Here is a 57,671-nt window from a genome sequence, read left to right as displayed (position 1 = left end):
TCACAACCATAAACCATAGCTGCTTTTTTGATGTTTGCCTCATCATTCGGTGTCAAACTTTTTTTCTGCGTTAACCATGAAATACAAGTATGATAAATCCTGTTGTCACTCCCCAAAACGCTCCCCGGACAACTTTTTTTGCATCTTCCGCAGGAGATACAGTATCTTCTGAAGGACTTTGTCGCCTCAAACTTTGCCGTTGTAACAATCAAACCGAGAAAACCGTAACTTCCGTAGGTCTCATGAATGGCCATACCGTTATCTCCTTCAAGACAAAGTCCTGAATGAATTGCGAAAAAACGTTCACAGAGAGGTCCCGTATCACATTGACAGATGAATTCTTCGTTCGGATAATGCTTCCCCAATTCATCTTTTGCCCTTGAGAGAACGGTTTTTACTACATGGTGATAGTCTTTTGCCTGAGCGTGGATAGAAATGTTGTTTCCGTCAAAAATCAAATTGGAATCAAAGTAGGGTACAAAAAACACAATAAGAGCCTTCGCTCCCTCTAAAGAACATTCGGGATATACTCTTTTTGAGCAGTCCTCTTCTTCGATATCAAGTATAGCCCTGTCTCTTGTTCTTTTTTTGAGAAACTCAAAGTATTCTTCCATCTCATTTCGATACAGCGACAGATCCATCACTCTGTAGTCTACTCTATTACTACCCAAAACATTAGGGGCTAAAATATCTTTTAAAAAACACATTCGATCCCGTCTTTCCTTTTACAAACCGATCTGCTCAAAAACCCCTTCACAAGCTTCTTCAAAAGAAAGGGTATTCTCAACAGATCAGACCCCCTGCAACTTTCTGAAAATAAATCATTTCAACTGTTTTTATTTTATAACAAAATGCATCAAATGACAATAACCTTCTTCAAATTGTAATGCTCTGAACAAAAACACATCCACGCGTCAAACGCGTGGTTGTTATTTTGCGGGCATAGCCCTATGCTCCTCGCGTACACGTCAAACGTGTAAATACGACTGTCAGTCGCGTTACCTGTTTGTTACTTTTTCTTTGATTTAAAAGTTCCTACTTCACTCATTACTAACTGTTCTCCTAACTTATCCTCCTCTAACTGCTTTGCTATATACTCCGCAATTCGTACTTCATTTTTTCCTACTGTATCTACATAATATCCTTTACACCAAAACTCTCTGTTTCGATATTTATATTTCAGCTCTCCGAATTGCTCGTATAACATCGTACTGCTCTTTCCCTTTAAATACCCCATAAAATTTGATATCGAATATTTCGGTGGTATTTCACAACATGTGAATATGATCCGGACATGCTTCGACTTTTACTATTTTTACTCCTTTCCACTCGCATAATTGCCTTAAAATCCTCCCTACTTCTTTTCGTTTCTCTTCATAAAATACCTTTCTTCGATATTTAGGTCCAAACACTACATGATATTTGCAATTCCACTTCGTATGCGATAAACTATTTATGTCATTTATCCCCATAAATGACACCTCCTTGTGTTAAATTAAGTTGCTCTGACAGTCGCAACTTAATTTTAACACAAGTGTTTATGTCTTGTTCAAATGTGTAACATTTTCGGAACCACACGTCTAACGTGTGGTTTTCTATATACAAAAAAACAACCATTGGATCCAATGATTGTTTTTGCTCTTTACAAAATTCAACTGTATGCAAGCTCCCCGTGTCTTCTCTTCAAAAGAAGGCAAGCAGATCATTTCTTCAACGATCCGTCGAGCTTTCAACGGCAGTCCTTATTCTGCGACCTCTTCCTTTCCACAACACTTCTTATATTTCTTTCCGCTTCCACAAGGACACGGATCGTTGCGTCCGACCTTATCTTCCTTTACTATGGTTTTTGTCCTGTTATATTCCTTCTTAATTTCCTTGCGTTCGTCTTGTGTCAATATGGCATCCCATTCCGGAAGATTAAAAAGCCAGTCCGCTTTCGCACCAAGCATATTGAAATAAAGTTTCTTATGATCGATCTCCAGCGAAATCTGAGAATTCTCCTCCAAAGCTTCCATATCCACTTCTTTCACAAGGGAAGTATTGATCCCGTCAACGAACCCCACCATAGTAACGCTGTCGATGTTAAATTTTTGTGCCAATTCGGATATCGTTCCCGAAATCACTTCATTCTTATTTGCCAAAAGAAACTGATAGATGTCGGTTTCTTTTGGCAAATACTCGTTCCAGAATGTTTCATATTCCTGCTGCGTCTGAGGCTCGTAAGCCATCTTCTCCCAAGTTTTAAACAATCCCATTAAATTTCCTCCTTAAACATCTCTTGTATTTGCGGCTTTATACTAAAACCTAATCGAAGTGCGAGAATATCCACTCCACAAATACGAAAACTTGTTCCATCATTCATAGACTTGCAAGTCATCGCTACAAACAACTCAATATAGATTATAGTATTCTTTTTCTAAAAAGGGGAAAAACACCCCTTCCCCAATCAAGAATCCCTCTCTTTACAACAAATTATCATACATCAAAAGAGAAATTAAATCAAGAAAGAAGAACCTCGATTCAGAGAATTCTTCCTCTTCCTATCATTATTCGCGTTCATACTATTCTCCGTTTGAAATGTCGGGTATACAAAATATACAATTGTCGAAAAACAATTTGGAGGATCATAATGTTTCAAAGTATTCAACCTGTCAATTCTAATAGATAATAGTATCAAACATCTGTTAGCAATCCTCTCGCAGCGCGAGAACAATCCTTTCATAACAATATACTCCGGTTTGAAAAGAATCGATACCATCACAAGATCAAACCGGATATCTTCTACAGGTCGCTGATCATAGGGAATAGGATCTGCTCTTTCAATCCCTTTGCCGTTTCCTCATCTGTAAGCAGCTCAGCGAGTTTAAGTGCAAACAGAACCGCCGTTGCAGGACCTCGAGAGGTAACGATGTTCTTATCCACCGTTACAACGTCCTCGCTGTAATCAATCCCCTTCATCTGCCCTTCGACCCCCGGATAAGAGGTGATTTTTGCTTTGGCAGTCAGTCCTGCCCGATGCAGGACGATGGGAGCCGCACAGATTGCAGCGATATACTTGTTTGCTTCATCCATCTTCTGAATATAGTCGATGACTCTCTCGTCTTTTCTGAGGTTGGTCGAACCCGGAAGTCCTCCCGGCAAGACAACACAGTCATAGTCGATGCTTTCTGTGATCTCACCGAGAAGTTTGTCGGCTATCACCTCAACTCCCGAGGCTCCCTTGACGTTTTTTTCATCTCCGATAGATACCATATCCACATGAAGGGAAACCCTCCTCAAATAATCCACTACCGTAAGCGCTTCCACTTCTTCAAATCCGTTTGCAAACAAAACAGCTACCTTCTTCATCTCTTCCTCCTTGCTCCCACACATCTATGGAGATACCGCAGAGTTCAAAACAACAGCGAAAACATGTATTCACACCAACGATAAAGTTGCTGAAAACATTTCTGTTGCAATTGTTTTGTATTTTGAACAATCAAAAAATCAAGTCTTTGTCATCTCGCGGTATTTTCCTATACCTATTAATTTTTCGGATAAAAACACAGGATCTTTCCGACACAAGTTCTTACTCTTCTTACTTTATCTTTCTGCTTCCGGGCTTCACATAAGCTTCTCCCGCTTCACAAAGGGGACAGTTCTCCTGTTCAAAGGTCTCGATCTCCAACTTGATAGCACTGATGACATCGACATCAACATTTCCCGTGGTTCTGTCGATGATGGAAGCGATGGCGATCACCTTCCCCCCCATAGATTCCAGAAGTTCCTTGACTTCCATGGAAGATTTAGCCGTTGTTACAACATCTTCACAGATGGCGATCCTTGCACCCTCCTTAATTTCAAAGCCTCTTCGAAGCTCCATCTTCCCTTCAACTCTCTCGGTAAAAATCGACTCCAAACCGAGTTGACGACCGAGCTCATAAGCGACGATAATCCCTCCCATCGCAGGTCCTACCAGGAGGTCCAAGTTCAACTCCCTGAGTTTCTCCGCCACCGGTCGCAGCACTTGCTCCGCCTTATCCGGGTACCTTAATATCTTTGCGCACTGCACATACTGTTTGGAATGTTTGCCCGATGTCAACAAAAAATGTCCGTCCAACAAGGCTCCCGTTTGTTTCAAAATCTCTATCATAACATCCTCCCTCATCCGAAGTTCTACTGTTAACTCTTCCAACTGCCTCTGCGAGCTCTATGAGTACTCCAATCTCCTTCCGACTTTGCACCGTTTCCATTACCGTTCAATCGCATAATGATCTTAAATGATCCCTCTTATCTCATCCAAGCTTGAAATCCCCTGTTTCTTCATAAAACTCTCCAAGCCTTCGACGAGTTGCCTTCCCGCCATCGGATTCATAAAAGAGACGGTGCCGAACTGCACCAGATGAGCTCCCGCCATAATAAACTTGACGACATCTTCCCAGGTGTCGACTCCACCCATGCCGATTACGGGGATGCCGACCGCCTGACTGACCTCCCTTACCATCCGAAGTGCGATCGGACGGATACAAGGCCCGGATAAACCTGCCGTGATATTGTCAAACAGAGCCCTTCTCCCGTATATGTCGATTTCCAACGCATTGAAGGTGTTGACCAAACTCAGCCCATCCGCTCCCGCTTCTTCAACCGCCCTTGCGACTTCGACAAGGTTGTGGGCATTGGGCGAGAGTTTGACTACAAGAGGCTCCTTGACCACAGCTCTTGCTTCCTTTGTGATCAGAGCGGCATCTTCTGCACACATTCCAAAGGCCATACCTCCGGCCTTAACATTGGGACAGGAAATGTTGAGTTCAACAATGTCCATCACCCTTCTCTGCTTGTTAGCTTCTTCGAGTACCGATAAGGCTTCAAGGTAGGAGTCCAAGGTTGAACCTCCCACATTCGCCAATATTACCAAATCCTTTCGAGCCAAAAACCTGCTCTCGTGTTCCACATAAGCTCTCACCCCCGGATTTTGCAGTCCGATGGAATTCATAATGCCTGCCGGCGTTTCTATGATCCGAAGCCCCTTATTTCCTTCACGAGCTTCCAAGGTCATCCCCTTTGTGGAGATTCCCCCCAAAACGGAGATATCATAGAAACTGTCGTACTCTTCTCCGAAACCGAAGGTTCCCGAAGCTGCGATCAGGGGATTTTTAAACTTGCAACCCCAAAGCTGTTGTTCCATCATTCCCAATCGACCTCCTTCGCCGAAAATACGGGTCCGTCCTTACACACCTTCTTCATCCCCTCGCTTGTTTTACACGAACAGGAAAGACAGGCTCCCACCGCACAACCCATATGTTTTTCAAGAGATACATACACATTGGAATGTCTTTCCCCTATGATCTTCATCATCACGGAAGGTCCACAGGTAAACACAGTGTCGTACTTGTCAAAGCGAACATCGTCGATGACGGTGCCTCCAATTTTAATGTGGGTATCCACATTTCGAAAAAGGTTTTTGATGTTTTGAATCTCCTCGTCGCTATAGAGATCCTCCCTCAAACCGATATAGAGTTTAGCCTTAGGGTTATTCAAAGCACAGAGATACAGAGGTGCCATCCCGATCCCCCCGCCGATCAGACAGAGTTTGCCCTTCGCTTCGGGAAACCCGTTGCCGTATGGTCCGTGGATCGAGAGAACATCTCCCTTTCTAAGCTCTTTTAAGACCTGAGTTCCTCCTCCTTTTACAAGGTAGAGGAATCCCAGTTCCTTCTCATCACACTCAAAGACACTGATCGGGCGATACAAGGTCATGGAAGAATTTTCTTTCTTTATCATAAAGAACTGTCCCGGCTTAACCTTGAACTCTCCTCTTATCTTGAGCAGATAAATATCTTTGGTGATCTTCTTGTTTTTTGCTATCTTTACTTCTCGAAACACGTTCTAAGCTCCTTCGCAAACTGATCCGCCCTGCGATCCAATTCCGCCCTGAAATCCTTTTCTTCCGTAAGTTTTGCCGTCAAACCCCGAGAGACGTTTACAACTCCATTTTTTTTCTCACTTATCAAGGCTCTGATATCTTCCAGTTTGGCCCCCTGTGCCCCATAGCCGGGAACCAGCAGGAAGAGTTTGTCGGTATAGGGCTTCATCTCCAAGATGTCGTCGATGTTGTTGACCCCAACGACCGCTCCGAGGCTTCCAAAGACATCGTCCTTCCCACAGTTTTGTCCCCAAACCTCAATTCGTTCAAGCACTTCTTGGGAAAGCTTTCTGCCGCTGTCTTTCAACTTCAGATCCTGAAAATCCCTTGAGCCGAAGTTGGAAGTTTTGCCTAAGATAAAAGCTCCCTTTCCCCTCTTGAAATAGGGGAAGTACGGAGCGATCGCATCTTCTCCCATATAGGGGTTCAAGGTCAAAATATCGGCTTCCAGATCCCCTTCAAAATGACCCTGTGCGTACATCTCCGCCGTCGAACCTATGTCTCCCCGTTTGATGTCGGCAATGACAAGACCTCCCTTGCCGCGAATATAACTCAAAATCTCTTTGTAGGCAAGGAGTCCCTTCAAACCGTAGGCCTCGTAGCAGGCGATCTGAACTTTAAAGCAGGCGGCCTTCTCAATACTCGCATCAACCACTTCCTTCGCATAGTCTATGAACTTGGTCCCAAGGTCTGCACGGCTGTCACGAATTTCAAGAGGAAGATGGGACTCCCTAAGGTCAATCCCCACACAAAGAGGACTGTTCTCAATTGCTCTTCGTTGCAATTCTTTCATTATCATACACGATCTCTCCCTTCACAATCGTCATCTCAACAGCTCCCCTTACCTCTCTGCCTTCGTAGGGGGTATTCTTACTCCTCGTAACGAAACCCTGAGGATCTATAACGGACTCTTTGTCCGACAACAGGACAAGATCCGCGACATCTCCTTCATCCAAGCCTCTCTTCTTGTTTACGAGGGCCGCCGGACGAAATGCCATCAACTCGACCATTTCCTTCCAACTGACGTTGTTATCGTAGAAGATCTTCCTTACCATTGCATAGGCGTTCTCGATATTGATGATACCGGGAGCACCCTTCTTCTTATCCTCACAGGTATGAGGCGCATGATCGGTTCCGATATAGTCGATATATCCTCGTTTGATCGCCTCCACCAAAAACTCCATATCCTCGGCAGTTGCGATCGGCGGATTGACCCGATAGGACAAGCTGTGGCTGAAGATATGGTGCGGAGTTACTTCCAAGGTCGCATTGAGACCCTTCTCCTTCGCCTTCACAATTGCCTCCACCGATGCCTTGCGGCTCACATGGCAGAAGTGAAGGTTGCCTCCGACTTCCTCAAGGATTTTGAGATTGCGAATGACCATTTCCGTTTCAGGCTCGCTGTGATCCATAATCAAGAACCCCAATTCTTTCGACGCGATCAAAGCCTGTCTCATCACTTCTTCATCATCAATGTTTTTTCCGTCATCCGAGAAAATATTTGTGTATTTCATCAGTTCCTCAAAATCCACGAGTTCACGTCCTCCAAGTCCCTTGGTTACCGAGCCGACCTGATACACATCCAGCGGATAAGCGCTTGACTTTTCGGCGATCTCTTTCAATACCTCACAGCTGTCTACGACCGGCTTGGTATTTGCCATAGCGACTACATCCGTGTATCCTCCTTTCATGCAGGCCCTGCTTGCCTCCTCATAGGTCTGCTTATATTCAAAACCCGGATTACGAAGGTGAAAGTGGCTGTCTACAAAGGAAGGCAAAAGGTATAGCCCCTCTGCCTTGACAATTCGATACTCCGCCTTCTTCTCAAGAATGTAGGTCTGTATTTTCTCCCTGCCGACACACTTGATCTTGCCTTCTTCTACCAACAGATCCTCCACCTTGTTCAGATAGGGGATGTTTGCTTCTTGGATCCATATCATCGAATCTTCCTCCTCTTACTACTTATATCGTAATGACCTTATCACAATACTCACAGGAATATGCCAAATCTTCTGCCGTCTTCTCATGGAAGGCCACGCTTTCGACATATTCATGGTTGGACACACACTTCGGATTCGGACACTTGGTATAGATGGTCGAATATACCTCTTCGACAGGTCTTTGCGGATTTTTCTCCGCCTCTTCGACCAATTTCAGAATCAATGCCATGCGGATATACATTCCGTTCTTTGCCTGTGGAAAATACTTAGCTCTCGGATCGCGATCGACCTCTTCCGTGATCTCGTTGACCCTCGGCAGAGGATGAAGGATGATGGCATCCTCCTTTGCCAGTTCCATCTTCTCCTTATCCAAGATGTAGATCCCCTTGAGCCTCTCATAAGTCTCAAGATCATCGAACCTCTCTTTTTGGATCCTTGTCATATAGACGATGTCAACCTTGGGCAGAACTTCTTCCAAACTCGTACTCTCAAAGAAGCATCCCCCCTTCAAACTGTTTTTGATATATTCAGGCATCTCCAATTCTTTGGGCGATACGAAAAAGAAGGTGTTGTTGTCGTACTTGGACATCGCATCTACAAGAGAATGTACGGTCCGTCCGTACTTGAGATCTCCGACAAGGGCAATATTCAAGTTGTCCACCCTTCCCATTTCTTTGTAAATGGTCAAAAGGTCGGTCAAAGTCTGAGTGGGATGCTGATGACCTCCATCTCCCGCGTTGATCAGAGGTACATCGAGAACCTCCGTTGCAAGTTTGGCAGCTCCCTCCAAGGGATGTCTCATAACGATGAGATCGGAATAACATCCGACCGTTTCCACTGTATCTTTTAAAGATTCTCCCTTTGCAACCGATGAGTTCTTCACTTCGGAAAACCCGATCACTTGGCCTCCCAATCGAAGCATCGCCGCCTCAAAACTGAACTTGGTCCTTGTCGAAGGCTCAAAAAATAAGGTAGCCATGACCCTTCCCTTCATCCTGTCCATATACTTCTTGGGATGTTCGGAAATGTCCTGTCCTACCTTAATAAGTTCTGCAAGTTCGTCCATTGAAAAATCGTTGATTCCGATTAAATGTTTCATTCAAGTTCCTCCTTAATAGTCTCTCGTACTAAATTAAAAGAGTACAGATTTGTGATTGACGTAAATCCTATACAATTTTCATAAATTATGATACTGTATCCGTCAGTCTTTGTCAACAAATTCCTCTAAAAACGACCTTGATTTTCTATGTAAGTCAAAGCATAATTCGCTTCCCGTCTTCCGACGGGCAAAGCGAATTACACATCACGCATATCCAACAAACCGAAACTGATCCGCAATGCTTTATCGACCTTCGCCATGAAACGTGGACTGCATTTTCCTATCTTATCGCGAAGTCTTTGCTTGTCTATGGTTCTCACCTGTTCCAACAGAACGACGGAATCCTTGGAGAGCCCGAAGTCCTTTGCACCGATTTCGAGATGAGTAGGCAGCTTCGCCTTGTTGATCTGAGAAGTAATCGCCACAACGATGATCGTCGGGGAATACTTGTTACCGATATCGTTTTGAACGACCAAAACAGGACGTACTCCTCCTTGCTCAGAGCCTACAACAGGGCTCAAATCCGCATAAAATATATCTCCTCTTTTCACAATTGGGCTGCTCATAGTATCTTCCACTTTCTTCTTTCAAAAATCGCTTCTTTCTCTATGTTCTTATACAAACAGAAATTCAAACATGCGCTCCCTTCTCAAAAAGACGCTCTTACCTATTCATCTATTCCATATCTTTGTATGTAGCAGTTTTGTATCAAACCTGCTCCTTACATATCAACACGAAGGAGCAGGCTTCATAAAACTGTTTGCATTCTTCCATGCCAAACATATACCTGCTTACAACCTCAGGTAATCAATCACCTTAACGACCTTGTTCTCCCTCGTATAGATCCTCGGAACCCTCCTGCTCAACATACAGATTATCTCATAACTTACCGTACCCAGTCGCCTTGCCAGTCTGTCTGCACCGAAACCCGGCTTATCGGAATATATCGTAACCGTCTCTCCTATACGATAATCTCCATCCTTGTTAAGCTTGACCATACACTGATCCATGCAGATACTCCCTACGACCTCACAACATTCTCCACATATTTCAAAATCCGCCTTGTTGTTCAGCATCCTTGTAAATCCATCCGCATAACCTATCGGAACTGTCCCTATCAATTCATAATCGTCTGTCACCGTGTACTTATGTCCATAACCGATCCCCCTTGCTCTCTCAAGCTTTTTGATGTGGGATAGGCAGGAATACAGGGACATCGCGGGGTGGAGTTCAACCTTCTCTTTGTCAACATCGTCCGACGGATAGTAACCGTATAAAGAAATTCCCAATCTCACCATATCCAGGTGAAATTCGGGGTAATATACCGTACCTGCCGTATTACAACAATGTCTGATCTCAAAGTGAATATCCTCCGCTTCCAGTAAGGAAACCATGGACATAAAACGATCAAATTGCTGTAATGTGGTTTCTCTCTGCACTTCGTCCGCTCTTGCAAAATGGGTAAAAATTCCTTTGAAGTATAGATTGGGGAGTTCTCTTATCCTCTCTATATCCCGGATGCTCTCCTGCGTACACTGAAAACCGATCCGAGACATTCCGCTATCAATTTTTATATGTATGTCCGCACATTCCCCAATCGCACCTGCAACCTGACTGAGGCGCCTTGCAACTTCGTAAGAAAAAACCGGAATGTCGACCCTGGTTTTGATCAACTCCTCATAAGAGGATTCGGGAACGTATCCCAAACACACAATAGGGAGGTCGATTTTATTTTTTCTCAACTCCATAGCTTCCGACGCCGTGGCAACCGCAAAATAGTCCGCACCGAGTTTTTCATAAAGCTTCGCCAATTCCAAACTCCCGTGACCGTATCCGTTCGCCTTGATCACACAGCATATTTTTGTTTTTTGCTTCACAAAAGAAGTCAAACACCTGTAATTATGCTCCAAATGATCCAAATTGATCACCGCTCGGGTTCCTTGATAAGGTTTCAACAAAATCATCCTCCCTTCCTCCTCATCTTGTTTTCAACAGTATACCATCAATTTGTGGCATTAATTAGGGAAACAGTTCACAAAGATATACAATGCTTTTTTTTCATTTTTTAAAAAATAGCGAAAAGCCTATAAAACAAATGCTTTCCAGTTGATACGAAATAAGTTTTTGTCGTATTACATTTCGATTACACAGTAAGCCACAGCGTATTCCCTCTCATGAGAAAGGGAGAGATGGATCCTCTTGAGAGACAAATCCTCAAACAAGAGCTTCGCACCTCGATGTAATTCTATATAAGGGGCTCCCGACTCCCGATGAAGTACCTCGATATCTTTGAACGAAAATGTCGAAAACCCTGTTCCCATCGCCTTTGAAACCGCCTCTTTTGCAGCAAAGCAGGCTGCTATGGTCTCATAGGGAATCTGTATTTCCGCAAAGTATTTTGCTTCCTCACATGTAAAAAATCGAGTCAGAAACTTCGGGTGCTTCTCTGTAATATAGCGAACTCGAGCAACCGATACAATATCCGTACCTATACCGTATATCACACAACCCCTCCTTTTGCAGTTTCGTTTGCTTTATTTTTGTGAATACAGCGTACAAAAATGAAACTCTTCGTTTCCGTGATTTGATAGAACTCCCGAAACAATTTGAAATCAATGTTTCCGGCACATTATCCCTCCTGTGCTGGCTGTTTCATCCTATTTTTTAAATGAAGATCAGCCTCTTATTTGCACCTGAACTCTTTGTTCGGTTATCTGTATACATTAATTTCGAACCGCTTTTTCACATCGCAAAAACGGCTAATTCTACAATTCAATCCAATTATAGAAGAAGTTTTTACAAAACATTTGACAACAATGACAGATCCTCTCCAAAAAACCGTGGTCCGGGAACATTGCCATACTCAGAAGAAACCTATATAATGATACTATAAAAAATAAGAACGGTAAACTCTTATGTTTTGTTTATACTATTCTCCAATAGAAGTGTGGTTATATCTACTTTGTGACTACGAACATCCGTGGTATCTTTCTGTTGAGTACAGGTTTCTAATATCCATAGCTCAAATGAATCCTAGTATTACACCGTTGTCCGATCAAGCAGTGATGAATCATTCAAACCCTCCCGAAACATTTCAAGTCGGTACAATCTTTTAACTGCAAGGGGAAATCACGGTATTAGTACTATTCTCCGTTTGAGATGGCGGATATGGATATACAACATATCTTATTATCAAAAAGCAACTTGGATGGTCACAGCTCAAAACATCCACCCTGTCAACGTAAACAGAAAACAGTATAATACTATTTTTCAATGGAAGTATGGATGTATCTGTTTTTCAAAATCACGAAAAGTTGGTTTATCTTCTATGGGTCACAGAATGTTTATGTCCACAACTCAAAAGAATAATAGTATAAATCGCTATTTCATCAGTATAGAAAGGAAGATGATTACAATGAAAATCCATTTGCTGGAACCGTTAGGAGTGTCGGAAGAAAACATTCAACGCCTTGCTCAACCGTTGATCGATAAGGGACATTCCTTTACCTATTACGATACCAAAACGACGGACATTCAGGAGTTGATCGACCGAAGCTTGGATTGCGACATCGTTATGATCGCCAACACCCCTTACCCGAATGAGGTTCTCTCCAAGTTGGACAACCTCAAACTTATCAATGTCGCTTTTACCGGGTACGACCATGTAGGATCCCTCGCAAAAGAAAAAAACATCAAGGTATGCAATGCCTCAGGCTATTCCAATGAAACCGTCTCGGAACTTGTTCTCGGACTTACCCTCTCCCTGTATCGACACTTGATACAGGCCGATCATACAGTAAGAAACGAAGGAGGCTCCGACGGACTTATCGGAAGGGAGATCCACTCAAAGACTGTAGGCATCATCGGCACGGGAAAGATTGGCATCGCCACGGCAAAACTCTTCCAAGCCTTCGGAGCAAAGGTCATCGCATACAACCGAACTCCCAAAAAGGATGTAGAAGTGCTCGGTATCGACTATGTCCCGATAGAAACTCTGATGAAGGAGAGCGACATCGTCTCCCTGCATCTTGCTCTGAACGAAGATACTTACCACTTTATCGACAGGCAAAAACTCCTCCTTATGAAGAAGAGCTCCGTCCTGATCAACTGTGCGAGAGGCCCCGTTGTCGATAACTCCGCCCTTGCGGATATTCTGAACGAAGGAAGAATCGCCGGAGCGGGCATTGATGTCTTCGACCTCGAACCTCCGCTTGAGAAGAACACTGCTCTTCTCCATGCAAAAAACACCCTGCTTACCCCTCATATTGCTTATTATTCTGAAGAATCCATGCTTCGCCGTGCGGAGATTGCCTTCTCCAATACCCTTGCCTTTTTGGAAGGAAGAGCTCAAAACATTGTGATCGGATAGGTGTTTATCTGTAATACAAGAAGCACTGCGCTTGAAAGAGTGCAAATACGGTTCAAAAAAAGAGTAGATACCGAAACTTTTTATTCAGGAAAGGAGCAAATAATCATGTATCAATGGCTGATCTACCTGGGAATATCGTTGGGGCTTGCCTCCCTCATCCTTCCTCTTATTGCTGTGAGATTATGTTTACAAAACAAGCCCTTTCCGGCTCTCAGCCTAAGTCTCTGCAGCTGGATCCTTGCTCTCAACGCCCTCTTGATGTTGCTTACCTATTCAAACATCCTTATAGCAAAAGAAAACTGGAGCCTGCTCTCCTCCATACGAATCATGAGCCAAATCGTTACAATCGTCTTCGGATCCGTCACCGGCGTACTGAACTCCATTGTTTCAGTACTTGCTATGAAGCAACTCGCATAGATTCTACTAGGATCTATTCCGGTTAACTACTTGGATGTCTTGAAGTATATAGCATAGCCCCCAAAGTTGTTTTTCAGTAATGATATATGTTGTATACCGGGTATTTCAAACGGAGAATAGTATTAACACGTAGTTTACGTCTTATTCAAGCATATAATATTTTTGGAAGCTCATAGTCCAAGGTGTAGTGTTCTATGTACGAAAAAATCTCCGCAAAGAAACAGATTAACGGAGATTTTTTCTGTTTGACAAAACCTTTGTTTTCACTTATTTTGAACAACCTTCTTCCCGAACGAAATCAAAACATATGTCCCTACTGCTATGTAGCAGCTTGCTAAGCCCTCATTTCACTCAGAAGGTTCTCAAGTGCACATCCGCTGCTGCAGTGAGAGCGATAAATGGGGATCGACTTCTTCTTCGCGGTCTTACACGCCCTTTTTACCATATTATGTGAAACTGTTGAAGTAAAAATGATCATCGCATCCGCCGACCCGATCTGTTTCTCCATCGTATTATCTCCCTGAGTAAAAATCTTTACTCTATGCCCGCATTTATTGCATATGTCTGAATAGATACAGTGCATCCTGTCATGTCCGCCGATCAATACAATACTCATAACTCTCCTCCTTTTTTGCAATAAAAAAGCGCACCAATTGAGTTGGTCATCTTTTTCCCCCTCAGTTGATGCACTTATATTTTTACCTTTTCAGCTTTGTTTTGTATTCGAACCAAGTCGAATCGTTCTTCTTTGCTGTGCGATCCTCCTCATGGTCTTTCCTGTAGAGATCGCTTTGGCTTCATCGAATCGACGGAACAGCTCCCGAGCGGCAATCTCATCGTTATACACCTTCCAATATCCGACCAGCCTGCATTCCTTATTGGGGCAGGACATAAAATCAATGACATCGCAAAGGGTATAACCCAAAAACACGCCGATCTCATGAGGGCAACAGTCCGTAAATCGATTTTTTAAGTGAAGTAAAAACTCACTGCAATCCCATTCTTCTCCGTATCCGAATCTCTTTAGAAAATCAAGATGAAAGGAGTCTTTCAAATGATGTTCCAACGTTTCCCTACGAAACAACAAGACAACCTCGCTGTTTTCTTCCTTCTTTAAAGTGAAGGCATCGATCCGAAAGAAATCAAGAATCTCATCTTTTCTCTCTTGCCATGTATCAATCAAACATCGTTTTCCGGTATTTCTGATATTCAACAAGGACGAAACCTTAACCCCCTCAAGTGCAGGTCCGCAGTGATGGGATATTACGGATAACAGGTATTCGTAATCCTCCATCTCCTTCATCAGATAAGACAGATATACGCAACTTTTCTTCACCTTCATGCCGATGTGAACTTATGCAAGCGCCGCTGTACTTCCCAAGGACTTCAGATCGGAAATCGCACTGTCATCAGCCGGCTCTCCGTTTACAATGATGCTGTCCGCCATCAAAGTAGCCTTAGCAGCCTGTACTCTTTCTTCCCAATCTCTCATCCATTGTCCGTCTCCCCATCCGTAAGAGCCGAAGAGAGCAACTTTTTTGCCTGCCAATTTTCCTTCGATCTCACACATAAAGGGCTCCATGCTTTCCTCTTCCAACACTTCATCTCCCATGGAAGGACAACCCATCAAAATAACATCGCTTTGCAAAACAGTATCTGCATTCGCTTCCGAAACTTCAAAAACTGCAATGTCGGCACCGGCAGACTTTGCACCTTCTACAATATAATCCGCCATAGCCTTTGTGTTTCCTGTTCCGCTCCAATATACTAAACTTACTTTGCTCATGATTACACATCTCCTTTTATGGTATAGTTGTTAATATTAAGATAATCATTTTTGGTTATAAATGATAATCATTATCTTATTTTTGATTATATTATACGAAATACAAAAAGTAAAGTATGTTTTTCAGCAAAATTTTAAATTTTTTATTCGATAAATCATTTGAAAATACAAGGTGTTCCAACAACTTGTTTTCATTGATATTTTTTTATCAATTGAAGTCTGTGTCTTATAAATTTTTTTATATTTCTTGTTAATTTTTTCCAAATATAGGTGTATGCTCTTGCCCATCTCATACCATTCCGGTTTAACTCCGTCTTACTGTCGTTAACCGATTGCATTTGCGTCCATACATTTTCCTTCAATCGCAGACTTGATTTGCATAACTGTTTTTCCTCTATAAGACTTTTATTTTTTTGAGTTAAAGATATCGACGATTTGCATTTCATAAAATGTAAAAATGGATGTTCTCCATTGAAAATTAGAATTCTCGATATTTCTATTATACTATTTTTCAATAGAAGTATGGATATATTTATTTTTCGATGACGAAAAACTATGTTGTCTTCTATGGCTCACAGATTGTTTATATCCACTATTCAAAAGAATAGTAGTATTAGAGCGTAACAGAGAATATATCGGTATAAGTAGCCGTAGGATGCAGGACATCGATACCGTTCAAACAGATATGGGTATTCGTATAACTGTAGCATTGCTCTCAAAAAAAAGAGTCCTCTTTTTCCATCTTTTGAAAAAAGGACTCCTTTTTTGGCGTGTTTTGTCTCGCCTGCTCCTATAAGCGAACCTGTCATATAATTCTGTTTCCATTGACCGATTTTACAAGAGAAGTATTTCCTCAAACATACGTACTTCGGTTCTGATTCTATTTTAATAGAAGTACGGTTATATCTTCTTTGACTATAAAAATACATTTTTTGAATCTGGAGAAGTCAAATTTTTCGATATCCACGTTTCAAACGGATGGCAGTATGATATTGTTCTTCACATATCCGTTTTATCGGAGAGACGATAAACCAAAAAACTCCTTCAGAATTGACCTCAAAAATTTTTTTGATACAAACGCAATTGATCCAGCTCTTTTTTCAAACGGTTTTGCAGTGCTCCTGTATTTGGCAACCGACAAACCCTTTATACTACTATTCTTTTGAATAGTGGATATAAATAACCTGTGACCCATAGAAGACAACATATGTTTTTCGTCATCGAAAAATAAATATATCCATACTTCTATTGAAAAATAGTATTATACTATTCTGCGTTTAACATATCAGGTAAATAGAATATATATTTACCGGAAACGTTTTGAGTGATTGTAGAATTCAAGTTTGTCGTACGGACAATTTTAGTATTAGAATGATATATCGTTTATATGCTTGAGGTTTCGATTCGAGAGAAGAACATTCTCTTGCATCCTTCGAGCATTTACACTTTCATATGGTTCGGCATTTAAGCAGATACCTTCCACATGATCATCGCAAGAACACTTTCTTCGGTTATATGATACCCGTCACGCTCGGCATATTGTGAGAGCAGCCTGCTTGTATCCAAGCCTCTATCCTCCCGAATACTTTCCAGGACGAAGGCATACTGTACCTCAATGTCTTCCCTGCTCAGGATATACCTATCCTTACTCCTTAAATAGTGGAGTTCTACATCATAGCCCTTCAACCATAACAAATTGAATATCGACTGTACCGCTTCTCTGTCGTTATGAGGATTATACCCCTGAGGCAACTCGGCTTTTTCCCTCAAAAACCGTGACAGCGAATCCGTATTATGAATATATTGGTTGATGACACAATACCCCTTCGACGCATCAGCCATTTTGTACAAGCCTTCCGGAGTGCGAATCGCAGGGCACATCGATGCAAAGGTCACATCAAATTTTTTCTCCCATTTCAAGTCCGCCAGATTTGCTTTTTCCCACACCAATTTTTCAAATGATATGTTCTTGACTCCGTTTTGCTCGGCATGTTCTTTTGCCAGTGTCAGCATATTTGTGGAGATATCCGTAAGAGTGACATGTTTTGCTTCTTTTGAAAGTGGCAGTGCATATCTTCCGCTTCCACCGCCGATATCCAAGATTTCCGCCTTCTCCAACATCCCCCGCCTTTTCAACACATCTACAACTTCCCTTGTAAACGTCGATCTGTCATTTTTTTGAGCCTCATAAAAATGAGCCGCTCTTTGGTCCCACATTTTTTCCGATTCTTCACTCCCGCTGTTGTTTTTTTGGAGCAAGTTTTCATAATATAGCTGTTCCATGGCCTCTCCTTATCTATCCTAAACAATGCTTTGTACCGTGTTTCGATTCAAAAAACACTCCTTCTCCGTAGACACTCTCTTTATTAAAAGCAACAAAAGGATCTACAACGAAAAGGAGCTCAAACCGATATCTTTATTGTTACCCAAATAAGAACCCTCTTATCAATTTTGTTTTTTTATTGCTCAAACCGTTCAAATAGGAGATATTCTCTATTCTTATTCAGTCGAAACAGGACAACGGACCCGTCTCCTTGGAGCAGGTCACATATCAAAAAACTCTGCGAGAACGAAACACAAAATCCCTATTCTTTTAATGCTTCTCAATCTTTCTTTGTCGTATATACTGCTTCCCAAAATACATTACTGAAAGAGAGACAATTCCGAGGCCTAAAATCAAAAAATTTAAGATTCGATAGACATCGAAAACATAGGAGAAAAAAGCGGAACCGACCGGCATAAAGAGCAGAGATACTGTAAACATAATGCTGAATACCCTTCCCAGAAACTCGGATTCCACTGACAGTTGCACACTTGTCATTACGCTGATATTGAACATTGTAATGAACATTCCCAAGATAAAGAGGGGGACGAGATAGAAAAACTCCGTCTCAAAAAGATTTCTCGAGACGAAAAAGAAGATCATTGCTACCCCTGTCATTCCCAGGTTTAATGCCATTTTAAATCCCAACTTCATCTTCTTATAATCCGCCTTATTCATAAGAAAAGCTCCCAAAATCCCTCCTACCGCACCTGCAACAAGTGCATGACCGTAAAAACCCTTTATCCCCGTTATTTCACTTGTGTAGGGCATAAGCAGATTGTATCCGCTGAGAAAGAAGTTGGAACAAGATGCAAGAAGAACGATATCAAAAAGTTCTCTTCGTTTCCTCACATACGAAAATCCTTCTCGAATTCCTTGAAAAACCTCACAAAACCCTTCTTTTTTCAACGTTTCTTTTTTGGGAAACAGAACTGTGATTCCAAGTTCCAACATCGCAGACGACAAGAAGGTCGCCGCATTGATCCAATAAAGCTGTCGGATACTCAAATGCTCCATCAATACCAAGGCAAGTGCCGGTCCTATAATGCCCGCCAACTCCAAGAATGAACTCACAAGCGAGTTATACCTGCCGATGTGCTCATCGACCATAATCTCCCTTGCAAAAGCCCTGTATGCAGGTGAATTAAAAGAGTAAAAGAAGGCCAAAGCAATGTTTGTTCCCAAAACAAAGTACAGGGCAATAGGCGTAGGTAAAAAAAAGGAAGCCAGAAAACAGACCAAGGCACTGAAAAAATCCGTCAAAACAAGGAGTTTTTTCCGGTCGGAAAGGTCGGAGAAATACCCGCCGATCAGGTTGAACAACACTCCCATAACACTTTGGCTCGCTTGGTAGAAAGCCATGATCTTGGGACTGTTTGCACCGAGCCCCGCAATCCATACACTGTTTGTATAATCAAAAATAATGTCTCCCAGCTTTGATGTCAATGAGCCCGAAAACAAAAGACCCATGTTCTTTACACTCTTCTTTTGGACAAGCTTATTGTTTTTCATAGGATCCCTCACCACTTCAACATTCCAATTTCTCTAATCTCTCTTTCCTCTATGGCCGAAGCTACAAGAGTTTCGATGTCGAGGTTCTCCTCCGCGTTTCGGATTTTTTCCATCTTGGGTTTTGTGGCCGGTCTCTTAGGGAGAAAAACCGTACAGCAGTCTTCTTCCGGAATAATAGAGATATCAAAAGTATCTATTTTTTTCGCCTCGCGAATAATATCTTCTTTATCGAAGGAAATCAGCGGGCGAAAGACGGGAACTTCTTTTACAACGGAGTTGGTCGCCTGCAACCCTTCTACGGTTTGAGAAGCAACCTGACCGATACTCTCTCCCGTAGCAAGACAACTACAGACCGTCTCCAAGGCAAGCTTTTCCGCTATTCTCATCATAAACCGCCTCGAAAGAATGGTCATAAGTTCTTGAGGGCAACTTTCCGAAATTTCCGTCTGAATAGGAAGCAAATTGACCATATGGATACGGATTCCCTCGGTATAAAGAGAAAGCTGTTTGGCAAGACGCTCTATTTTTTCCTTTGCCTTCTCGCTGGTAAAAGGAAAGCTATGAAAATGCACGGCTTCGATCCAAAGACCTCTCTTTGCTATCATATAAGTTGCTACGGGAGAATCGATCCCTCCGGATAACAACATCATCGCCCGCCCGTTCACACCGACGGGAAGTCCTCCGACCCCCTGCTCTTTTTCGCTGTAAATGATGTTGTTCTTCTCTCTGACTTCAACGAAAAGATGGATATCCGGATTCTTAACATCGACTTTGAGAGGATTTTTGGAGTGGGAGAGGATATACGCACCGATGTCTCTCGACATCTCAGGCGAAGTCATCGGAAGGCTCTTATCTTCCCTCCGCGCCGTGACTTTAAAGGTCTTTGCTCCCGTCCTCTCAATCACTTCGTTATAGTGTGCCAAAGCAGTGTCTTTTGCAAGTTGATAACCGCTTTCGGTCTTGATTGAAGGGCTAAACGACATTACTCCGAATACGTTTTTGAGCCTACGCATGATCTCGTCCCCGACTTCTTCCTCGAAATCCACATAGATCCTTCCGTCTCCTTTGTAAACATTGTAACCCTCCAAACCGTGGAAGGCTCTTCTGATATTCTTTATCAGTCTTTTTTCAAAGACCGGACGATTGATCCCTTTGATCGAAACTTCTCCGTTCCTGATTACGATTGAATTATACATTTCTCCTCTTTCCCATCTTCATTATTCTTCTTATTGTAACTACATTTTTTTTCAGAGCTTCCACCACCTTGTCGATTTCTTCCTCGGTAGTTTCTTCACTTAGGGAAAACCTTATCGCACCTTCCTTGATCTCCCTGCCGAGCTCCAAAGCATTTAATACATGGGAGTAGGATTTTTTCGAGGAACAGGCGGAACCCGTCGATACGTAGATCCCTTCCTTCTCCAAGCTATGCAGAAGAATCTCACCCCGAAGTCCCACAAAGGAGAGATTGAGAATGTGGCAGATCCCGTCTTCGGGACTCAGTACCTTCACGAAGTCGATCTCCTCTAAGATTTTGTCCCTGAGTTGTTCTTTTCTCCTTCGGATCTTCTCCGTATGATTTTGAAGATCGGGGTAGAAGAGTTCGATCGCTTTTCCCATCCCATAGATCCCCGGAGTATTGAGGGTTCCCGAACGCTGCCCCCCCTCCTGTCCTCCTCCTACGATGAGAGGAAGAAGGAGAGCTTCTTCGTTGTGATATAAGACGCCGACTCCCTTGGGTCCATGGATCTTATGTGCCGATATGCTTAGAAAATCAATGACTTTGTCATAGAGCTTCAACGGCTGTTTCAAATAAGCTTGGACCGCATCGACATGAATGAGGACATCCTGCTTTTTCTTGACCTGCTTTGCAATCCCGATCACATCGGTCACGCTGCCAAGTTCGTTATTGACAGCCATCAAGCTGATCAGGCAGGTATCTTCTCTCAATGCATCCAAAACCTGCTCCGGTTTTATACTCCCATCCTTCGAGGGTTTGAGATAGGTTACCTCAAAGGATAATTTTTCCATCTTCTTCATCGCCTCCAAGGTTGCGGAATGTTCGGCCATTGAAGTTATGATATGCTTTTTGCGACTGTTTTTGAGTGAAAAGATCGCCGTGTTGATCGACTCGGTCCCTCCCGAAGTAAAAAGGAGTTCCTTAGGTTTGCATCCCAAGGTGTCTGCAATAAGGCTTCTGTATCCTTCGATTTTTCTGGAAATGTCAACGCCACCGTCATAAATGGAGGACGGATTATAGAAGTCCTCTGTCAATGCCGCCTTCATTTCTTCGACCACCTCTTGATAAGGTTTGGTCGTTGCACTGTTATCCAAGTATATCTTCATATCCTCATACCTCCGATCCGAAATAAGTCTCTCTGCAAGAGGAAATTCGCCACCAAACCGACAAAGGTTCCCGTTGCAACCGACACCGCCGCCATCGCCGGAAAATAAACGATGATGGACATATTGCGAATAATAAGCCCCGCCATAATCAATTGTCCGATGTTGAAGGCCAAGGCCCCCATAACGCTGACACCCAAGATGCTGATCTCATACTTTTCCAGATTTTGCATCAAGACCATAGTCATAAAACTGAAGACTCCTCCCGACAAGCTGTAAAGAAAGGAGGAGAAACTTCCCGCAAAAACCGAACCAAGCAAGATCCTCATTAACAAAACAGTAAACGCCTCCTTCCTGCTGACACTGTAGAGGAGAACGACGGTGATGATATTGGTCAGTCCGAGCTTGGCTCCGGGAGCGATGAAATGAAGCCCCGGCATTGTCGATTCCACCAAGTGGAGGATGAGGGAATAGGCTATCATCAGTCCCAAAAATATCAGTTTTTTTGTTTTTCTCAATCCTCTTCCTCCCCGGCTTTAATTTCATTCGATATCCGTCTCACACGAGAATCCGTCAAGACTGTTTGTATCAGCGAATCACACTCAACAGACTGCGATACTTCTCGCGTTCATCCCCTTATCTGTTAAGTTTGACAGGTTGAATTCTTTAAACCATCATCCTCCAAACCGTTTTTCGGTAATGATACCTTCCGCGTACTCGGCATTTTAAATGCAGAGCAGCATTGAATCCCTGCAAAGAAAACACTCTGTTCCGGCATTTTGATATCGCTTATACAAATGATATTTCCATCCCATCTCGGTATCGACTCTCAAAAATTGCCCCCACTCTCTTTGTTTCACATCCAAGGGTAAGGGCAATCTACTCTCCTATTCTTATTACAAAAACTCTTGTTTCCCAGAGCCTTTTCTTATACAAATCTGTAGCAGCGGCATCCTCCGACCTTGTGTCTCTATGAACGTTTATTTGACGATGGCATCCAAACCGCCCTCTTCTTTCTCGAATTTCACCGACTTTACCGTAATATACATCCGATGGGGCAGGGCAACGATCATCTGTCCGTCCTGATCTATAAAACCCATCTTCACACATATCTTTTGTGGAGTATTGGATTCTATGACCTCCACTCCTCCGTCATGAATCCAATAGACCTCATGTCCTCCCTCTCCGTCGAAGAAATCGTACCTTCCCTCAAAGGAGTCATCGATCCGATAAGAGGCCACCACTTCGTTGTTGTGAACCACCTCGATGATTTTTTCCGAACTCCTTCCCCCATAAACGGTAAGGTACATAGTGAATGCCGAAACCAAAAGGATGGCTACAATGATGACAATATCTCCCTTTTTAAACATGGTATCCCCGCTCGTTTAATACCCCGGCTTACCGAGCATCCTGAACATCGTCTTTTTGTACTCTTCGACCCCCGGTTGATCAAAGGGATTGACTGCCAAAAGATAACCGCTGATCGCACAGCTTCTCTCAAAGAAGTAGAGAAGGTAGCCAAGGTGATATTCGTCCCACTTGGGAACATCGATGATGATGTTGGGGACCCCTCCGGAAAGATGAGCTGTAGCGGTAGCCTCCAAAGCGATCCGGTTGACCTCGTCCACGGTTTTTCCCGCAATATAGTTCAAACCGTCCAAATCTTCCTCCACCTCAGGTAGTACAATGTCTGCAGAGGGTTCGTTTATCCTGAGCACGGTTTCAAACAAAACCCTCTTTCCGTCTTGAATATACTGACCCATGGAATGAAGATCCGTCGAGAAAACCGCGGAAGCCGGAAAAATGCCCTTTCCATCCTTTCCTTCGCTTTCTCCGAAGAGTTGTTTGTACCATTCGCTGAGATAAGCAAGACGCGGCTCGTAACTGACGAGGATCTCGATGTGCTTACCCTTGTTATAGAGAATGTTTCGAAGAGCGGCATAGAGCCTGCAAAGATTGTTCTTTCCTTGTTTTTCTCTCATATCCCTCATCGAAGAGCCTGCACCTTCCATGAGCTTGTCAATATCAAAACCCGCAACAGCAATCGGCAACAGGCCTACAGCTGTAAGGACCGAGTAGCGTCCTCCGATGTTGTCGGCAATAACGAAGGACTCATATCCTTCCTTGTCGCAAAGAGTCTTTAGAGCTCCTCTTCTCGCATCAGTGGTGACATAGATCCTCTCCCTTGCCTCTTCTTTTCCGTACTTGCTCTCCAACTCATTCTTCAAGATACGAAACGAAATCGCGGGCTCGGTGGTCGTTCCCGACTTCGAGATCACATTGATCGACCACTGCTTATCTTTAAGAAATTCAACAAGCTGCGCCAGATCTGTTCCGCTTATGGAATTGCCCGAAAACAGAACCTTCGTCTTTGGTTCTCCATACGGATTTTGAAGGGCCTCAATGACCGCCTTCGCTCCGAGGTAGGAGCCTCCTATTCCGATGGTAACAAGGTAGTCGGAATTGCTTTGGATCTTCTGTGCCGCCTTTTTTATCCTTTCAAACTCCTCCCTATCGTAGGAAGCAGGAAGATTCTTCCAACCCAAAAAATCGTTTCCGGCTCCGTCCCCCTCTTCCAGAATGGTTTCCGCCATCTCTGCATACACCATCATCTGCTCTATCTCTTCATCTCCTATAATCCCCTGTGTATATCGATAATCCAAAGAAATCTCTTTCATCTTCGTTGTTTCCTTCCTTTTATTTTACTGTGACAGGAGAGAAACCTCCGTTGAAACCGATCGAACATTCGAGCTTCCTTCCGGGATCGCATGTATCCAAAGCTCATATTGTTTCTATAATTGGTTTTTTTGATCGAAGCTAGATAAAGAGGCTCGATCTGCTCCTGTCTTTCTCAAAATTCTAAGCCTCGGACAACACGGAATCCGCGATATTGAGTGCATGATCCGAAACTCTTTCAAGGTTACTGAACAAGTCCAGGAACATAATTCCGGAACTCGGATTGCATACATTCTGATTCAAGCGGTTGATATGCCCTGTACGGCAGGCCTTTTCTATCATATCGACCTGGTTTTCCAGGCGCAAGGTCTCCTCCGCAAGTTCGGTCTTTCCCGTTTTCCTTGCTTCCAACGCAGTCTCCAGAGACTTGAGCACCTTTTGGTACATAATATCGATATCGATCAAAGCTTCCTCGGAAAACTGAAGATCTTCTTCTATAACATAGGCTGCCAATTCCGCTATATTCTCTGCGTGATCTCCGATGCGTTCAACATTGCTGACTACACTGAACAAGTTGTCTACGATGGTTCTGTCATCAGCCGACAAGGTCGTGTTCGAAAGTTTGACGAGGTAATCGACCAGATCGAGTTGCATCTGATTGATCTGTTTCTCCAGCTCCAAAACGCTCTTAACACTCTCTTCATCTTTATCGACAAAGCCCTTCATCGCACCGACAAGTGATTTCTTCGCAAGTTCTCCCATATTTAGGCACTCCATCAGGGTATTCTCTAAGGCGATGGTCGGCGTCTCCAGCATACGCTCGTCCAAACGGCTCGTATGAACGGCAGAGAGTTCCCCGGCTGTTATAGGCACCAATTTTTCGGCGATTTTGACAATCAGACCCGCAAAGGGGAATTGGATGACCACGTTGATGATGTTGAAAAGCGAGTGTGCATTTGCAATCTGTCTTGCCGTCGAATCAGGGTTGATAAAGATGACCAATTCCCTGATGGGATACATCAACACCATCGAAAACAAGATTGTTCCTATGATATTGAATACCAAGTGCATGATAGCGGCCCTCTGCGCATTCCTGCTGGCACCGATACTTGAGATCAAGGCTGTAGTACAGGTCCCGATATTATCTCCATATAAGATGGGCAGAGCTGATTCCAAAGGAAGCACCCCCTGAGAAGCCAAGGCTACGAGTATTCCTATGGAAGCCGAAGAACTCTGTAAGATCAAAGTCAGAAGAAAGCCCATCAGGATACCGAGGAAGGCATTGTGTCCGAAGTAGACCAAAAGATCGCGGAATCCTTGGTACTCCCTCAAAGGTGCCAAAGAGTCCTTCATAAAATTCATCCCTACAAAAAGAATCCCGAAACCCACAAGTATTTCGGCAAAGTTTTTGGCACGTTTTGTCTTTTTTAACATCATCAATAGCACACCGATTCCAATCGCAACCGGTGCGATCGATTCCAAATCAAAGGACACGAGCTGTGCCGTCACGGTGGTTCCTATGTTTGCACCCATGATGATCCCGATCGCCTGGTTCAACGACATCAAACTCGCATTTACAAATCCCACCACCATAACGGTCGTCGCGGATGAACTTTGGATGACTCCCGTCACAAAGATTCCCACCAGAACGGAGATAAATCTGTTCTTTGTAAGCAGTCCGATAATGTGCTTCATCTTATTCCCGGCAGCCTTCTCAAGCCCGCCCCCCATAAGATTCATTCCGTAGAGAAACATTCCTAATCCTGCAAAAAGTTGCGGAATTATGTGTAGTGCCATAGCATCCTCCCAAGACATTAAAGTAGTTTTTAAAAATTGTATGATATAACCGACTTTTTCGTTTGGTTTTCCACAGGGGTCTCCTTAAAACTGTCAGGGTTCAGGAGGTAATATCCCCTTTTCGCAGGAAAGACAGGGTATCGAGTCTCCCTTCTTGTATGTATGCCAAAAGATACTCCCCTGTTCTTGCCGAAAAAGTCGAATTATAGGTGTCTTAAAATATCTTTTTCTTGAAACTCGTATGCTTCAAAATCAATAATCTCACGTCTCAATATCTCTCTAATCAACGTGTAGCCCTTATCCGCAAGGTTCAATTCGTCCTGTGCCAATTCGACCTTGAGTACGGGTCTGATGTCCAGACTCGCATAGTCCGGATGAACTTCTTGAACCCAAACGACTAAAACACTCTTGGGCATATTCAAGTATATTTTATCATCATTTTCAAAAATATGGAATAAAAACGAGTGATTATATGGAGTGATCTCCGATAAAATCGTATAGCCCATCTTCTCGCACCTCCTAAGCCTCAAACGGCAATATCTCTTCTTGTCTATCGTTTTGCATCGTCTTTTGTGCTGATCTTTTTGCGATAAGGATCCGCTTCGATCAGGACGTTGTTGCTCTGTTTGAGTGATAGCTTGAATTGATAGACATCTTTCATAAACTTCATAATAACGCTCTTATCCTTGAGATAGAGATAGAGTTGCTTGGAATTTCCTATAACACGGATCTCATAAGTAGGAGCGATCTCGGTGTTGTTGATATCGAGGTTGTTGCCCGCAAGCGTGATGCCGCTTTGGTTTCCAACTCTCTGTCCGTTGAGCGAGATCACTTCTGCACCCTGCACCTTAAGCTCATTGAGCAACAGAATCAGAACTTTCTTACTCTCAATAACATGGGCGATATTCTCCCCCGTTCCCGAGTCGATGCGCAAAATGACACCTTCTCCCTGAACGTCATATTCTCCTGTCAAAAGTTTCATTCTGTCAAGTTGTTCTTTGAGTTTTTCGTACGAAGGATCATCGCCCAGATAAAACTGTTGAAGATCACGTTTATCCTTCTCCGCCTTCTTCCTTTCTTTTTTTAAGTAATTGATGGTCAGCTTCTCCCGATTGATCTGATTCGCTAAGACCCTGGTCGTATAGGAGATCTCCCGTTCCGTATTGATCGGACTGTTGATCTGAAAGCTCAAAAGCAGACCTACCAATACCGTAGCCATAAAAAAACCGGATTTGATCTTGATAAGATAGTTTTGTATCTTAAAATCTCTTATTTTCTCCATATCTTTCACAACCTCTTAATATACAGACTACTCTTCGTTTTCTTCCTCACTGTCAATAAGAACGCCATGCTCTTCGTAGATGGCTTTCATCTGCTCCCATACCGCTTCCTGTCCCGTTTTGTTCAGAGAAGAAAGAGGGTAGATCTTTTCTTCCGGCGCAAGTTTCAATCCCTTTCGGATGGCGGAGGTATGTTTCTGTAACTGACTGCGTTTGAGTTTGTCCGACTTAGTGGCGATCACGCTGACCGGAATATTCCAATACTTTGCAAATTCATACATTTGAATGTCGGTATCCTTTGGCTCGTGGCGGATATCGATGAGCAAAAAAAGGTGGATGAGGTTCTTCGATTTGATGAAGTAGTCCTGCATCATCTTTCCCCAATGCTCCTTCTCGGACTTTGACAGTTTGGCATAGCCGTAACCGGGAAGATCCACAAGGTAGAATTGCTCATTGACCATGTAGAAGTTGATCGTTCTGGTCTTTCCGGGGCTTGAACTGACCCTGGCTATACTTCGTCGATTCAGGAGGGTATTGATGGTCGAGGATTTGCCCACGTTGGAACGCCCGACAAAGGCGACCTGGAGCAAGTTGTCTTCAGGATAGTGACGGCTGTCCACCGCACTCAAATTCATTTGAACATCTTTGATTTTCATACTGTCCTCCCTTTAAAAATAGGGGCAGACAGCAAGTTTGTCTGCCCCCCACCTATTCTTTTCTTTAATAAAACAAATCCTTTTGGAGATAAACCCTTACACAGAAAGATCGGGTGATCTCTTCAATCCTTGAGTGAAAGCCGCACAAAACAACAGGATTCAGAAAATCCATTCCCACGAAGACCTTCTTCCTTTGTTTTATTTCCTACCTCTCTCTTTCTTTGATTATTTCAAAGTCCATATTCTCAGCAGAAGGTTCTAAACGGAAGGTCGCGAGCCTATTTCCCCTTGAAACGTCGCACCTCTGCCCTTTGTCTTCTTTGTTTTTTTCTTCGATTTTTCCAAAGAGATATCGAGAACTTCTTCCAAGTGTTCAACCAAATGGAAATGGATCTCATCTCTGACTTCCTTGGGAATGTCTTCGATATCCTTTTCGTTTTCTATCGGTAAGATGATCTCTCTGATATCCGAACGGTAGGCAGCGAGAACCTTCTCCTTGATCCCCCCTACAGGAAGCACCCTTCCTCTCAAGGTGATCTCTCCGGTCATGGCAACTCCGGAACGAATCGGTATCTGTCCCAACGCAGAGATCATCGCGGTAAACATCGATACTCCTGCCGAAGGTCCGTCCTTGGGGATCGCTCCTTCAGGAATGTGGATGTGGATGTCCTTTTCTTTATAGAAATCACCGGAGATCCCGTAGTTTTCGGCGACGTTTCGCAAGTATGAATGACCCGCCTTCGCCGACTCCTTCATCACTTCTCCAAGTTTTCCCGTAAGTTCAAGCTTTCCGCTTCCATTCAACACCATCGCCTCTATATTCAAAGTCTCTCCGCCGACCTGAGTCCAAGCCATTCCGTTGACCGCTCCGATCACAGCTGCCTTATCGGCCTTGGAGTATCGGAATTTCTGTTTGCCCAGATACTTTTGCAGATTTTGTGCATTGATCAAGACATACTTCTTTTTGGGATTCCTCACCTTATCGATGGCACATTTTCGGCAGATCTTCCCGATCTCCCTCTCAAGCCCCCTCACTCCCGATTCCTTCGTATAAGAACGGATGATCTCAAAGAGAACTTCATCGGACATTCTAAGGTACTTCTTACCTAAACCGTTCTCAGCACAGACCTTGGGTACAAGGAAGTCCGCTGCTATCCTGACTTTTTCCTGCTCGGTATAGCCGCTGAGCTCGATGACTTCCATCCTGTCATACAAGGGTCTGGGAATGGTGGACAAGGTGTTGGCAGTCGTGATAAACAGGACCTTCGACAAATCGAAGGGCAGTTCGAGGTAATGATCGACAAAATCCTTATTTTGTTCGGGATCGAGGACTTCAAGCATCGCCGATGCCGGATCTCCACGAAAATCGGAGGTCATCTTATCGATCTCATCGAAGAGAAAGACCGGATTGTTGACCTTAACATCCTTGATGGAAGAAATAATCCTTCCGGGGATCGCTCCCACATAGGTGCGACGATGTCCGCGGATTTCGGATTCGTCCCTGACTCCCCCCAGCGACATCCTGATAAACTCTCGATTGAGTGAACGAGCAACCGATTTGGCAATCGAGGTCTTTCCTACCCCGGGAGGCCCTACCAAACAAATGATCGGCGATTTCAGGTTCTTTGATATCTGCCTTACCGCAAGAAACTCCAAGATCCTTTCCTTTACCTTCTCCATGCCGTAATGGTCTTCATCCAGAACCTTCTGTGCATGGTCGATATCGTTATTGTCCTCGGTACTCTTGTTCCAAGGCAGTTCCAGCACCGTTTCAAGATAGGTCCGTATCACACTGCTCTCCGCTGAAGCCGTAGAAGTCTTGGCATAACGGTTGATCTCTTTTTCTATTTTTTCATGGATGTGATCCGCAAGCTCCAGCTTGTTAAGTTTCTCCCTGTAATCCTGCGCTTCATCGGAGGCACTTTCCTCACCGAGTTCTTTGTGGATGGCGCGGATCTGCTCCCTCAAATAATAATCTTTCTGAAATTGATTGACCTGTTGCTTGACCTGATTTTCTATCTTGTTTTCGATCTCAAGAATTTCGATCTCTTCTAAAAGAACTTCGTAGAGCCGTCTTAATCTCCGGCTTGGAACATACGTTTCCAAAAGTTCCTGCCTGGTCGACTGCTTCAACATAAGATGGGAGATAATGACATCGCAGAACTGACCGATGTCCTCGATTTCGTCAAGGCCGAGCAATACTTCGGGCGTCAACCGGTTGCCTACCATGACATACTGCTCGAAACTTCGCAGGGTCATCCTTCTAAGACCCTTGATATCGAGGGTCTCTTCCTCCTCTTCTTCGGGAAGTTCTATCGTTTCCACAAGGAAGAAGGGATCGTCGGACACAATGTCTTGGATCTGTGCCCTATAGATACCCTCCACCAAAACCCTGAGGGAATTGCCCGGCAGTTTCAGCATCTGTTTGACCTTACACACTGTTCCCGTAGTGTAGACATCTTCCCTCTTGGGTAAGTCCACCTCTGCATTGATCTGGGTGGACAAAAAAATCATCTGATTGCTCTCTACCGCCTCATCCAAGGCCAACATCGACTTTTCTCTACCGACATCGAAGTGGATCACCGTGTAGGGAAACACTGAAAATCCCCTCAACGGTATCATGGGCAGGACAGTCTTTTTTCTTCTCTTCTTTCTCATTCCTAATATTCAGCTCCTCTATATCTTAACTGTCTATCTTTATTCAAAACGGATCTCTTACGCACAGACCGCAGGGGTCCGGACACTTCCTTATGCGGAGATGTCATCCCCTTTCTCAACAAAAACTATCTATATCGAACTTTTTTCAATCTTCTGTCCGAATTTGCGGAAAATTTTTCCAAACACTTCTATTATAACATTTGTTGTCTATCTATTATACCCTTTTTCTCCTTGAAACGAACTATATTTTTTAGTAGCTCTTCTTGTTGTTTCGTCCATTTCTGCAAGGGGTTTGATCTTGCCGATCGGAGGCAAAGCCCTACAGGAAGATGAAAACCCTATTTTACAACAAGTGAAGTCTCTTTAAAACAGCTACGATTCTCTTGCCTTTTCCCATCGAATTCAGGTCTTCTTCGGTCACGACCTTGGCCTTAAAGAGCATAAGAACAAAGAAGACTCCTGCCACCGACATGGCGATCAAGGTGGAAAGTTTCGCTCCTGAAGAGATTCCGAGGTTGTCAACAAGAACAATTCTTCCCGCATACTGCACCGAAAAGGCAATCAGACCCATAGTTACGGAGATCACAAGGGGTCGAAGGATGATCTCGGAGAAATTGAACGAAATGCGAAGCAGCTTTTTTACCGCAATAAAGTCGAGAACGGCTGCCACGATATAGGCGACCAAGGTGCCGATTGCAGCACCCTTGACTCCAAGTTGAGGGTTGGATGTCAGCACGTAGGTCAGAGCGATCTTCAATACAACACCGATTCCAAGGTTGAAAACGGGAACATAAACCTTTCCGATCGCCTGAAGAATGGCTGTCAGCACCTGAATCAGACTCAAAAATACAACGCCGGCCGCAGCGATAAACAAGATCTGTCCCGGCGCGGCACTTGCCTCCTTGGGAAAGAGAAGCGACATGATGGGCTCGGAGAGCGACATCAGTCCGATTCCTGCCGGAAGACCGATCAGAATAGCAAATCTTATCGCAAGAACAGCATTTTTTCGTGCCTTTTCCATCCCACCCTGAAAATATTCGTAAGAGATCACGGGCACTACGCTCATGGCGATCGCAGAGATCACGATGGAAGGCAGGTTCACCATAGTAGTCGCCATTCCGCTGAGCTGCCCCAAGTTGGAGTTGGCCTGCGTTTCGGACATACCGTTCTTCATCAACAACTCGATCACCATATTGGCATCGATGAGGTCCATAATAGGTTTGACCAGAGCGCCTATGATGATGGGAATGGCTATGGAGAGGAGTTCTCTTATGACCTGCGAAGAACCTTCCCTCTCACCCGGGGCGGAGATCAGGTTCTCCTCCTTCATCCTCTGCCCTTCCCTGCGGTAGAGCAAGACGACGGTCAAAGTACCGAAGACGGCACCGACGGTCGCTCCCATCGAAGCTCCTGCAGCTCCGTACTCCAAGCCTCGTTTGACCATAAGAGCTGCAAGGGTGAGACCGATTGCCACCCTGCCTATCTGCTCCGCGATCTGCGATAAGGCGGAGGGGAGCATATTGTTCCTTCCTTGAAAAAATCCCCTGTAAGAAGACATGATAGGAACAAAGAACAGGGCAACCGACAGTGCCCTTAACGAATGTACCGCCTTGGGATTATGCAACATCTTCTCCGCCACAAACTCCGAGAAGAGGAAGAGGCCCAAAGAGGTCACAAGTCCCAATACCGCCATAAAAGGCAGGATGGTCCTGAAGATACGGTTTGCTCCTTTGACGTTTCCCTTCGCCCTTCTCTCAGCGACCATCTTGGAGATCGCTATCGGAAATCCCGAAGTCGCAACTGCCAAAAGCATAACGTAGATCGGATAGGCGGAGCTGTAATAACCCATTCCCGTAGAAGTAATGATCGATACAAGCGGGATCTTAAAGACCGCTCCCAAGACCTTGACAAGAATCCCTGCAAGCCCTAAGATTGCAGCTCCCTTTACAAATGTTTTCTGTTCTGATTGGCTCATAAATATTCTCCCAATTTATCTCTATAACCAAAAAGGCATTTAGTAATTGATACTAAATGTCCTTTGGTTTCTCATCAGTATATAAACAATGTGTTATTTCGTAGAATCCGTAGCTTCGGTGTTTTCTGTTCCCTCAGTATTCTCGGCATTTTGTTCGCCTTCCGCCGGAGCCGATGCTTCCTGATCCGCCTTCGCTTTTTGTTCTCTTTCTTTCGCAATCTCTTCCTCTACCTTCTTGAGGTTCTCTTCACTACGTTCGATCTTCGCCTTTCCTTTCAGCTCTTCAACCAAAGCATTGTATTTGTCATATTCAAGGTTGTCTTTGATGCCTTGTTTTACAGATTCAAAACTTTCCACTTCCGCTTCTTTTTTGTCGATCAACTTGATGATATGGTAGCCGTATTCAGTCTCAACGAGGTCCGAGATTTCTCCCACCTTAAGAGCAAAGGCAACCTCACTAAATTCGGGCACCATTCTTTTTTTGTCAAAGTAACCCAGATCTCCACCCAGTTTCGCCGAACCCGGATCTTGAGAATGTTGCTGTGCAAGCTCGGCAAAGTTTTTTCCACTCTTTGCCTGCTTTAAGATCGCTTCGGCTTCTTCTTTCTTTTTCGCCTTTTCTGCATCCGACAAAGGAGCTTGTGTCGCTTCATCCCTTGTAGATATCAAAATATGAGATGCCTTTACCTCGGACTTGGTGAAGTCTTCGATGTGCTCATCATAGTATTTCTTGGCTTCCTCGTCGCTGACCTTGCTCTCTTCCATCTTTTTGTCAAAGAACTTTTGGATCGTCTTATCCTTTTTGATCTGTCCCTTGAGGTACTCGTCATCGATCTTGTTTTCGTCCATCATCTTTTTGAAGGCTTCCTGCTGTTTCAAAGTGGCACTCAATTCTTCAAAATCTTTTTCAACCTCTTCATCAGTAACGGTGATACCTTCCTCCGTTGCTGCCTCCTCAAGCACCTTATCCGTGATCATCTTCTCATAGATCTCTTCCTGAAACTTCTGAGCAAAGGTCACACCCGGTTCGATCTCCATCTCCCATACCGTCGGACCGAACTGGAGCTCGTATGACGGGGAATAGAGGGAAAGTGTCCTCTTAAAATCATCCTTTGTAATTACCTGTCCGTTCACCTTGGCCAACTGGTCCGCACTTCCGCCGCCACAAGCGGAAAGCATGATGACGGAAGCAAGTGTTAATGCTGCGGTTTTCAAAAATCGTTTCACTCTGCTTCATCTCCTATATCTTATTTTTGTTCTTCTATTTCAATCTTAACTATTATATCACCTTTTGCAAGATTTAAGAATATTTTTTATCAAATCTTCCCAAATGTTACCATCTTGTAATCGTCTTTCCTATTTTTGTTCTGAAATGCGTTTTTTCAGAATAACTTGCTTACATAGCCGGAGCTTGTTGAAAGTGTTCCAGAAACGTTACTATATCTCCTATCAAAGCATCATCGGTTTTCCCTTGAAATGCTTTTTTTGCCATGATCTTGTTTTCCCTTCCCACAAAGTAGACCATTTTGTTTCTTTCGTAGATTTTTATGATATGGCACTTGGAGGCAATCGATCTCAGATAGGCGATGTTCATCAGGTTGATGACCGCCTGAGGCACATCGGCAAACCTGTCGATGAGCTCATCGAAAAGCTCATCATAGTCTTCACGAGATTCTATGGTCGCGATCTTCTTGTAGATATCAATCTTTTCCATTTCTTCTTCAATATAGTGGTTGGGGATGTACGCGTTCGTCTGAAAGTGAAGCTCGGTTTCGATTTTTTCTTCCACCTCTTCTCCCTTGTACTTTCGGATGGCCTCATCCAACATCCTGATATAGAGTTCATATCCGATGTTGGCAATATGACCCGACTGCTTTTCTCCGAGCAGACTGCCCGCTCCCCGTATCTCCAGATCCTTCATCGCCACCTTAAATCCCGCTCCGAATTGGGTAAACTCCTTGATGGTCTTGAGTCGTTTTTCCGCGATCTCGGTCAAGACCTTATCCTTCTCGTACATAAAGTAGGCATATCCCTGCCTGGAGGAACGTCCGACCCGCCCCCTCAGCTGATAAAGCTGAGAAAGACCCATCTTGTCGGCATCGTAGACAATCATCGTATTGGCATTGGAGATGTCCATCCCTGTTTCAACGATGGTCGTCGAAAGCAGGACGTCGTACTCCTTGTTCAGGAAATCTATCATAATATTCTCCAGCTTTGCCGGTGTCATCTGACCGTGAGCGACCGCGATAGACGCATCGGGAACGAGTTCGGAGAGCAGACGATGGATCTTTTCGATGGTTTCGACCCGATTGTAGACGAAGAAGACCTGACCTCCACGTGCCAACTCTCTCTCAATGGCATCGGCAATGATCCCGCTCTTGGCTTCGGTCACATAGGTTGCGATCGGACGACGCTCCTGAGGCGGCTCATTCAAAACACTCATCTCGCGGATTCCGGACAAGGACAGGTGCAAGGTCCGCGGAATGGGGGTCGCCGAAAGCGTGAGGCAGTCGATGTTTGTCCGAAGTTTTTTGATGGCTTCTTTTTGTTTTACTCCAAAGCGTTGTTCTTCATCGACGACGATAAGGCCCAAGTCCTTGTATTTGATTTTGTCCGAAAGGATCTTATGCGTGCCGACAACGACATCGATCAAGCCTTTTGCCAGACCCTTAAAGGTCTCTTCGACTTCCTTCTTGCTTCTAAAACGGCTGACGAGCCCGATCTTGATCGGGTAGTGCTCAAATCGGTTCTTGAGTGTGATGTAATGTTGCTGTGCCAAGATCGTCGTAGGAACCAAAAAGACCACCTGCTTGGACTCCATGCAGGCCTTGAAGATCGCCCTGATCGCAACCTCGGTCTTGCCATAGCCAACATCTCCGCAGACCAGTCTGTCCATGACCCTGTCTTTTTCCATATCCCTCTTGACCTCTTCAATGGCCTTGAGCTGATCTTCGGTTTCTTCATAGGGAAACTCGTTTTCGAACTCTCTCTGCCAAGGGGTGTCGGGGTCGAAGGCATGACCTTTCTCGTTTTCTCTGATTGCATAGAGTTTTACGAGATCTTCCGCGATCTCTTCCAACTCTCTCTTGGTCTTGGCCTTTGACTTCTTCCATTCGGAGGAGCCCAACTTACTCAACCGGTAAGCATCGCCCGCCCCCGATCCGACAAAACTCTGTACCTTGTCCATCTGCTCCAGAGGAACGTAGAGGCTGTCTCCCCCGTAGTAAGCGATCTTGATATAGTCCTTTCTTATCCCGTCAAACTCCTTTTGTTTGACTTCGATAAACTGTCCTACTCCATAGGCCTCGTGAACGACGTAGTCCCCCGGCTTCAATTCGATGAAGTTCTCAATCTTCGTGCCTTCATACTTCTTCTCGGTCTTCTTTCTTTTGCGTTTGATCACACGGAAGATGTCGTTGCCCGTATAGAAGGCGAGTTTGGAGTCGGTGAACAAAAATCCTTCTTCCAAAAAAACACGAGACATATAAACCTTCGGTTCATCAGGGCAATACTTACCGTGTTCACCCAGACTTTCAAGGGCGACCTCGCTATCCAAGAGTTTCCTGCGTATATTATCATAACTGTTTTCGTTATCGTCCAAGATCAGGACCGTATAACCTTCCTTCAGAAGGTATCGGACCTCATCGACAAAGTCGTTGATCCTCCCTTGAAAAGAGAGACTCTCCCTCGTCTCTGCCTGAATAAGAGCCTTGGATTTGAAATAGATCAACCTCTTGGCGAGGTAGGAATGTAGAAGAAGCCTCTTATCTTGCAGAAGTTGTTCGACAAAACTCTTGGAAAACAACATGGCTCCGAACTGCTTGAGAGCTTCATCGCGTTCCAACGCATCTTTAAAATCAGTGGCAAAGAGCTCCGCTTCATTTTCCAGGCGTTCCATGACACGGTTGGAGTCCGAGAGAATGATGAGGTCGTCCTCCCTAAAGTAGTCAAGAAGGCAGGATGCCTTCTTCGCATACAAAATATCCGCGTATTTATAAAGGCCTTCAAAATAACTCTCCACCTTGAGATGTTCGATCTCTTGAAGGAGCTCTTCGTTCTTGGTTTTGAAGACAGGCAGCTTCATATCCTGCGTATAGAGATGAAGAAGAGCGGGCACGATATCGACTTCTTCCCTATTTTGGATCGACTTTTGACTGATGGGATCAAATTCACGGATGGAGTCCACCTCATCATCAAAGAACTCGATCCTACAAGGATGTTCCATTGAGGGAGAGTAGATATCAAGGATACTTCCCCTCAGGGCAAACTGTCCTATACCCTCCACCCTGTACTCTCTCACATATCCGATGGAGATCAGGGCTTGAACCAGCTCATCCCTGTCATAGCTCCTCCCTCTTTGGAGAGAGAGCTTTCTGTTCAAAAAACTCTGTGGCTCCATATACTTTCGAAGCAACTCTTCGCAGGAGAAGACCGCTACATCATAATCTCCTTCCAAGACCTTGTTCAAGGAGGAAAGCGTGTTTGCCTGTTTTTGATTGTCTCGTGCATCGATGTGGTAGAACAAGATGGGCTCGGATTCGAAGTAAACGACTCTTAATCCCTGTTTCTCAAGTACACTGACCGCCTCCTGAGCCTCCTTCCCGGTTGCCATAATATAGATGAGGCCCTGCCTTCTTTTGCGATTGAGATAGGCGAGATGAAAGAGTTTTTGGTTAGGCAGAAACCCGTAGATGCTTATAGGAAAATTTGCCTTCCAAACCGCTTCATCAATCTGATGGAAGGAGAGAATATGCTGTGATATCGAATGAAGTTCTTCCATGGTTGCCTCCTATCCGTTAAACCGATTCATTGCCGCATCGATCTTCTCCCTGATCGCCGTCTCGATCGCATCCGCACATCGCTCGATCGATTCGGCAACAGCAGGGATCTCGTCTTTGGAGAAGTTGGAAGTAACATAATCCGCCAGATTCGCCCTGCGATGTTCTCCCGATATCCCTATTCGAAACCTCGGAAAGTCATCGTATCCGCAGAGGTAGATGATATTTCTCATTCCATTGTGAGTTCCGGAACTTCCCTGTTTGCGGATCCTGAGCTGCCCTACCTGCAAGTCGATGTCATCGTAGATAACAAACAACTTGTCATGAGAAACCTTGTAGAAGTCCATCACTTCTCTTACAGACTGACCGCTCAAATTCATATAGGTCTGAGGCTTGACAAGGATGATTTTTTCGCCTCCTATTCTTCCTTCTCCGATCGATGCCTTAAACTTCAATTTGTTTACCTTTATCTGATGTCTTCTCGAAAGTTCGTCCACTGTCAAAAAACCGATGTTATGTCTTGTTCCCTCATACTTTGAGCCGGGGTTTCCCAGCCCTACAATAATATACATTGTCATCCTCCCACGCCAAAAGGAGCCTAAATTCAGTGATAGGCCCCTTGACTTCTTACTCTTCTACTATTTGGATCGCATAACCGATCAATTCTTCCACACGCTCGTGCTGTCCGCTTAGATACAAATATCCGACGAGAGTCTCCAGACCGGTCGCATAGCGATAATCCGATATGCTCGCATTCTTGGGAGCCATCGAGTGTTGGTTCCTCCCTCTTCTGACCCAATCCCTCTCCTCCTGTGTCAGTATATTCCTATCCATAAGAGTTCGGATCACGTTTGCCTGGCTCTCCGCCTTGACAAAGGCCACCGCCTTCCGATGGATTTCGTGAATCTTCAAGGTCGGGAAAGTTCTTACAATATGCTCTCTCACATAGATCTCATAGACCCCGTCACCCATAAATGCGAGGTTGATAGGATTGACCTGATTCAAGGGAAAGTCGCGCACTGCTAGTCGATTTTCTTCCATGTAGTCCCCTGCCTTGTATCCAATAATTCCACACCCATCTCCTTAAGCTCATCTCTGATCCTGTCCGCTTCCTGATAGTTCTTCTCCTTCTTTGCGGAGTTACGCTGTTCAATAAGCTCCAGGATCTTTGCCTCATCAACATCGGCGGATCTCTCCTTTTGAACAATGTTCAAAACTCCAGTAAGCTCTTCAAACACATCTTTCATCAGGGCCAAAAACTCCTTGGAGCTGCCCTCGTTGGCATGGGTGTTGATATATTTGGCGAGTTCAAACACCGCCGTGATTCCGTCCGCTGTGTTCAAATCATCGTCCATCGCTTCAATAAACTGATGACGGAAAGCCTCGACCTCTTCTTTTTTGCCTCTTTCATCCTCCGTCATCGCTCCCTCCGCCTTCTCCACGAGGAAGGAAAGTTTGTTCTTCGCATTATATAGACGGTTCAACCCGTTTTTCGAAGCATCAAGCAGTTCCTGACTGAAGTTGACAGGGTTTCGATAGTGGGCACTCAAGAGGAAAAACCTTACGACCTCCGGATCGACCTTCTCAATGATCTCGCGGACCGTAAAGAAGTTGTTCAAAGACTTGCTCATCTTTTGATTGTCGATATTGATATATCCGTTGTGCAGCCAATAATTTGCGAAGACTTCGCCTGAGCGACCCTCACTTTGTGCAATCTCGTTCTCGTGGTGAGGAAAGGTCAGATCCTGTCCGCCCGAATGAATGTCTATCGTATCTCCCAGATACTTGCGACTCATGACCGAACACTCGATATGCCATCCCGGTCGACCCTCTCCCCAAGGAGAGTTCCAACCGATCTCACCTTCTTTTTTCTTCTTCCAAAGAGCGAAGTCCGTCGGATTGTTTTTCCTCTCATCCACACCGATCCTTGCACCGGCCTCCAGCTCCTCCATGTTCTGTTTGGAAAGTTTGCCGTATTCGTCAAAACTCTTGGTATCATAGTACACATCTCCGTCCACCTCATAGGCGTGACCCTTGTCGATCAGTTCCCGGATAAACTCTATAATATCCTCGATACATTCGGTCACCCTCGGATGAACGCTTGCCCTCTTGATACCCAGCTTGTCCGCATCCTTGAAGTATTCCTCAATATACTTGTTCGCAACCTCAAGAGGCGTGATTCCCTCTTCGTTTGCACGGTTGATGATTTTGTCATCCACGTCGGTAAAGTTCTGAACAAAGGTTACCTCATATCCTCTGTATTCCAGATAAGTTCTAAGCGTATCAAAGATGATAAACGGGCGGGCATTTCCGATATGAAAATAGTTGTATACCGTCGGACCGCAAGAATACATCTTGACCTTACCTTGCTCAAGAGGTACGAATTCTTCTTTTTTTCCTGCAAGAGTATTATAAAATCTCATTGTTTTCACCTCTACTGTGTTATTACATATCTATTTTATTATAAACTACATGGATTTTTTTTACAATGATAATTCAAAGCTTTTGTTTATTCCAGCGATCGTATAAGCCACAATCAAACATCGGCTTCTTATGCCCGTCGTTCTCATCCTTCAACCTTTATCCCATTGAGCTTTACGACTTTGGCGGGAATACCTACTGCTGTCGCATTCATAGGCAGAGACTCCAGTACGACGGCATTGGCTCCGACTTTGGTGTTATCTCCTATGGTGATCGGCCCGAGCACCTTGACCCCTGCAGAGAGAAAGACGTTGTTTCCTATGGTGGGATGACGTTTGCCTCTTCCCTTTCCCGTTCCTCCCAACGTAACCTCATGAAACAAAGTAACATCGTCTCCGATTTCCGCCGTCTCTCCGATTACAATACTCATCCCGTGATCGATGAAGAGTCTTTTTCCTATCTTTGCTCCGGGATGAATTTCGATACCTGTGAAAAACCTTGATACCTGAGACAAAAATCCCGAAATAAAATACAATCTTCTCCTATACAACAAGTGAGTCAACTTATGCATCAATACTGCATGAAGTCCGGGAGTATTGATCAGAATTCCCAAAGCACTTCTCGCAGCGGGATCTTTTTCCCTATAAGTCCTTATCGTATCGGATACCGAGCCGAAAAAGGATGTTCCTTCTTTCTTCCATTGTGCTTTCATAACTCCTCCTTGCCCTTTCATCTCCGGTCGTCTTCCTCCTTATATTGAAATCTCAAACTTTTGGTCCGTCAAACTCTTTGTTCATTATTTCTCGCTCAAATGTCGATACAAATCCGTGGACAGATAGCGTTCTCCGTTATCGGCAGCAAGAAACACGATTTTTTTGCCTCTGCCCAGTTTCTTTGCCGTCTCCAAGGCAGCAAAGAAGGCGGCTCCGCCCGAGATACCGAGCAAAATACCTTCTTCCACCGCGGCCCTTCGTGCATATTCAAGAGCCTCCTCGTTTTCCACCTGTGTAATCTCGTCCACGATCCCCATGTCCATAATGGAAGGGATGAAACCCGCTCCGATTCCCTGTATCTTATGAGGGCCGGCCTGTCCGCCCGACAAGACCGGAGAAGAGGAAGGTTCTACGGCAATCACCCGAATATCTTGCCTATGCTCTTTGAGTACCTGCGCCGTTCCGGTAAGCGTACCTCCCGTACCTACTCCTGCAACAAAGGCATCGATCTCGGGAAGGTCTTCCAAGATCTCCTTCGCCGTCGTCTTATGATGAGCCTTGAGGTTGTCGGGGTTGTCAAACTGTTTCATCATTACATAACCTTCTTCTTCAACAAGTCTTTGTGCTTCTTCGATCGCTCCCTTCATTCCCTTTGCCCCTTCGGTCAATACCAACTCCGCGCCGTAGGCTCTAAGCAACATCTTCCTCTCTTCACTCATGGTCGCCGGCATCACAAAGACTGCCCTGTATCCCTTGGCAGCGGCGATCATAGCAAGACCGATCCCCGTGTTTCCGCTGGTCGGTTCAATGATAGTATCTCCCTTTTTCAACTCTCCCCTTCGTTCCATCTCGGACAGTATATTGAGAGCTATTCGATCTTTTACCGAACCTCCGGGATTAAAAAACTCCAACTTCACATAGATCTCCGCCCTGCTGTGCGCATTAAACCCGTTTATTTTTACCAAAGGCGTATTTCCTATTGTGTCCATAATATTTTGATATAACATAATGGTCTCCTTTTCTTTTTTATATATCGTTCTTCCTTCGATGGCATTTCTATTCTATACTACACGTTTGAATTTGTACCGAGGACTTGTGCTCTGCGATCTCCAATATACTTTTGCAATCTGCAAGTTCCATATCTTCGCCCCCGTCGGAAAACCCAATCTTACACTACTACCCGTTTAAATTCCCTCAATTTTAACGGTTGATAAAAGTGAGTCCAATCTATAAATACCGAAGTGATAGTTCTTTGCAGAGAGGATATTCCCAAATTTCGATCGGGTTCTTGTATAATACTATTCTTCCTTTGAGTTGTGGATATAAACAATCTGTGACCATAGAAGTTAAAGAGATTTTTCGAAGGTTGAAAAAAACGGATATATCCATACTTCTATTGGAGAATAGTATAATACTTCAATCGAGAAAGGCACTTCCTTGAAATTTTGAGCATAGAAAAAGCCGAGCATAAAAGCTCGACTTTCAGAACAAATTCAAAGCAAGAAACACCTATCCCCGTAGAGATAAGAGTGCATTTTTTGCCCTATTCAATTGCAACCGAAAAGGTGTGCAGCCTAAAAAAAGTCATAGCCATGCCATCATTTTATCATTTCTTTATGAAATTATAAAAACAATGAGAGCTACAACACATAGCATGACCACCCTTTTCCTTTCAAAATTTTAGCAACGGATAAAATTCATACCCAGATACTATGAATTACATTGTATCTTTTATTTACCCGCATGTCAACAGATAAAACATTTTCTTTTCGAACATCAAACCTGTTCAAACCGCTTATCTGTAAAGACAGGGAAAGACCTCATGATTTGAAAAATCAACATAAAATCAACTCTATACAAATGGTGAAGTTCCTGAAAATTTTGATTTGACAGGCTTTAGTATCTTATAAACCGGAATTCAAACCAGAAATTTGCCTTTGTTCGGCGTTTCCATAATACCGGCATCTGCTAAAACTGACAGGTTGAACCCTTTGAACCATCCTCTTCCCGATGTTTTTCGGTATGATAAGTCTGTATACCCGGTATTTCAAACGGAAAATAGTGCAAACGGAGTTTGACCTGTAAAAAACAGTGTGGTATGGTATAATAAAAAATACAGCACAGTTTAAAACTCAGAGTAATACTATTATCTATTAAAATTGACGACTTGAACGCTTTGAATAATATGATCATCCAAATCATTTTTCGATAATGATTATCCTGTATACCCGACATCTCAAACGGAGAATAGTATGCAACAGAAAGATCCGAGTCCATCTTGTTCCTTAACAGAAAAATTAAAGGAGGTCTGTGCCCCAAATGGAGTATGATATAAAAAATTTAGAGATCCAACTAAATCGGAAGAACCGAAAAAACTTTATATTCGAACTCTATAACTGCAATACTTTCAATGAAGAGAAGTTTGATTCATTCATTGGAGGTATTGCCGAGTTTATCGACAACTATTCCGCTCTTCAGCATTTGTCGGAAGAACAGTATTTTTCTTATGTGAATGAGATCATAAAAAATTGTGAGGATATATTGTGGTCCTTCACCCGCCATTATATGAAAGAAGATGAATATGCGATCAAAAATTTCAATCAGATAGAAGATCGTCTTACACAGTATTATATGTATCTTCGAGAGTACTCCGAGAGATTGATTTTAAATATACAGGAATAAAACGCAAGGACTTTAGAAGGTACCGCACAATTCTAAAAAACGGAGAGAAACCAATTCAAATGCGTTCGACATTCGGACCGTACCGGCAAATAACGATATGAAGAGTAAATTTATAAAGCTAAGGAACGAAGGAGGTCAAAATGGCATATGTGATAGCGCTGATTTTGTTTTTATTTGGATTATCGCTTCCCCTTATATCACGAAGATCCGCAGATCTCGTTAAGGATATAAAAGCACTTTTAGCAGATGATACAAACCGTCAGGAGACAAAAGGAACCCTACAAGTAATCGAAATAAAAAGTAGCCGATATGATTTTGAGTGTTACGCAAAGGTTGTTTTTACAAACCACAACGGTAAAACCTTTCGATATAAAGAAACTTTTTCAAGCTCAAACAGCAAGGCTTCTTTTTTGTGGAAATGTAAAAATAAAGGGAAGGTTCCCATTAGCGTTATCTACGATAAACGTTCGCCGGCAAGGCATTTTATACGAGAACTGAAACCTCTCGAAGTAAACAAAAACAGCAAGGTCGCTTATACTCTTATAGGAATATTATTTATGCTTCTCGGTCTCTTTATTATAGGCGCTGAGCGTTCTCTTATGTGAAGATCCCTCTAATGTGATAGATAAGGTGTCAAATACAGGTTGTAAATACCATTATCTACTCGAATTTCCCGCTCATATGAAACTGCATTGTATAAATCATTTATGTATTTCAGCACTTATATCATTTTTGTGGATGGGAATATACAAGATCTCGGTGATAAGCACAAACATCGAATAAATGCCGGATTCCAACAGCTATTTGAGAAGGATTGCATCCAACGTTACTATGAGTAACAGGAATGTTCTTCTGAGGATATGGCTTGTTTTTTGTTTTGAAGTTAAAATGATTTCATACCCTAAATAAAGAAAGGATGGATACCATGACAATAGGTGAAAAAATTAAATCGTTGAGAAAAAACATAAGCTTATCTCAAGAGGATTTTGCTGAAAGACTACATGTTTCTCGTTCGGCAGTTGCAAAATGGGAGTCGAATAACGGTGTTCCGGATATCGGCAACTTAAAGATGAGCGACGATTACCTCCATGTACGAATCAAATCCTTTGATTCTTTAGAGGTTCAATTGGAACTTGGGGAAACAATTCCAATTTCTGATATCTGTAAAATAGAAGAATTATTCGATTAGTGCTATTCTTCTATCAAGGTGCGAAACCATCGTCTTCAAGTGGAGAATAATACAAACTCGTAACAACAGAGTAAAAGAGGTGGCAGATTTGGGCAGATTTTTGCATATCGGTATGATCACATTTTTAGGTATTTCGTTTGTTTTTTGTATCTTTTTTCTGTATAAGAGCTATAAAGATATCACGATCCACGGAAAAAGGGTGCTTGATGAACCCGTGAACAACAAATCAAAAACGGATAAAATGAAAATAGGGGAGATCTTCCTATATGTTTTGATGTTTATAGCAGCCCTTCTTTTTGCAATACAGCTTTTATATAAGGGCGCCAAACTTCCGTCAGCAACAGCTGTTCTAATACGAACGATAATTCTTGTACCGATCATGGCACTCTTTAATTCCAGAAAACGTACAGGAAAGGCCTTTGTTGCACTTTTTTCCTCTTTATTATTTTTGCTGTTTTGCACTATGACCTATATGATCATCGGCCTTCCTGTAAAAGCTCCGGTCCTTACTGTAAATAATACGGACATAAGACTGGGCCGAACTACGGTTCAAGAACTGATGAACGACGGGTTTGAGATCTACGCGGAAAAAGAATGTACCTCATCGTCGGATCGCGAGGAATTTTCTTCTTCAGAACAATTCGAGAAATACTCCGATACCATATCTGTCCCGAAGGGCTATCATTGGCAGACTGCGGATCGTGTTCCTTTCTCCAGGGGTATTTTGGCAAAAAACAATACCCTTGTTGCCGAGGTCATCTTTTATGGAAGTATGACGGAGGAAACACCTCTTAAAGATTGCAGTATCATTTATTTCACTATGGAGGACGAGTATATTGCCGAAGGAAAAAACAACGGACTGTCTGTAAAGCTAAATGGAGTGGATCTGTTTTCCAAGATCGATGCCGATAAGATGAAAAAAGTGTTCGGAAATAAAATATTCAGACCGGATCAAACAGAAGAGGATAGACACTATGTGATCTCCTGGGACAGCAACAGCCATCATCTGTTTTATAATTCCTATTCTGCAAGTATCGATACAGACGATAATTATTCGATGGATTTTCTTGAATTGGAATGCCAAATTGCAAGGGAGGCAGATCAATAAAAATCTCCTCGTATAATTTCATACTATTATCTATTAGAGTTGACAGGTTTAATACTTTGATAGCATTAGGGTCATCCAAGTTGCAAAACCGTTTTTTCTTTCATGATACATTCTCCAGAGTATTCATTTGACAAGCTCTGTATATTTAGAGAAGTGCCGCACAAAGGCAAACTTCTGATTTTACCATGCAGTTATAGAAATTTGAAGTTTGCCATATCAATATTTTCAAGAGTTTCATCCTTCGTATAACATCGGTTTTATGATGATTTTTAAAATTATGAGTTGTGTATTTGGCGAAACGACAGAACGATCATTCTCCATCTCTGAACAACGTTTTCTTTAAATCTTGGGTCAATTTCGATCCTTGCCTCTTCTACTTCGAATACCCTTCATTCTCATCCACATCATCTTTTCCGAACCACAGACAAGCATAAGAGTTTCCTATCCCTACTCCTACAACTTTGATATCCGACCATTTTCCTTGCGATTTCATTACAGCGTTGTGCCCACCGGAATTTTCCCATCCTTTGACTGCTCCATCCGGTGTAACATAAGATCCGTAGTAGGAATTTTCAAACCCATAGCCGGTATAGTTTGTAAGCTCTCCGGGCTTTGACCACATCATTTGCGCATTTTTGTGATCGGGCGTATAGACCCCGCCGGTCCAATAGTTGCTGTATGACCAGCTGTGCCCATTTCCTCCACTTTTTTTAAACTCGCTGTAAAGATCATTTTTTTCGGCATCGATCACATGTATCCTGGCAACCTTTGTAAGCTCCATAGAAAGCTTGAGCGGGCCTAGCCCTTCTCTCGCTCGGGCCTTATTTACATTATCAAACATCTCCTTCTCATAATCGTTCAGTCTGTCATTAAGGATATAATCCAATTCCTCTTGAGTAAAATTCATATTTTTGATTTTACGATCGGGCAAATAATTAATCGGAGCTTTTGCCCTTATTCTGTTCTCCTGTTCTTTTCTGTAAATATTCTCCGGTTTTATGGTCAAAGTGCTGTTGTTTTCAGTATCTCTCCTGTTATCTTCATCATAGTTGTCCGTTGCTTGAGTATAGTCTTCTTCATCAATTTCTTGACTCGTTTCAAGAACATATCGAGATCCTACTTCTATACTCTTGGATCGATCATTCCAATCTATAGGCACAGCCAACATATTCGCCAGATCTCTTATCGACAGATAGGTCCTTGCGTCTACTAACAATTCCAAGTTTGACGGATATTTTCGTTCTCCTTTTACATAGATGGGAAAATTCATCTCTTTCGCTTTTTTGTACCCTCCATAGGAAAAATAACTTATGTAATTCTCAAAATATTGGATCTCTTCACCGATATATATGATTTTCTCCCTTGCGTTCCATATTACCTCGACACTTAAGATCCTCGAAATATCTCTTAGAGATAAATAGGTCCTCCCCTGTACATTAAGAATGGGAAATTCGGTCCCTTGCAACTGTGAATTCCTATATATGGGATAGTCGACCACTTTTGCATTAAAATATCGCTCCCTTGCATTTGCAACAATACCGAACTGAATAATGAATACAAATACCAATATCATAGAAACTGTTTTTTTCATTTTACCCTCCTTTAACAAACATCGATTTGATACCATCACCTATTAATACTATGCTCCGATAGAAGTGTGGATATATATGTTTTTGGAACACGAAAATCCGTTTTATCTTCTATGAGTTACACATCGTTTATATCCATAATTTAAAGGAAGAATAGTATAAATTATTTTTTCACCTTGTCAATCGTTCTATATGATTTATAAGAGGCGAGCAGATTGATAGACCTTTCTTTGTTGATGCCGTCCTTCAATATAAAAAGCCGTGAAACAGTTTTCTTCCCATTTCACGGCCCTTATTTATGTTATGAATAAAGCAGTTTTCATCTAGTCGGCTACAAAGTTCCCTTCTTTGAGAAGCTCGATTGACTTGTCTACATTGGACTCTTTTACCATAACAATAGGACCCGTACATCCCATTCCGCTTTCCGCATAGATGCCGTGTTTCCATAGATGCTTTAACGCGTCGTCCAAGTCAAGCACATCCACTCCCGCAATTGCACCCGTTACTACTTCTTTTGGAGGTGCAGTCACTTCTTCGCCTTTATTTTCGGATTTCTTATCCGTTACTTGACGGATCAGATCCATCATGTTTGCCTTACCCGCCAAAGAATATTCTTCTTTTGCGTGTTTTTCCAAGTTTCCTTTCACGATGTCATACGCATACTTCAAAGCGTTCGCTACCACCGGAGCACCGGATGCTCTTGAGATGATGAAGACTTTTCTTCCATATCCCTCACCTACTCCGGGGCCATATCCGTATCCCATCGCTTCATAATCTCCGCCTGTCGTATAGGAGGAGAAGAGTTTCATCAATAGGTTTCCTGTCAGAGAGTCGGTCACCATGACATCACAGCTCGCCTGCAACAAGTCGTTTCCTCTCATTGCAACTCCACCGTCTGCACGCATGGACTCTGCAAAGGAAACGGGATATCCGTTATCTCTCATCTTCTTTAGGATTTGTTCTGTTTGTTTTGCTCCATCGATGTTTAAGATACCGACCTTCGGTTCTTTTATGTTCAAAGATTTTGCTACAGCAATACCTGCAACGGTATTTTTGACCATTGCTTCCACACGGTTAAGTGCGGATGTTCCTGTTGTTGTCGCAAGAATAAGTTCTCTTCCTCTCGCCGGAGTTACGACGCGACCTACAGTCGATACCCCGATTGGAAAATCGTAGTGCATGGTAACGCAGGCATCGAGTTCTCCGCTATCGAGAAGTTCTTCCATCTTCTTATGGCCTTCTTTATCATCCGCCACAACAATGGTCTCAAACTCGGATTCTCCCGGATCTCCTATAAGCACAATATCGAATAAATCCGATTTTGCAAGGTTTGCCGCTTGAATCATCATCTCCTGCCCATGCTCACTTCCAAACGTCGTAAGTCCGATTTTAGGTTTGCTAAGAAAGCTACCGGTTTCCAAAGCTTTTGCAGCTTCCAAGAATACATCCGCAATCAATTTCTTTGACATATTCTCACTCCTATTCTTCTTTTAGCATTTCCATAGCTATTTTATTCATATATTCCGCTAACATCTTACGAACTTCTTCTTTGTCTTGACTTGCAGAAGCTTCTTCCACAACTCCCGTGTTTCTTTCCGTGATGAAGGATAGTCCGTCAAAGAGGTTGGTCATACGTCCCAGGAACAAACTTCCCTTTCCTACAAACATCGCACGGTTCTTCTCTCCTGTGGTCAAATCATCAATCATAAATCCTACATAAGGCACTCCTGACGGAATATGTCCCTGTGTTGGCGCCCAACCCGGAATACCCCTGTCTTTGATAAAGTTTGCAAGCTCTTTCTTCTCCAATTCGCCGTTCTTGACCGCCAAAGCACCGATCATCTTGTAGTTTGCTTCCGGTACATTTCCTGCCTTCGCAGGTACGGTAATATCCGGATTTTGCATTTCTACGGAGTATACATCGACGTCGGTGATCTTGAGATTTCCTTTGTTCAAGCTCTCCAAAATCAGTGCATTCATTACTGCCTGAGGAGAAGCTCCCGTACCAACGGAGTGTTTTCCGATCATATCGGTACGAATCACAGGGTGTACTCCGTCATTTTCGGAAATAAGCACCGCAAAACCTCCGACCACATCTTCCAATACAGGAAGCTCATTGTTGATATGATCCTTGGCATTCATCCCAAGTTTTGCTGTCGCGCCGCCCGCTACTACCATTACGTTTTTGTGTACACCTGATTTTACAAGAGCGGCAGCGTTTGTCAAAGCGTGAGCCGGAGCCGCACAGAATCCTCTGGTGTCAGAACCTGTCGCATTGTTCAGCCCTACGATCTCCGCGATCGCCTTTGCAAAGTTCCCTCCACCTCTTTGGTTGATGTCTCCGCAAGCCTCTTCGGAGCACTCGATCACATAGTCGATATCCAAGGCATTCACTCCGGAAGAACGAAGCAGATGAAGAGCCGATACCACTCCGCTCGCCTTTACTACAAGGTTCTCAAAAATAACATGAGCATTCAGGTTTACGTCTACATCGTGAGCCGCTTTTACAAATCCTACCAATTGATTGTTAAAATAGAGTTCTTCTACGGAATGCTTATCCAGTTTGGACAGTTCTTCCTCGACGTTTGTTCCTTTCATTTTTGCCGACCAAGCTGTCAACTCAGGATAGTGTTCATCGATAAGAGGTTTTACTCTATTAACAAATTCTTCACTCAAGTACACAAGATCGAATACATCACAAAGTTGCATCAAACCTATAAATTCATCTTCGGGCATAATTTCTCCGAATTTACCTTCACGGGTTCCTTGATGTTCAATCTTAGTCCAAGGCAACGGATGATCTTTCAATGCTTCAGGTCTCACATTTCCGATATATACCTGGTTAGGAAGATAGTTTACAACCTCTTCATAGCTTCTGATGTACTTTTCCACATCTTTGAGAAACTGTGAGTCCGGGTTTGTCACTCTCTCTACTGAACAAGTTGAACCGTTTCTTACTATCATGTCCGGCGTATGCACCAAGACATATCCTGCTCCTTTAATTACTGGGAACAACATTCATCCCTCCATTTTGTTAGAGCGAGTTCCACGCCTTGACAAACGTAGAACTCGCTCTTCTTATTTTTTAGTTATCAAATACCGTTTGATCTTCCACTTCGGTTGTCAAAGCGTTCAACGCTTTTTCTACCAAACCTCTTCTCAGCTTCTTCTCTTCAGAAGCATCCAAACTCGGGTTTCCAAGCGGGTGAGGAATTGCTATCGCAGGAACAATTCTGTTTGCTCCAACAGTCAAGGAGATCGGAACTACCGTACAAATGTGTACTACCGGAATTCCGGCTCTCTCAACTTCTTTTACCATCGTTGCACCGCAACGTGTACAGGTACCTCACGTAGAAGTCAGTATGACTGCATCCACTCCGGCATCTACCAATTTCTTGCTGAACTCAGCTGCAAATGCCTTGGAGCTTGCAACCGCTGTTCCGTTACCTACCGTGGTATAGAAGAATTCGTGCAATTTGCCGATCTTTCCTTCTTTTTCCATATCTCTGAGTACATCGACAGGAAGTACACGGTTCGGGTTTTCGTTTGCATATACAGGGTCATATCCACCGTGAGCTGTCTCATGGCTTTCTTCCGTCAATACATCGAACTCTGCGATGGAGTACTCTCCATACTTGGACGCGGAAGAAGACTCGATATGATCCGGATTATGTTTAGGTACAATTCCTCCGGATGTAACCAAAGCAATTCTTGCCTTCGTCAAGTCTTTTACTGCCGGGTTCGGCGCTACACGATCAAAGTTAGGCATCGGATATTCGGTTTCAAATTCTTCACCTTTGATTTTTTTGATCAACATATCGACCGCACGCTTGGAGCCTCTCTCTTCAGAGAAGAAGTTTACACGTACTCCTCTTTCGATGTATCCGGAATCCGCAGGCGATCCTACCTCCTCTTTCAATGCAAGTTTGCGAGCAAGTTTTGCAAGTTTGGGAAGGTCTTTTCTCATACCTGCTGCAGAATCTGCAGTAGAAAGGATGTATAACTCTTTTTTGAACATATCCGCTCCGGGGTTCTCGATATACATACCTGTTACCGCAGGGATTCCAAGTTCATCTTTTACAATCTTTGTAATAGTTCCGGCAGCAACTCCGTAACGTCCCGCATTAAAGGCAGGTCCTGCAATAAACAACGCCGGTTCGTGTTTTGAAATCATTTCCAATACTTCTTTGGAAGCTGTTTCAAGGTTTTCATTAAAATAACTGTCTCCGCAAACAACGGTTGCAACTACCTCAAACTCTTCTCCGAGTTGACCGTCCAATTGTTTACTGATAGGCGGAAGTTCTTCTGCGATAAAGGGTTTTGTGTCCGCTTTTTCCTCTCCACCTATCCCTGCGAAGAATTGGTTAATATAATGAACTACTTTTAGCTTAGCCATAATATTACTCCTTTCCTCACTTATATTTTGTCTTTCGACGAGGATATTTTATAGATATTTACAATAGTCTGCACGAAGTCCCGACATCTCTTCTACGATCTCATCAACTTCAAGTACCATTTCCATCATGCCCATTTGATCTTCGTATACTTCAGGGTCATAAAGTTCTTTCATTTCAGGCTCGATCGCGTGGAATACAGTAATTCCCAACGCTACTCCTGCAAGCGGTCCCGCAAATGTGGGGTCTCCGTTTGTTACTGTCTCAGCTGCAAGTCCTGCAGCTTCGGCCTCTGCTGCACCCAGTAGAACCACAAGGTTTTCCGCACCGTGCTTGTCAGCAAGGTCTTTTACCCTCTTTTGGTTCTCCAAGTCCATAGCGCCCGCGCTTGTTCAGACAAAGCACTCTGTTGAAGAAAATACGACTTCCGTATTTGCAACCGTATTCACACACTGCTCGATAGCAGGTCCCGGAATACCGTCACGGTCGCCGATGATAATGATTTTTTTGTTATCTAAGATACTCATTTTCATCTTCCTTTCATTTTATTTCATTGCATTTCGTTCTGTTGCTTTTGTATCAAAGAGACTTACTTAAGCAAAAACTAGAATGTTTTTGCAGTTAAATATCCATATCCTGTTTCGTTGGTAGCTCCTGTGATCGCTTGGATCTCAACTTCGATGGAACCATCTTCACGTAGAGAACCGTCAAATCCTCCTGCGATCACATCGATGAAGTCAAGATGTCCGATCACTTTGTCAAGTTTGGGAAGTACAACAACTTGGTTTGCATTTCCGCCTGTTACAACTGCATTTGCTTTTTCATCCGCATCTGCCAAAGATTGAGAAGCACCGTCTCTACCTGCATACTCATCAGTTACGATTACGGTTTTAATCCCTTCGTTTTCGATCTTTTTGCAGTTCATGATGAGGTCGGTATCAGGATTACCGAAACCTTCCTGAGATACGATAACCGCATCTGCACCCAAGTAGGTACAAAGTTTCGCTGTCCAATTGGAAGATCTTTCCTTATCCATCAAATATACGTTTTCGTTTGTGATGACAACTCCCAAGAAGTTGATCTCTTTTCCGTGTTTTTCATACAGTTCTTCAACGATTCCGTTGTTCAAATGTACATAACTCGGGTTTTTATCACAAGCGGATACGCAGTTACCGCTTAGAATCGCTCCGTCCATGATCTCTGTCGGATAAAGGATGGTCGGTACGATTTGTTTCGCATCCACACCGTATACGTAGGTATCATGCAACAAACCTTGAGTTTGGAGCATATATACATACAGTACTTTCGGCAGGTCTGGATATTCTTGAACCTGTTGAAGCAACGGCTTTGTTTCATAAGTTTTTACTTCGTTAGGCTCTACGTTTCTTCCTGCTTCTCCCAAGTATCTTGCAGCTTTCAAACCGATCATTCTCACTGCTTTCTCGTGAGCATGTTGTTTGAGATCTTCCACAGGTTCAGCTGTAATAACAACGTTGATAAGTTTGGAGAACGGTGTATATTTTGCTCCTTCTCCGATCATGTCGATGATCCCTTCCTGGAATCCTACAATCTTACCGGTCGTTACAACTGCCATTCCACTAAGCGCGTGAGTTCTACCCTCTCCGACAGTTCCAACTTTGTTCAATAACCCCGGGAAAATTTGTCCTGAGCCTTCCACTTTTACTCTTGGCTCGATTACGTCTTTTACAGGTGTGATTCTTACACTCTCACCCGGCTTTGCAATATCAATATCAATCGAAGCGATGTGCTCATCTCCACCGATTTCTTCCAACATCTCAGCCTTGTTGATTGTAAGTACTCCACCTTCTACTTTTGTTTGGTCTCCAAACACGACATCGTGAATGAAGATCTTACCTAATTCAAGACGCATACTACACCTCCTTAAAGCAATAGTCAATTTATTACAGAAGGCACACAAACTGTGCCTTCTTGAATCAAAAACAGCTTGGCTGTTTCCAATACCGAATTAACAATATTTTTGAATCATTGCCTCGATGTTTGCAATCGTAGCATCATCTTTTCCTACTTCGTCGATCTTCTCTCCGTCTTTATACATCAAAAGTGCCGGCAAACCCAGTACTTTTTGGGAAATCGCAACCCTGCGTGCCTTTGTGATATCCATGGAGCAGAATTTTATCTTATCGCCATATTTTTCAGCCAATTCATGAACCTCAGGCATAAGCGCCTTACAAGGCTCACATCCCTGACTCCAAAAATCTACAAATACATACCCGGAAGCTTTCAGAACTTCCTCTTCAAAGTTATTCTTATCCAGTTCTAGCATATCGATCTTCCTTTCTTAAACTTATTCAGCAAAGTGGTTTTCTATATAGTGTTCTGCCGAAACCGCTGCAATTGCACCGTCTGCAGCAGCTGTAACCACTTGACGAAGCATCTTTTGACGACAATCTCCTGCAATGAACACTCCGGGAATATTGGACTTCATCTCGTCATCCGCCAAGAGATAACCTTGTTCATCCATATCGATCAGACCTTTAAAAAGTTCAGTTTGCGGAACCAATCCTACGAACACAAACATTCCCATTGTTCCGTCATCTTCATCTGCAAACAACTCGGTCAACTCTCCGGTTCTGGTATCTTTCAATACAACAGACTCCAAGATCCCGTCTCCCTTGATCTCCTCTACGACCTTGTGCAGCATCCAATCGATCTTCTCGTTTGCCTTCGCCTTATCCAAAGCTACTCTGTTCGCTCTGAATCCTTCTCTTCTGTGAACGATGTTTACCTTACGGGCAAACTTTGTCAGATAAAGAGCCTCTTCAATTGCGCTGTCTCCTCCGCCTACAACATATACTTCCAAGTCCGTGAAGAAGTCCGCGTCACAAGTTGCACAATAAGAAACTCCTTTTCCGGTCAACTCCTTCTCTCCCGGACAACCGATCTTCTTCGGATTTGCTCCGGTCGCAAGGATAACAGTCTTTCCTTGATAAGTTCCTTTTTCTCCTTTAACAGTCTTTACCTTACCTTCAAGCTCCAGTTCGGTAACGGTGTCTCTGAAAATCTCAACACCGAAACTCTTGCACTGGTTGACCATCCTCGCTGTCAATGAAGGTCCTGTCGCATCCTCTACAGAACCGGGATAGTTTTCTACGGCGTGAGTAATTACGATTTGTCCTCCATTTTTTTCCTTTTCCAAAATAAGAGTCTTAAGTTTGGAGCGACCCGCATAAAGTCCTGCAGAAAGACCTCCCGGACCCGCTCCTATGATTATCACATCATACAAATTCTCCATACATGCACCTCCTGCAAATTATTATTGTTGAGGTCGATAACACTTTTTAAAACAAGGCCAAACCCTCCTTAATCAAAGTGTTTCGCTCCTCACTGCTGACAACTGTATTTAGATAGCGGTTAAGTACGAAATCATCGGTTAAACGCTATATAAATCTTTGTAGTGTTTGCTCAATTAGATCCAAGTCAATGACCTGAAAATCTTCGATCACCGATTCGGGCCAATTCCGCATCCTCTTGTTGCGAATGAAGGTCTCTGTGACAACGATCGCATCCTCGATCAAGGAGAGCGACTCCAGGTCCAAGTCCTTCCCTTCCTCCAAAACGACAGTTCGGTACATCGTTTCGTAGGGTTTTACACTTCCGTACAGGGGGTGTGTCATCAGACGATGACCCGAATGGATCTTGTATCGAACTTTATTTAAAATATCGATGTAACTGCAATCCTCAAACTCGACGACATACTGCGTCAGTTTTTCTTTTACCAACGGATTGTTTGTGATAATGACCAAGCTTCCACCCCTTCAACTTTTTCACAAAATACATATAAAAAAACAACAAAAAAACAGCTACCTGATTCCCTGTTGTCTTACAACTTCAGAGTTTTGTCCGATATAAGTTCCCTTACCTGAGAATTTCACTGTTTTTCGGTCCAAAACAGTTTGTACCTTCGGTTTTTCACTTAAGAAAATTTCCCTATATCCTCATCCAAAACATATGAATTTTACATAATTATTATAAACGTTTTCACAAATTAAATCAAGGCTCTTTTTCAGTTTCAAGGTTTTCAAATTTCTCAGAAAATTTGAATTTTCAATTAAAGCAAGACGCCCTTCCGCTGCTTCTTCAAGAAAGACAACGGGAGGGCTCCTTGTTAAATTTCTGTTTTACTATCGCAATAATCGGGCTTTATCTTTTTTGAACGATCTACTCGGTTACGGGGAGCTTTCCGTCTTCGATCAAAACATTTGCGACCCACTCCGCAACCTGACCTGTAATATGAATACAGTGTGCCTTGCGACCTTCCGACATAAAGTTATCTCCTGCCCACTCCCTTGTGATTACGCGACAACAGGTGCTTCTATACTCCTTTTTGATAAAATCATGCAAGCCCTTCGCATGTTCGAACATCTTAGGGTTCATAGGCTCTCCCTTGACACGTCCGTACACGATGCCCAGTGCCATCTCTCCTCCGGAAACCGCACCGCACAGACACTGCGCCTTACCCATTCCGATAGGAAAACTTGATGCCATCTTTACGATGCTGTCGTCGTAGGGCTTTCCCAAAGCATCGTTAATCGTTTGGAGTACAGCCTCCGAACAGAAAAAGGTCCCGCTTCTAAAATACTCTTCAGCGGTTTCTCTGATATCCTTCAAACATTCTTCTCTTGTCATTTCAACATCCTCCTTAAAAATATATGGTATCGCTTACGCATTTTCCGACTTAAACAAAAATCTCATATAGTGAAAAAGAACAAATACAACGATACAAAAAGCAACTGCTTCCTGAACCTTTACAAGCATTGCCAGCACAGCGCCCGCCTTCATATATCCCGCAAACATCTTCCCTGCGATCGCACTGATGACCAGGGGAAAAGTAAAAGCCGAGAAAGAGGGAGAGAACTTGCTCATCATCAACTTGGACAGATAGTACAAGGCGATGAAGTAGAACAGGTAGGAAAGAGTTGCCAGAAGATAGACCATTGTCGCAGACTTCACTTCAAAGGCACTCAAATAACCTGCGAGCAGGAGAGAAGCCGGTGCGGAAAGCACGATCAGTGTCGGTTTCGCAGGCTCGGGGATCTCTCCCACCTTCCAGACTCGATAAAGTACAAAAGGCAAAATAGCGAAGTAAGATACAAAGGCAAGCCAAAATGCGATCTGTCCTACCTTCAACTGCTCGACAGCCGGAGAACTTACACTGCCTACCGCAATTCCCACATAGACGATGTACCAGGAAGGAAATACTTTTTTGGTCGAAAAATTCAACACATGATTCTTACTGAACCACAGATAAAGTACCACATGTCCGATCACTCCGATGTACCAAATAACCGGTGCCAAGGCGGGAGCGTAGGGTTTGATGTATGTAGGTACCAGCATGGTGGCCATCGTAAAAGTGGGGAATACGCTTGCGACCACCGGATGTTCAAGCGCCTCTGACAGCTTGGTGTTAAATACGATCAGTTTGATCAGATAGATCAGGTACAAGACCCCTCCGATCAGTCCCAAAACTGTCCTCAAACCTTCCCCGTAAGGTTTCAGCAGATTGCCGAGGGCGAGGATCGCCAAAATCAGGCCTGCGATGGGAAGGGGATATTTCTTCAAAAAATCCATACAACACTCTCCTCTTCTTTTTTCTTCTTGACTGTCATCCGATTGGAATACCACCGGTTCGAAATCTGTAAGATCGAAGGTCCGGCAACAATCTCGAAGCTCGGATCATACCCGGCATCGGAGCGAACAACAGTATAGAAACACCGAGATCAAATCCGTGAACTCTCCTCTCTAATGCGATCATCTATTAAAATTGACTCTCTGAATACTTTGAACTATCCTCCTCCAAATTGTTTTTCGGCAATGATCTATTCTGTATATATGTCGCTTTAAACAGATAATACTATAAACTCCTCCAAAGACATCGGAGCAGAAGAGGGAAACAAGAATGATTATAAGAATGATCCTCCCTCATCTCGGAAAGTCGAAAATACGATCTCTATGTTTTAGAGCGTGTCTACACAAATTAAACAAGGCATCTTAACCATAAAACGATCGATGCCAAATGAATTGCTCC

52 protein-coding genes, 1 pseudogene and 1 riboswitch (1 of these 54 running past the window's edge) are annotated in these 57,671 nt (G+C 43.5%); of the genes and pseudogenes, 6 read left to right on the top strand and 47 right to left on the bottom strand.

Annotated elements, in window-relative coordinates; genetic code table 11:
* The 13 genes and pseudogenes from ACFO4R_RS02970 to acpS all read right to left on the bottom strand — a co-directional run.
* Nucleotides 1-707 carry the 5' portion of an epoxyqueuosine reductase gene (locus tag ACFO4R_RS02970; RefSeq protein ID WP_379787520.1) on the bottom strand. Its footprint begins 211 nt before the window's first position, so only the first 707 of its 918 coding nucleotides appear in the window; its start codon is at nt 705-707; its stop codon lies off the left edge, out of view.
* A gap of 302 nt (nt 708-1,009) precedes the next feature.
* Nucleotides 1,010-1,472 (bottom strand): annotated as a pseudogene (gene tnpA / locus ACFO4R_RS02965) (IS200/IS605 family transposase).
* A 270-nt stretch (nt 1,473-1,742) separates the two neighbouring features.
* Nucleotides 1,743-2,255 carry an SEC-C metal-binding domain-containing protein gene (locus ACFO4R_RS02960; protein WP_379787519.1) on the bottom strand — a complete coding sequence of 171 codons (513 nt, stop codon included), beginning with the start codon at nt 2,253-2,255 and terminating at the stop codon, nt 1,743-1,745.
* Nucleotides 2,256-2,781: 526 nt separating this feature from the next.
* A complete protein-coding gene (locus tag ACFO4R_RS02955; protein ID WP_379787518.1) occupies nt 2,782-3,348 on the bottom strand; it encodes a DJ-1 family glyoxalase III in 567 nt (188 codons plus the stop codon).
* A 229-nt stretch (nt 3,349-3,577) separates the two neighbouring features.
* Complete coding sequence (gene pyrE, locus ACFO4R_RS02950; protein ID WP_379787517.1) at nt 3,578-4,132, bottom strand: orotate phosphoribosyltransferase; 555 nt, start codon at nt 4,130-4,132, stop codon at nt 3,578-3,580.
* Nucleotides 4,133-4,255: 123 nt separating this feature from the next.
* On the bottom strand, nt 4,256-5,173 hold the full coding sequence (locus tag ACFO4R_RS02945; protein ID WP_379787515.1) for a dihydroorotate dehydrogenase: 918 nt from the start codon (nt 5,171-5,173) through the stop codon (nt 4,256-4,258).
* Nucleotides 5,164-5,862 carry a dihydroorotate dehydrogenase electron transfer subunit gene (locus ACFO4R_RS02940; protein WP_379787513.1) on the bottom strand — a complete coding sequence of 233 codons (699 nt, stop codon included), beginning with the start codon at nt 5,860-5,862 and terminating at the stop codon, nt 5,164-5,166. The genes ACFO4R_RS02945 and ACFO4R_RS02940 overlap by 10 nt, the downstream gene beginning before the upstream one ends.
* On the bottom strand, nt 5,847-6,701 hold the full coding sequence (gene pyrF / locus ACFO4R_RS02935) for an orotidine-5'-phosphate decarboxylase (RefSeq protein ID WP_379787511.1): 855 nt from the start codon (nt 6,699-6,701) through the stop codon (nt 5,847-5,849). The genes ACFO4R_RS02940 and pyrF overlap by 16 nt, the downstream gene beginning before the upstream one ends.
* A complete protein-coding gene (locus tag ACFO4R_RS02930) occupies nt 6,667-7,842 on the bottom strand; it encodes a dihydroorotase (RefSeq protein WP_379787510.1) in 1,176 nt (391 codons plus the stop codon). The genes pyrF and ACFO4R_RS02930 overlap by 35 nt, the downstream gene beginning before the upstream one ends.
* Before the next feature lie 22 nt (nt 7,843-7,864).
* Nucleotides 7,865-8,941 (bottom strand): aspartate carbamoyltransferase, encoded by a 1,077-nt coding sequence (gene pyrB, locus ACFO4R_RS02925; RefSeq protein WP_379787509.1) that lies wholly within the window; start codon nt 8,939-8,941, stop codon nt 7,865-7,867.
* A gap of 197 nt (nt 8,942-9,138) precedes the next feature.
* On the bottom strand, nt 9,139-9,507 hold the full coding sequence (locus ACFO4R_RS02920) for a type II toxin-antitoxin system PemK/MazF family toxin (RefSeq protein WP_379787508.1): 369 nt from the start codon (nt 9,505-9,507) through the stop codon (nt 9,139-9,141).
* Between the two features lie 225 nt (nt 9,508-9,732).
* Entirely contained in the window at nt 9,733-10,905 is a 1,173-nt protein-coding gene (gene alr, locus ACFO4R_RS02915; protein ID WP_379787507.1) for an alanine racemase, read from the bottom strand.
* Between the two features lie 168 nt (nt 10,906-11,073).
* On the bottom strand, nt 11,074-11,445 hold the full coding sequence (acpS, locus tag ACFO4R_RS02910; protein WP_379787506.1) for a holo-ACP synthase: 372 nt from the start codon (nt 11,443-11,445) through the stop codon (nt 11,074-11,076).
* A 911-nt stretch (nt 11,446-12,356) separates the two neighbouring features.
* Here acpS and ACFO4R_RS02905 point away from each other — a divergent pair.
* Nucleotides 12,357-13,310: an NAD(P)-dependent oxidoreductase gene (locus ACFO4R_RS02905; protein WP_379787504.1), complete on the top strand. Its 954-nt coding sequence runs from the start codon at nt 12,357-12,359 to the stop codon at nt 13,308-13,310.
* Between the two features lie 105 nt (nt 13,311-13,415).
* Entirely contained in the window at nt 13,416-13,727 is a 312-nt protein-coding gene (locus ACFO4R_RS02900) for a hypothetical protein (RefSeq protein ID WP_379787503.1), read from the top strand.
* A gap of 334 nt (nt 13,728-14,061) precedes the next feature.
* On the opposite strand, the gene ACFO4R_RS02895 is transcribed toward ACFO4R_RS02900, so the two are convergent.
* The 23 genes from ACFO4R_RS02895 to cysK form a co-directional block, all read right to left on the bottom strand.
* The gene (locus ACFO4R_RS02895; RefSeq protein ID WP_379787502.1) at nt 14,062-14,343 is read right to left on the bottom strand and encodes a DUF2325 domain-containing protein; all 282 of its coding nucleotides are present in this window, start codon (nt 14,341-14,343) and stop codon (nt 14,062-14,064) included.
* Between the two features lie 90 nt (nt 14,344-14,433).
* A complete protein-coding gene (locus ACFO4R_RS02890; protein ID WP_379787500.1) occupies nt 14,434-15,063 on the bottom strand; it encodes a DUF3793 family protein in 630 nt (209 codons plus the stop codon).
* 18 nt (nt 15,064-15,081) lie between these two features.
* A complete protein-coding gene (locus ACFO4R_RS02885) occupies nt 15,082-15,513 on the bottom strand; it encodes a flavodoxin (protein ID WP_379787499.1) in 432 nt (143 codons plus the stop codon).
* A gap of 1,464 nt (nt 15,514-16,977) precedes the next feature.
* Entirely contained in the window at nt 16,978-17,796 is an 819-nt protein-coding gene (locus ACFO4R_RS02880; protein ID WP_379787498.1) for a class I SAM-dependent methyltransferase, read from the bottom strand.
* A gap of 310 nt (nt 17,797-18,106) precedes the next feature.
* On the bottom strand, nt 18,107-19,348 hold the full coding sequence (locus tag ACFO4R_RS02875) for an MFS transporter (RefSeq protein WP_379787497.1): 1,242 nt from the start codon (nt 19,346-19,348) through the stop codon (nt 18,107-18,109).
* Between the two features lie 8 nt (nt 19,349-19,356).
* Nucleotides 19,357-20,544 carry a tRNA uracil 4-sulfurtransferase ThiI gene (gene thiI / locus ACFO4R_RS02870; RefSeq protein ID WP_379787496.1) on the bottom strand — a complete coding sequence of 396 codons (1,188 nt, stop codon included), beginning with the start codon at nt 20,542-20,544 and terminating at the stop codon, nt 19,357-19,359.
* Nucleotides 20,537-21,691, bottom strand: a complete 1,155-nt coding sequence (locus ACFO4R_RS02865; RefSeq protein WP_379787495.1) for a cysteine desulfurase family protein — start codon at nt 21,689-21,691, stop codon at nt 20,537-20,539. Before ACFO4R_RS02865 ends, thiI begins: the two co-directional genes overlap by 8 nt.
* Entirely contained in the window at nt 21,688-22,206 is a 519-nt protein-coding gene (locus ACFO4R_RS02860; protein WP_379787494.1) for a Gx transporter family protein, read from the bottom strand. The genes ACFO4R_RS02865 and ACFO4R_RS02860 overlap by 4 nt, the downstream gene beginning before the upstream one ends.
* 462 nt (nt 22,207-22,668) lie before the next feature.
* A complete protein-coding gene (locus ACFO4R_RS02855) occupies nt 22,669-23,058 on the bottom strand; it encodes a NusG domain II-containing protein (protein WP_379787493.1) in 390 nt (129 codons plus the stop codon).
* Nucleotides 23,059-23,073: 15 nt separating this feature from the next.
* Nucleotides 23,074-24,366, bottom strand: coding sequence for a glucose-6-phosphate isomerase (locus tag ACFO4R_RS02850; RefSeq protein ID WP_379787492.1), 1,293 nt, complete (start codon nt 24,364-24,366; stop codon nt 23,074-23,076).
* 181 nt (nt 24,367-24,547) lie between these two features.
* Nucleotides 24,548-26,161 (bottom strand): Na/Pi cotransporter family protein, encoded by a 1,614-nt coding sequence (locus ACFO4R_RS02845; RefSeq protein WP_379787491.1) that lies wholly within the window; start codon nt 26,159-26,161, stop codon nt 24,548-24,550.
* A gap of 203 nt (nt 26,162-26,364) precedes the next feature.
* Nucleotides 26,365-26,667 (bottom strand): hypothetical protein, encoded by a 303-nt coding sequence (locus ACFO4R_RS02840; protein WP_379787490.1) that lies wholly within the window; start codon nt 26,665-26,667, stop codon nt 26,365-26,367.
* A gap of 44 nt (nt 26,668-26,711) precedes the next feature.
* Nucleotides 26,712-27,443, bottom strand: a complete 732-nt coding sequence (locus tag ACFO4R_RS02835; RefSeq protein WP_379787489.1) for a DUF881 domain-containing protein — start codon at nt 27,441-27,443, stop codon at nt 26,712-26,714.
* Nucleotides 27,444-27,470: 27 nt separating this feature from the next.
* A complete protein-coding gene (yihA, locus tag ACFO4R_RS02830; protein WP_379787488.1) occupies nt 27,471-28,097 on the bottom strand; it encodes a ribosome biogenesis GTP-binding protein YihA/YsxC in 627 nt (208 codons plus the stop codon).
* Nucleotides 28,098-28,355: 258 nt separating this feature from the next.
* On the bottom strand, nt 28,356-30,755 hold the full coding sequence (gene lon, locus ACFO4R_RS02825) for an endopeptidase La (protein WP_379787487.1): 2,400 nt from the start codon (nt 30,753-30,755) through the stop codon (nt 28,356-28,358).
* A 343-nt stretch (nt 30,756-31,098) separates the two neighbouring features.
* Nucleotides 31,099-32,730: a putative polysaccharide biosynthesis protein gene (locus ACFO4R_RS02820; protein WP_379787486.1), complete on the bottom strand. Its 1,632-nt coding sequence runs from the start codon at nt 32,728-32,730 to the stop codon at nt 31,099-31,101.
* A 93-nt stretch (nt 32,731-32,823) separates the two neighbouring features.
* A complete protein-coding gene (locus tag ACFO4R_RS02815; RefSeq protein WP_379787485.1) occupies nt 32,824-33,957 on the bottom strand; it encodes a peptidylprolyl isomerase in 1,134 nt (377 codons plus the stop codon).
* A 169-nt stretch (nt 33,958-34,126) separates the two neighbouring features.
* Complete coding sequence (mfd, locus tag ACFO4R_RS02810; protein WP_379787484.1) at nt 34,127-37,510, bottom strand: transcription-repair coupling factor; 3,384 nt, start codon at nt 37,508-37,510, stop codon at nt 34,127-34,129.
* A 9-nt stretch (nt 37,511-37,519) separates the two neighbouring features.
* Complete coding sequence (gene pth, locus ACFO4R_RS02805) at nt 37,520-38,080, bottom strand: aminoacyl-tRNA hydrolase (protein ID WP_379787483.1); 561 nt, start codon at nt 38,078-38,080, stop codon at nt 37,520-37,522.
* Between the two features lie 55 nt (nt 38,081-38,135).
* Entirely contained in the window at nt 38,136-38,549 is a 414-nt protein-coding gene (locus ACFO4R_RS02800; protein ID WP_379787482.1) for a Mini-ribonuclease 3, read from the bottom strand.
* Nucleotides 38,531-39,931 (bottom strand): cysteine--tRNA ligase, encoded by a 1,401-nt coding sequence (cysS, locus tag ACFO4R_RS02795; protein WP_379787481.1) that lies wholly within the window; start codon nt 39,929-39,931, stop codon nt 38,531-38,533. Before cysS ends, ACFO4R_RS02800 begins: the two co-directional genes overlap by 19 nt.
* 143 nt (nt 39,932-40,074) lie before the next feature.
* On the bottom strand, nt 40,075-40,641 hold the full coding sequence (gene epsC, locus ACFO4R_RS02790) for a serine O-acetyltransferase EpsC (protein WP_379787480.1): 567 nt from the start codon (nt 40,639-40,641) through the stop codon (nt 40,075-40,077).
* A gap of 84 nt (nt 40,642-40,725) precedes the next feature.
* A complete protein-coding gene (cysK, locus tag ACFO4R_RS02785) occupies nt 40,726-41,649 on the bottom strand; it encodes a cysteine synthase A (RefSeq protein ID WP_379787479.1) in 924 nt (307 codons plus the stop codon).
* Nucleotides 41,650-42,961: 1,312 nt separating this feature from the next.
* Between cysK and ACFO4R_RS02780 the strand changes: the two genes are divergently transcribed.
* The 4 genes from ACFO4R_RS02780 (at nt 42,962) to ACFO4R_RS02765 (ending at nt 45,621) form a co-directional block, all read left to right on the top strand.
* On the top strand, nt 42,962-43,324 hold the full coding sequence (locus tag ACFO4R_RS02780; RefSeq protein WP_379787478.1) for a hypothetical protein: 363 nt from the start codon (nt 42,962-42,964) through the stop codon (nt 43,322-43,324).
* A gap of 140 nt (nt 43,325-43,464) precedes the next feature.
* A complete protein-coding gene (locus tag ACFO4R_RS02775) occupies nt 43,465-43,929 on the top strand; it encodes a hypothetical protein (protein WP_379787476.1) in 465 nt (154 codons plus the stop codon).
* Nucleotides 43,930-44,249: 320 nt separating this feature from the next.
* Nucleotides 44,250-44,513, top strand: coding sequence for a helix-turn-helix domain-containing protein (locus tag ACFO4R_RS02770; RefSeq protein ID WP_379787475.1), 264 nt, complete (start codon nt 44,250-44,252; stop codon nt 44,511-44,513).
* 88 nt (nt 44,514-44,601) lie between these two features.
* Nucleotides 44,602-45,621, top strand: a complete 1,020-nt coding sequence (locus tag ACFO4R_RS02765) for a hypothetical protein (protein WP_379787474.1) — start codon at nt 44,602-44,604, stop codon at nt 45,619-45,621.
* Nucleotides 45,622-45,994: 373 nt separating this feature from the next.
* Here the strand turns inward: ACFO4R_RS02765 and ACFO4R_RS02760 are convergent, their stop codons facing one another.
* From ACFO4R_RS02760 to ACFO4R_RS02710, 11 genes are all read right to left on the bottom strand, one after another.
* Nucleotides 45,995-47,212 (bottom strand): CAP domain-containing protein, encoded by a 1,218-nt coding sequence (locus ACFO4R_RS02760; RefSeq protein WP_379787473.1) that lies wholly within the window; start codon nt 47,210-47,212, stop codon nt 45,995-45,997.
* A 321-nt stretch (nt 47,213-47,533) separates the two neighbouring features.
* Nucleotides 47,534-48,679, bottom strand: coding sequence for a glycine/sarcosine/betaine reductase complex component C subunit alpha (gene grdD, locus ACFO4R_RS02755; RefSeq protein WP_379787472.1), 1,146 nt, complete (start codon nt 48,677-48,679; stop codon nt 47,534-47,536).
* Between the two features lie 10 nt (nt 48,680-48,689).
* Nucleotides 48,690-50,228, bottom strand: a complete 1,539-nt coding sequence (gene grdC, locus ACFO4R_RS02750) for a glycine/sarcosine/betaine reductase complex component C subunit beta (protein ID WP_379787471.1) — start codon at nt 50,226-50,228, stop codon at nt 48,690-48,692.
* Nucleotides 50,229-50,295: 67 nt separating this feature from the next.
* On the bottom strand, nt 50,296-51,606 hold the full coding sequence (gene grdB / locus ACFO4R_RS02745; RefSeq protein WP_379787470.1) for a glycine reductase complex selenoprotein B: 1,311 nt from the start codon (nt 51,604-51,606) through the stop codon (nt 50,296-50,298).
* A 48-nt stretch (nt 51,607-51,654) separates the two neighbouring features.
* Nucleotides 51,655-52,131 (bottom strand): glycine/sarcosine/betaine reductase complex selenoprotein A, encoded by a 477-nt coding sequence (grdA, locus tag ACFO4R_RS02740; protein WP_379787469.1) that lies wholly within the window; start codon nt 52,129-52,131, stop codon nt 51,655-51,657.
* Nucleotides 52,132-52,208: 77 nt separating this feature from the next.
* Complete coding sequence (locus ACFO4R_RS02735) at nt 52,209-53,495, bottom strand: glycine/sarcosine/betaine reductase component B subunit (protein WP_379787468.1); 1,287 nt, start codon at nt 53,493-53,495, stop codon at nt 52,209-52,211.
* A gap of 96 nt (nt 53,496-53,591) precedes the next feature.
* Complete coding sequence (gene trxA / locus ACFO4R_RS02730; RefSeq protein ID WP_379787467.1) at nt 53,592-53,909, bottom strand: thioredoxin TrxA; 318 nt, start codon at nt 53,907-53,909, stop codon at nt 53,592-53,594.
* Nucleotides 53,910-53,930: 21 nt separating this feature from the next.
* A complete protein-coding gene (trxB, locus tag ACFO4R_RS02725) occupies nt 53,931-54,878 on the bottom strand; it encodes a thioredoxin-disulfide reductase (RefSeq protein WP_379787466.1) in 948 nt (315 codons plus the stop codon).
* Nucleotides 54,879-55,023: 145 nt separating this feature from the next.
* Entirely contained in the window at nt 55,024-55,389 is a 366-nt protein-coding gene (locus tag ACFO4R_RS02720; protein ID WP_379787465.1) for a GrdX family protein, read from the bottom strand.
* 94 nt (nt 55,390-55,483) lie between these two features.
* Nucleotides 55,484-55,585: riboswitch (glycine riboswitch) on the bottom strand.
* Nucleotides 55,586-55,804: 219 nt separating this feature from the next.
* Nucleotides 55,805-56,272 (bottom strand): C-GCAxxG-C-C family protein, encoded by a 468-nt coding sequence (locus ACFO4R_RS02715; RefSeq protein WP_379787463.1) that lies wholly within the window; start codon nt 56,270-56,272, stop codon nt 55,805-55,807.
* Between the two features lie 33 nt (nt 56,273-56,305).
* A complete protein-coding gene (locus ACFO4R_RS02710) occupies nt 56,306-57,214 on the bottom strand; it encodes a TDT family transporter (RefSeq protein WP_379787462.1) in 909 nt (302 codons plus the stop codon).
* Nucleotides 57,215-57,671: the final 457 nt, after the last annotated feature.

The sequence above is a fragment of the Filifactor villosus genome (genome assembly GCF_042652965.1).
In the GTDB taxonomy this organism is placed as follows: Bacteria; Bacillota; Clostridia; order Peptostreptococcales; family Filifactoraceae; genus Filifactor; species Filifactor villosus.
The sequence above is the reverse complement of the archived record's forward strand: the minus strand, read 5'-3'. Positions and strand labels throughout refer to the sequence as shown.

Coding starts and splice junctions, on each gene's coding strand:
- ACFO4R_RS02865 (WP_379787495.1), bottom strand. CDS start 21,691: ATGAAGATATACTTGGATAACAGTGCAACGACCAAACCTTATCAAGAG.
- ACFO4R_RS02960 (WP_379787519.1), bottom strand. CDS start 2,255: ATGGGATTGTTTAAAACTTGGGAGAAGATGGCTTACGAGCCTCAGACG.
- ACFO4R_RS02855 (WP_379787493.1), bottom strand. CDS start 23,058: ATGTTTAAAAAGGGAGATATTGTCATCATTGTAGCCATCCTTTTGGTT.
- grdC (WP_379787471.1), bottom strand. CDS start 50,228: ATGTTGTTCCCAGTAATTAAAGGAGCAGGATATGTCTTGGTGCATACG.
- pyrE (WP_379787517.1), bottom strand. CDS start 4,132: ATGATAGAGATTTTGAAACAAACGGGAGCCTTGTTGGACGGACATTTT.
- grdD (WP_379787472.1), bottom strand. CDS start 48,679: ATGTCAAAGAAATTGATTGCGGATGTATTCTTGGAAGCTGCAAAAGCT.
- cysS (WP_379787481.1), bottom strand. CDS start 39,931: ATGAGATTTTATAATACTCTTGCAGGAAAAAAAGAAGAATTCGTACCT.
- ACFO4R_RS02835 (WP_379787489.1), bottom strand. CDS start 27,443: ATGGAGAAAATAAGAGATTTTAAGATACAAAACTATCTTATCAAGATC.
- ACFO4R_RS02735 (WP_379787468.1), bottom strand. CDS start 53,495: ATGCGTCTTGAATTAGGTAAGATCTTCATTCACGATGTCGTGTTTGGA.
- epsC (WP_379787480.1), bottom strand. CDS start 40,641: ATGAAAGCACAATGGAAGAAAGAAGGAACATCCTTTTTCGGCTCGGTA.
- ACFO4R_RS02885 (WP_379787499.1), bottom strand. CDS start 15,513: ATGAGCAAAGTAAGTTTAGTATATTGGAGCGGAACAGGAAACACAAAG.
- ACFO4R_RS02905 (WP_379787504.1), top strand. CDS start 12,357: ATGAAAATCCATTTGCTGGAACCGTTAGGAGTGTCGGAAGAAAACATT.
- ACFO4R_RS02920 (WP_379787508.1), bottom strand. CDS start 9,507: ATGAGCAGCCCAATTGTGAAAAGAGGAGATATATTTTATGCGGATTTG.
- trxA (WP_379787467.1), bottom strand. CDS start 53,909: ATGCTAGAACTGGATAAGAATAACTTTGAAGAGGAAGTTCTGAAAGCT.
- ACFO4R_RS02800 (WP_379787482.1), bottom strand. CDS start 38,549: ATGGAAGAAAATCGACTAGCAGTGCGCGACTTTCCCTTGAATCAGGTC.
- ACFO4R_RS02955 (WP_379787518.1), bottom strand. CDS start 3,348: ATGAAGAAGGTAGCTGTTTTGTTTGCAAACGGATTTGAAGAAGTGGAA.
- ACFO4R_RS02900 (WP_379787503.1), top strand. CDS start 13,416: ATGTATCAATGGCTGATCTACCTGGGAATATCGTTGGGGCTTGCCTCC.
- thiI (WP_379787496.1), bottom strand. CDS start 20,544: ATGTATAATTCAATCGTAATCAGGAACGGAGAAGTTTCGATCAAAGGG.
- yihA (WP_379787488.1), bottom strand. CDS start 28,097: ATGAAAATCAAAGATGTTCAAATGAATTTGAGTGCGGTGGACAGCCGT.
- ACFO4R_RS02715 (WP_379787463.1), bottom strand. CDS start 56,272: ATGACAAGAGAAGAATGTTTGAAGGATATCAGAGAAACCGCTGAAGAG.
- ACFO4R_RS02845 (WP_379787491.1), bottom strand. CDS start 26,161: ATGGCACTACACATAATTCCGCAACTTTTTGCAGGATTAGGAATGTTT.
- ACFO4R_RS02895 (WP_379787502.1), bottom strand. CDS start 14,343: ATGAGTATTGTATTGATCGGCGGACATGACAGGATGCACTGTATCTAT.
- trxB (WP_379787466.1), bottom strand. CDS start 54,878: ATGGAGAATTTGTATGATGTGATAATCATAGGAGCGGGTCCGGGAGGT.
- alr (WP_379787507.1), bottom strand. CDS start 10,905: ATGATTTTGTTGAAACCTTATCAAGGAACCCGAGCGGTGATCAATTTG.
- ACFO4R_RS02770 (WP_379787475.1), top strand. CDS start 44,250: ATGACAATAGGTGAAAAAATTAAATCGTTGAGAAAAAACATAAGCTTA.
- ACFO4R_RS02760 (WP_379787473.1), bottom strand. CDS start 47,212: ATGAAAAAAACAGTTTCTATGATATTGGTATTTGTATTCATTATTCAG.
- ACFO4R_RS02820 (WP_379787486.1), bottom strand. CDS start 32,730: ATGAGCCAATCAGAACAGAAAACATTTGTAAAGGGAGCTGCAATCTTA.
- ACFO4R_RS02780 (WP_379787478.1), top strand. CDS start 42,962: ATGGAGTATGATATAAAAAATTTAGAGATCCAACTAAATCGGAAGAAC.
- pyrF (WP_379787511.1), bottom strand. CDS start 6,701: ATGATAATGAAAGAATTGCAACGAAGAGCAATTGAGAACAGTCCTCTT.
- lon (WP_379787487.1), bottom strand. CDS start 30,755: ATGAGAAAGAAGAGAAGAAAAAAGACTGTCCTGCCCATGATACCGTTG.
- pth (WP_379787483.1), bottom strand. CDS start 38,080: ATGTATATTATTGTAGGGCTGGGAAACCCCGGCTCAAAGTATGAGGGA.
- cysK (WP_379787479.1), bottom strand. CDS start 41,649: ATGTTATATCAAAATATTATGGACACAATAGGAAATACGCCTTTGGTA.
- ACFO4R_RS02850 (WP_379787492.1), bottom strand. CDS start 24,366: ATGAAAGAGATTTCTTTGGATTATCGATATACACAGGGGATTATAGGA.
- ACFO4R_RS02880 (WP_379787498.1), bottom strand. CDS start 17,796: ATGGAACAGCTATATTATGAAAACTTGCTCCAAAAAAACAACAGCGGG.
- ACFO4R_RS02930 (WP_379787510.1), bottom strand. CDS start 7,842: ATGATATGGATCCAAGAAGCAAACATCCCCTATCTGAACAAGGTGGAG.
- ACFO4R_RS02875 (WP_379787497.1), bottom strand. CDS start 19,348: ATGAAAAACAATAAGCTTGTCCAAAAGAAGAGTGTAAAGAACATGGGT.
- ACFO4R_RS02710 (WP_379787462.1), bottom strand. CDS start 57,214: ATGGATTTTTTGAAGAAATATCCCCTTCCCATCGCAGGCCTGATTTTG.
- ACFO4R_RS02775 (WP_379787476.1), top strand. CDS start 43,465: ATGGCATATGTGATAGCGCTGATTTTGTTTTTATTTGGATTATCGCTT.
- ACFO4R_RS02840 (WP_379787490.1), bottom strand. CDS start 26,667: ATGGGCTATACGATTTTATCGGAGATCACTCCATATAATCACTCGTTT.
- mfd (WP_379787484.1), bottom strand. CDS start 37,510: ATGGAAGAACTTCATTCGATATCACAGCATATTCTCTCCTTCCATCAG.
- pyrB (WP_379787509.1), bottom strand. CDS start 8,941: ATGAAACATTTAATCGGAATCAACGATTTTTCAATGGACGAACTTGCA.